This window comes from Blautia ammoniilytica, assembly GCF_025566965.1.
GTDB classification, from domain to species: domain Bacteria; phylum Bacillota; class Clostridia; order Lachnospirales; family Lachnospiraceae; genus Blautia_A; species Blautia_A ammoniilytica.
The window spans coordinates 1-47026 of sequence record NZ_JAOQJL010000031.1 but is presented as its reverse complement, the minus strand read 5'-3'; the positions used below and the strand labels follow the sequence as shown (position 1 = coordinate 47026).

The window sequence follows — 47026 nt, the reverse complement described above, 5'->3', positions numbered from 1 at the left end:
CGTACCGTTTTGAGCAGAAAACGCGTACCGCTAAATCAGAATGAATGTACCGCTGATTTCAGAATAGGCGTACCGTTCGAGCAGAATTTGCAATGGAAACAATGAATCTTTATGACAATCTTCTGGAAGCAGTCCATTATGAATATGATACTATCCGATTTTTTAAAAAAAGTGAACAACGGGAAGTTTCTCTTGTGCGTCACAAAAGCAGTGGCACCCTGTATGTTTTTAAGCATTTTTCAGGAAATAGTGAGGTATATCGAAAGCTTCTTGCCATATACTGTCCCAATTTGCCGCAGATCATGGAAGTTGGTGAGAAGGAGGGCAGGACAGCTCTTTTGGAGGAGTATGTACAGGGAGATAATCTGGGGGAATTTCTGGAAGGAGGCCTTCTTACAAGCAGAGAGGCAAGACAGATCACCAGGAAATTATGTTCGGCTTTGTGGGTGCTCCATTCTATGGGGGTAGTACATAGGGATGTAAAACCAGAGAACATTATCATACGTGGAAAAGAAGTAGTTCTCATTGATTTTGATGCTTCCAGGATCTATAAAAACAATAACCGGGAAGACACACAGATCCTTGGCACTACCGGATATGCAGCACCTGAACAGTATGGTCTGTCACAATCTGATGGGCGTGCAGATATTTATGCGCTGGGCATTTTGCTTAATATTATGCTTACCGGGGAGCATCCATCACGAAAGCTTGCTGGTGGCAGAATGGGAAGGATCGTACAAAGATGTACAATGGTCAGTCCGGAAAAAAGATACAAAAATATTCTTCATCTGATGGAGATTTTATAAATAACAAGAGGGAAAATCAATGAGCAAAAAGTGTATAAAATGCGGACAGCTGATACCGGATGAAGCATCCTTTTGTCCGCATTGTACAGCAGTTCAGACAGAAAAAAAGGAGATAAAACCACCCAGACGATGGAAGAAGAAAGCGTTGATCATTCTGACTATCCTGATCCTGAGTGCAGTTGTGGGGACTGTTTTTTTTATGCATCACAAGCCCCAAAAATACGAAGGCGGCGCGCAGATCGTTTATCAGGATAAAGATAAATCATATAAGGTTCTGCTGACTTTTTCCCAGGAAGATGGTGTGACAGGACATGCACAGGGAGAGCGTACCGATACACTGTCTGAGGGGATGGACAGTGCACTGCCTTGTCAGCTGTATGTTCTTGATCAGAAAACCGGGAAGCTGGCATGGAAAGAATTTACAGAAAAGGTTAAGTCCTGCCAGGTAAATACAAAGCCTTATGAAAATTCTCAGAAGATGGAGTTTGTGGAACCAACTCATAATGAAAGCTTTCCAGATGCAGCATATGTATCGGATATCCTTTTTCATGCGGACAGCGGCACCAATGACATTGAATGGATGCTGACTATGGAAAACGGAGATACGATTTCCCTACGTACAAAGCTTACATTGGAAAAGCAGAAAGCAGTTACTTATTATTTCGAGGATACTCCGATGGAAACAACCGATCAATTAAAGGCACTGTTGGCTTCCATTGAGGAAGAAGTGCCATCAGATACCACAGTATATCTTCATCTTCCGGCAGTGACCTATGATGGAGATATTGTTTTCGGAGATCATGTATGGGGGATTTATGGAAGCACAGAAGAGGACATCACCACTACCTTTACCGGAACCGTAAGTATGAGAGGAATGAATGGAAATTATGCTGATATATCCGGCGTACATTTTGCTGGAAATTCAGGAACCGGTCTGAATGCGTATTGTCTGGTACTTCTTTCCCAGTGCAGCTTTGACGGATGGGATACTGCAGCGTTTGCACAAAATGGGGCATGGGTCAATGCAATGGATTGTACTTTTACAAATAATATAACGGCATTGAAATTTAACAGCAGCACTTCTTATGGCTCTGCGCCAAACTATTTAAATAATACGTTTACTGATAACGGAACGGCTGTCTGTATCAACAATCTGCCGGGAACAGAAGTGCTTGATTTTGCAGGAAGCATATTCGCAGGAAATGATACAGACATTGACAATAAAGCGGAGCATCCTGTAGATACAGCCAAGGCAGCTTTTCAATAATATGCAGATGAATAGTTTCTGGCAGGATTGCAAAGATGTGCAGCAAAATCAGGCCACTGGTTCATGAGGCACCTCCTGCAAGACGAATTACGATACTATGCAGCAGGGTAATTGTGTTTGAAAATGCTAATATTTATAATAGAAATGAATGCCTGATTCAGGCAAAAAATATAGTATATCATTATGGGGGGAAGAGAAATGAAGAGATTCAAAAAAATGTCAGTGATCCTGTTTCTTTGCATGCTGGTGAGCATGCTGGCCATGCCGGTTTCAGCCAAGGCAGCAGCGCTGAACAGAAAAAGCATTACCTTGAATGTAGGTAAAAGTTATAAGTTAAAGGCAAAGGGAATCAAAGGAAGAATCACCTGGACAAGCAGTAAAAAGAGTGTGGCAACGGTTTCTAAGACCGGAGTTGTAAAGGCGAGAAAGAAGGGAACAGCTGTTATCACGGCCAAATACGGAAAGAAAAAACTTACATGCAAAGTAACAGTTAAAAAGCCGGTGAAAGATACAAAATTCCCTCAATCATATTTTAAAACTGTCAAGGTGAATGCGTCTAATATTTCACAGTATTTCACCTATGTAACTATTCCAAGATATGATATGTGGGGAGAAAGAGACGGATGCTACATTATGTTAAAGTGTAAGGATCCTAACTGGTATCTGCTTACCGCAAAAAACTATGCGGCGGAATTTGTTTTTAACATTGTTTACAATGATGAGGACGGAACCAGAGCGACCAGGGAGGCAAAGCTTCAGATATCTGGTGCCGGAAGTGCCACAGATGCTTACTGGACAAAAGAACATACGAATGTAAGCATTACAGATAAAGTATGCTCCAGGGCACAGGGAACGCTTGTGTTTGTGAATAAAAAAGCTGTAAAGAGTATCCAATATGGCCCATATGACACATACCTGAAGATGAAAAAATTCACTTATTTTGAATACAATGATAAAGTAGCGGAATACGTACATAAGAAATACAGTAGTTTTTCTATTCCGTCTTACACCCTACAGCCATTTGAGCCACATAAGTAAGCTCCTTTTACAAAAGGCATAGCAAAAGAGAATCCATAAAAGAGATTTTATAAAAACAAAAGAGACTTTATAAAACAAGAGGGGATAGGAAATGAAGAGATTCAAAAAAATGTCAGGGATCCTGTTTCTTTGCATGCTGGTGAGCATGCTGGCCATGCCGGTTTCAGCCAAGGCAGCAGCACTGAACAGGAAAAGCATTACATTGAATGTAGGTAAAAGTTATAAGTTAAAGGCAAAGGGAATCAAAAGGAAAATCACCTGGACAAGCAGTAAAAAGAGTGTGGCAACGGTTTCCAAGACCGGAGTTGTAAAGGCGAGAAAGAAGGGAACAGCTGTTATCACCGCCAAATACGGAAAGAAAAAACTTACATGCAAAGTAACAGTTAAAAAGCCGGTGAAAGGTGTTAAATCATATTTTAAAACAGCAGATTTGAATATGTCTAACTTTTCACAGTATTTTGCCCCTGAAATCGTTAGGTCTTATGATAGTACATGGGGAGACCCCAATGGTTACAGAATTTTCTGGAGAGCAAAGGATCTGAATGGATGGTACCTGTTTTCAACAAAAAATTTTGCAGTAGAGTACAATATACAGATTGATTATGATACCGAGGACGGAAGACGGACGATGAACATAACCACGGAGAGTAACTTTCTGGAAAATCTTGAGTATGATCTTAGCAGTGTGGTGATTACCCCCACCCGTGCAAAAGGAACCTTAACTTTTATTAAGAAAGATGCAATAACAAAAATCCAGTATCGTAATGATGAAACCCTGAAACGAAGACGCGTTTCTAACTGTAAGTTAATAAAAGAACTGGATAATTATATGATGAAAAATTACTACGAAAAAGGGCTTAATTTTATGGATTTCTTTTCCATATTGCTGCCGTTTGAGTAATGGATAACATGCATACGATGAAGGAAAAAATAGAAATCTCAAGAGGAGACCAGTAATGAAAGAAAAGATAATGAGAAAAGGATTTATAAAGAAGGGGCTGTTTTTATGGATTGCCTGCTTTATGGTATCGCTGTGTTTTGCACCTGCACAGGCTAAGGCAGCAACAAGTGCAGCACCAAAAGTAGCGAAAAAGATCGTATATTACAGGTCTACCTGGACAGATGATAAAAAAGTAACAGTTAAAAATGTGGGAAAGGGTAAGATCATTTCCGTAAAGTCTTCCAACCCGGATGTGGTAGAGATTGAAAGTTCAGGACGGGATGATTTTGAGTATATTCCTTATGAAAATGGAGTATCCAATATAACCATAAAGGTAAAAAAGAATAAAAAAGTTTACACTTTGAAAACTACCCTTATCGTAAAAGACGCAAAGCCTGTTCAGTATTTGAAGGTTGACGGAAAAAATATTTTTGATACAGATCGTCATGGCTTTTTCACAGTCAAAGATAAGAAAAGCAAACATAAGGTTTCCTGGAAATTAGCCAAGGGCTGGAAGCTGGTATTTGCCAAATACAGTGATCAGGAGAACTGGATCTGGTATGACTCAGCCCGGTCTTTTAAAAATGGAAAATATGTACCCAACACGAAAAAAGGAAGCTGGCTTCAGATCCGTGTGAAGGATTCTAAAGGAGTAGAATACAAATTAGATATTCACTTTGGCGGAAACAGAAGATATTATTAGATATAACAATAAGAAAGGGTATATGAAGATTGGTAGGAATCAATTGAATTCCTTTTATGGAGTTACAAGAAGGTATGTGAATTAGTAAATGTGTTTTCAACGCTATAAACAAGGGGCTGTCGCAAGTGCGGCAACCCCTTTGTAATAATCTGTATTCTATGCGAATTTCTGGAAGAAATTATTCTCCAAAGTATCTCTTAAGAAGACCAGCGAATGCTTTTCCATGTCTTGCCTCATCCTTAGCCATTTCATGAACAGTATCATGAATAGCATCCAGATTAGCTGCTTTCGCACGTTTCGCAAGGTCGAATTTACCAGCTGTAGCACCGTTCTCAGCTTCTACACGCATCTCAAGGTTCTTCTTGGTGCTGTCTGTAACAACTTCACCTAACAGCTCTGCAAACTTAGCAGCATGCTCTGCTTCTTCATAAGCTGCTTTCTCCCAGTACAGGCCGATCTCCGGATATCCCTCTCTGTGAGCTACTCTTGCCATTGCAAGATACATACCAACCTCAGAGCACTCACCCTGGAAGTTTGCTCTTAAGTCTGCAAGAATGTCTTCGCTCACGCCCTGAGCAACACCTACAACATGTTCAGCTGCCCATGTAAGGTTTCCTTCATCCTGCTTAGTGAACTTAGATGCTGGTGCTTTACACTGTGGACAGGCTTCTGGTGGATTCTCGCCTTCATAAACATAACCGCATACACTACATACCCATTTTGCCATAATTCATATCTCCTTTTCTATAATTTAATTATTTAATTTTTAATAATAGTAATTATTACTGTTTTAATGTAACATGTAATTGCTGAATTGTCAAGTAAAACTTTTGGTTTTTAATAAGTAAAATTTTTGGCTTTTAATAAGGAATAGTTACTCTTTTCCCTTACAATCCTTGCAGATCCCGTAAAAACTGGCGTTATAATGAGTGATCTCACCGCCTGTAAAATGGATAGCCGCCTCTGCCATAAGCTTGTCAAAATGCTCCTCATCCATATCAAGGACTCTGCCGCATCTGGTGCACATAAAGTGACAGTGGGGATCGATCCGGGCGTCAAATCTGTCTGAACCGCCAAAGCTTGCAAGCTTCTGGATCTCTCCAATATCAGAAAGAAGAGAAAGATTGCGGTACACAGTTCCAAGGCTGATCTTTGGATATATAAGCTTTACATTCTCATATACAGTGTCAGCAGTAGGATGATCTGTACGTCCTCTTAGGAATTCTTTGATGGATTCTCGCTGGCGGCTGAATTTCATGGCTGCCATAAAACTAGCTCCTTTCTGATAATGATAACTGTTACTGAAATTAATATAACCTATTTTCTTCTGTATGTCAATAAGTAATTAACAGAATTTACGAATTTATTCGTTGTCGATGACATGTACTGTTTTATTTGTTATTGAATGTATGATTTGTTTGATCCGATCTTTACTGTGTGATCTGTCTTGCCACGTATACACCACTGGCAGAAGCATGGGAAAGAGAGTGTGTAACGCCGCTTCCGTCACCGATCACATACAATCCTTTATATTTGGTTTCAAGATTTTCATTGATGTCTACTTCCATGTTATAGAATTTAACTTCCACACCATAAAGCAGGGTATCATCATTGGCAGTACCTGGAGCGATTTTGTCAAGGGCATAGATCATCTCAATGATTCCATCCAGGATTCGCTTGGGAAGCACAAGGCTCAGATCTCCGGGAGTAGCAGCCAGGGTTGGACGAACCATGCCCTCATCAATACGGCGGACAGTACTTCTGCGGCCTCGGACAAGATCGCCAAAGCGCTGAACGATCACACCACCGCCCAGCATATTGGAGAGACGGGCAATGCTTTCGCCATAGCCGTTACTATCCTTGAAGGGCTGGGAAAAGTGCTTGGCAACAAGAAGTGCAAAGTTTGTATTTTCCGTTTGCTTCTGAGGATCTTCGTAGCTGTGGCCGTTTACAGTGACAATTCCGTTTGTATTTTCATTTACAACGATCCCATAGGGATTCATGCAGAAGGTACGTACATTATCTTCAAATTTTTCTGTGCGGTATACGATCTTGCTTTCGTACAGTTCATCTGTCAGGTGGGAGAAGATCACAGCAGGGATCTCTACACGCACACCGATATCCACACGGTTGGATTTGGTAGGGATATCCAGTTCTTTACATATTTTTTCCATCCATTTGCTGCCGCTTCGTCCTACTGAGACGATACACTTCTCACAGTCGTCATAGGAATCACCATGATAGATGCGGTAGCCTGTATCCAGAACTTCAATATGATCTACTGAGGTATCAAAAAAGAAATCCATTTTGTTATTCAGCTCATTGAACAGGTTCTCAAGAACAATATAGTTGATATCTGTACCCAGATGGCGGACAGAAGCGTCCAGGAGACGAAGCTTGTTCTGGATGCAAAGCTTTTTGAATTTCGTCTGCGCAGTGGAATACATTTTTGTTTTTTCTCCCCCATGGGAAACATTGATGGAATCTACATATTCCATAAGGTCAATGGCCTGCTTTTTGCCGATATGTTCATACAGAGTGCCGCCAAAATCATTGGTAATATTATATTTTCCATCGGAAAAAGCGCCTGCACCGCCAAAACCACTCATGATGGCACAGGTTTTACATTTGATACAGCTTTTTACCTTATCTCCGTCAATGGGACAGTGACGTCGGGAAAGAGGATGGCCTTCTTCAAAAACTGCGATTTTCAGATCAGGGTTTCGGTGGATCAGCTCATAGGCAGAAAAAATACCGCCAGGACCGGCACCAACAATAATCACATCATATTTCAATTTGCTCACACTCCTTATTTTTTTAATAGTTTCAACCGTTTACCAATAGTATCCTGCAAGAAAAGACAGGTACCATTTCATGGTTTTATAACCTTATTTTATCCTATCATAATTTGGGTATTGGAACAAGCAACAGGCAGAAAATACGGCAAAACTGTGTTTACAAAAACGGCAAAGTGTGTTACGATGCATTCATAAAGAAGAAAACCCAAGGACTCGTCTTCTCAATGGTAGGTTGGGAAGGCGTTTTTTGTTGTAGAAAGAGGAGGAATCAAGAAATGGAAAAACAGAAGTATTATATTACAACAGCCATTGCGTACACATCCGGAAAACCTCATATCGGCAATACTTACGAGGCTGTTCTGGCAGATGCCATTGCCAGATACAAAAGACAGCAGGGGTATGATGTGTTTTTCCAGACCGGAACTGATGAGCATGGCCAGAAGATTGAGCTGAAGGCAGCTGAAGCAGGAGTTACACCTAAGGAATTTGTGGATAATGTTTCCGGTCAGATCAAAGAGATCTGGGATTTGATGAATACCTCTTATGACAAGTTCATCCGTACAACAGATGCTGATCATGAGAAGCAGGTACAGAAGATTTTCAAGAAAATGTATGCAAAGGGCGATATCTACAAAGGGCATTATGAGGGAATGTACTGTACTCCATGTGAATCATTCTTTACAGAATCCCAGCTGGTAGACGGTAAATGCCCGGATTGTGGAAGGCCTTGCGTGCCCGCAAAGGAAGAGGCATATTTCTTCAAAATGAGCAAATATGCAGACAAGCTTATCGATTACATTAATACACATCCGGATTTCATTCAGCCGGAATCCAGAAAGAACGAGATGATGAACAACTTCCTGCTTCCTGGACTTCAGGATCTTTGCGTTTCCAGAACCTCTTTTAAGTGGGGAATTCCGGTTGATTTTGATCCGAAACATGTTGTTTATGTATGGCTGGATGCACTGACAAACTATATTACCGGGATTGGCTATGACTGTGACGGCAACAGTACAGAGCAGTTTAATAAAATGTGGCCTGCAGACCTGCATCTGATCGGAAAGGATATTATCCGTTTCCATACTATTTATTGGCCGATCTTCCTGATGTCTCTGGATCTGCCGCTTCCAAAGCAGGTATTTGGACATCCATGGCTTTTGCAGGGCAATGGTAAAATGAGTAAATCAAAAGGCAATGTGATCTATGCAGACGAGCTGGTAGATTTCTTTGGTGTGGATGCTGTCCGTTATTTCGTACTCCACGAAATGCCTTTTGACAATGATGGAGTGATCACCTGGGAACTGATGGTGGAGCGCCTTAATTCTGAACTGGCTAATACACTGGGCAATCTGGTCAACCGTACTATTTCCATGTCAAATAAGTATTTTGGCGGTGTTGTAGAGAATAAGGGTGTTGCAGAGCCTGTAGATGAGGATCTGAAATCCTTTATTCTGTCCATACCTGGAAAAGTAGATGCCAAAATGGAGAAGCTTCGTGTAGCAGATGCTATTACGGAAGTGTTCACACTGTTTAAGAGATGTAACAAATATATTGATGAAACAATGCCCTGGGCACTTGCAAAGGATGAGACAAAGCAGGATCGTCTGGCAACAGTCCTTTACAATCTGGTTGAAGGGATCTGCATGGGTGCTACACTTCTTCAGTCTTTTATGCCGGATACTGCAGCAAGGATCCTTGCCCAGTTAAATGCAAAAGAGCGTACACTGGAAGATCTTAAGACCTTTGGATTGTATCCTTCAGGCAATAAAGTAACAGAAAAGCCGGAGATCCTTTTCGCACGTCTGGACCTGAAAGAGGTTATGGCAAAGGTAGAAGTGCTTCATCCGTCCAAGCCGGAAGAGCCTGCAAAAGAAGAAGAGAAAGGCATTGATCTTGAGGCAAAGCCGGAGATCACCTTTGATGATTTTTCCAAGCTTCAGTTCCAGGTAGGGGAGATCATTGCCTGTGAAGCAGTGAAGAAATCTAAAAAGCTTCTGTGCTCTCAGGTAAAGATCGGCAGCCAGGTGCGCCAGATCGTGTCCGGTATCAAGGCACATTATACACCGGAGCAGATGGTTGGGAAGAAGGTTATGGTTGTTACCAATCTGAAGCCGGCCAAGCTGGCAGGTATCTTAAGTGAGGGAATGATCCTTTGCGCTGAAGATGAGGAAGGCAAGCTTTCCCTTATGGTTCCTGAAAGAGAAATGCCTGCAGGAGCTGAGATCTGCTGATCATGGAAGGTAAATTAAGCCATTTTGATGAAAAAGGCAATGCGATCATGGTGGATGTGTCCGGAAAGGCCATTACTTGCCGCACTGCAGTAGCCACAGGATCTATCTTGGTTGGCAGGGAGATTCTGGAGGCGGTTGCTGCTGGTACAGTGAAAAAAGGAGATGTTCTGGGCGTGGCACGGGTGGCAGGGATCATGGCGGTGAAAAGAACGTCAGAGCTGGTGCCTATGTGTCATCCTCTTCCTATACAGAAATGCAGCATTGATTATCAGATTGATGGTGAGAGAAGCCGGATCCAGGTTTTCTGTACAGTAAAGACAGAGGGCAGGACAGGTGTGGAAATGGAAGCGCTTACCGGTGTACAGGTAACACTTCTTACCATCTATGACATGTGCAAAGCCATTGACAAGCATATGGTGATGACAGACATTCATCTTGTAGAGAAAAAAGGCGGTAAAAGCGGGGATTTTTATTATGAAGAGAGTAGCGATCATCACGTCCAGTGATGCTGGTTATGCAGGAGAGCGGGAAGACAAAAGTGGTCCTGCAATAAAAGAAATTGCAGAAAAAGAAGGATATCAGGTGGTATCCATGGATATTCTTCCGGATGACCGGGATATGCTGGCCAGACGTATGGCTCAGATTGCTGATGAAAACCTGGCAGAGCTGATCCTTACCACAGGCGGCACCGGATTTTCTGTAAGGGATGTGATGCCGGAGGCTACCGAAGATGTGATAGAACGCAGGGTACCAGGGATCCCTGAGGCGATTCGTGCATACAGTATGACCATTACCAAGAGGGCAATGCTCAGCCGGGCCACAGCCGGGATACGCAGGCAGACACTGATCATTAATCTGCCGGGCAGCCCTAAGGCTGTACGGGAAAGTCTGGAATATATTATTAGCGCTCTTGGGCATGGGATTGAGATCCTTACCGGAGAGACTGGGAATTGTGGAGGCTGACATGGGTAAAATACGGGCAATCTGTATCAGTGAAAAAAGGGGTACACAAAAACGCAGTATCCCTGAGGCTGAATTTATAGAGGACTGGGGAATCAAAGGAGATGCCCATGCCGGGAAATGGCACAGGCAGGTAAGCCTTTTATCCTATGATAAGATTCAGGCATTTCGTTCCAGAGGCGCAGAAGTAGAAGATGGTGCGTTTGGAGAAAATCTGGTAGTGGAAGGGTTTGATTTTGCCACTCTTCCTGTTGGTACCAGATTTTGCTGTAAAGATGTGGTGCTGGAGCTGACTCAGGTGGGGAAGGAGTGTCATCATGGATGTGTTATTTTCCAGAAAATGGGAGATTGTATCATGCCAAGAGAAGGGGTGTTCACCCGTGTTTTGAAAGGCGGAACGATCCGTGTGGGAGATGACCTGAGGATCCAGGCAGAAGAAGCAGGAGGCAGTACAGATGATCTTTGATACACATGCCCATTATGACGATGAAGCTTTTGATTCTGACAGGGAAGACCTTCTAGGCCAGATGGAGAAGCAGGGTGTAGGGCATATTGTGAATGTATGTGCTTCCATAGGACAATTCCACCGTACAGTAGAGCTTACAGAGAAATATCCGTTCATATATGGAGCAGTAGGTGTGCATCCGGATGATGCAGACAAGATGACCAAGGATACATTGGATGAGATCACCCGGATTGCCAGGATGGACAAGATGGTAGCCATTGGCGAGATCGGCCTGGATTACTATTGGCACAAGGAAAAGGAAGAACACAGGAAACAGCAGGAAATGTTTCGTGCCCAGCTGGATATTGCCAGACAGGAAAAGCTTCCGTTTATGATTCACAGCCGGGATGCGGCAGAGGATACACTGGAGATCATCCGGGAGTATATGAAAGGCGGCATGTATGGTGGCATCATCCACTGCTTTTCCTACAGTCCGGAGATTGCAGCAGAATACTTGAAAATGGGGTTGTATCTGGGAATCGGTGGTGTTGTTACATTCAAAAATGCCAAAAAGCTGAAGGAAGTGGTAAGGCAGGCACCGCTGGAACAGATCCTTTTGGAAACAGACTGCCCCTATATGGCACCGGAGCCAAATCGTGGCAAAAGAAATTCTTCATTGAATCTGCCTTATGTGGCAGCTGCTGTTGCACAGTTGAAAGACACCACTCCTGAAGAAGTGATTACTATTACAGAAGCAAATGCCCAAAAGCTGTTACTCACCACCTGAAAGAGGTGGGAGTCTTTTCGACTGAGATAAAAATGAGCCATGTGCCCTTTGATCTGGGGTACATGGCTCTTGCTATGTGTGCCTAGCGACACATGTTTCCGTTATTGCTGTTCTGAATCACCGCTATCACTGTCTGAATCACCGTCGTTGTTGCCCTCATTATTTTCTGCTGAGGAAAGGTTCTGGTAATATTGGCTGGAAGTGATAGAATCCGTGTCTGTTACCATATTGCCGGACTCATCAAGCATATTGCCATCTGAATCAAAGGTAACATCCAAAAGTGTGGTCTTGGTGGACGGTGTCACGTTCATGGACATGATCTCATCGTATTTTGTCTGAAGATTTTCTAAGGTAAATTCATCCCCGATAATGTCCCGCACACTGTGCCTGGAAGCAAGCTCGTCAGTATAATCAGAAAGAAGATAGGGCTGATATTCGCCATCCTCATAGCTGTAATGCATGACAAGTGGGGTAAGTGCTCCGTCGCGGATCTTAACAGAAGTCTGATCACCGGTAACTGTCTTCTCAATGGTAAAGCCTGCCATGCCTCCCAGAAGCTGTTTCAAGGTCTCCTGACCGGATACAAAGTTGCCAAGGGAATAATAGATCAGCATATTGTGGCCTTCATCATCTGTAAGGTAACCATAAGGCTGCAATACATTGGGATGGGTGCCGATCACCACATCCACGCCCTGCTTCATCAGGAAATTGGCCCATTCCTTCTCGTATTCGGTAGGCATAGGCTCTTCTGTTTTGCCCCAGTTGGCAGAAAAGATCACACAATCTGCAGATGATTTCGCTTTTTTGATGGCATCAGCTACTGACTGTGAATCAAAGGTATTCACCATACCTGTGTCCCCGGATTCTTCTGAAACCGCAGATGAAGGGAAGGTATAATCAAGAAAAGCGATCTTGATACCATTGATCTCAAGAATATTGGCCCCCCCATTGTCGGTTGTGTCGTGTATGCCTGAAACCATTGTGTCCGGATGCTGGTTCTTCCAGTAATCCAAAGTCTGCGTAAGCATCGTTGAACCATTGTCATCGATCAGCTGTGTGGCAGAGGTGATCACATTAAAGCCGGCCTTTACAAGGGCATCTCCGATCTCTGTAGGGGTAGCGTAAGGTGCTGTACCGCTGACAGCATCATGACTGTCTGTAAAGGGGGTCTCCTGATTGACCATGGCAATATCTGCATTCTGAAGCATGGTGGTAAAATTGGTATATACATGATCGTAGTTCCAGGCTCCGCTTTCGTATTTGCCGGAATTCAGAAGACTGGGCTGCACCAGGTTATCACCTACTGCGATCACGGAGGCTGTAGTCACGTCAGGCGCTGTCTCAGCTTCCTTTTGTTCCTGTTCTTTCTTAGCCTGGGCTTCTTTCTGGGCCTGCTGTGCAGGCTTGCGGATCATATTGTAGTCTATCTGGTTGAATATGAGGAATAAAACAGCCAGCACACCGATGGATACATAGAAACTGATGCGTGAAATGCTCTTTTCCCTGAAATTCAATGGTACATTTTCATTCTTTTTCATTGGACTGTCCTTTATTATCAATGATTTTATGTTAAATTTAATTATAGCAAATTCTTTTTTCTATGGAAAGTCATTTTAAAATTTTTTTAAATTTTTGTTACAGGTATTTCTTCAGCACAGGAAACGGAACCGGGCCGATCTGAAGAACTTGGGAATGGAACTGTTTCAGATCAAAAGCTTCTGGATTCTCTTTTTGGGCTTCGTCTTTCAGATCCAGAAAATTCAGGTATCCAACATAGTATTTCAGGTAATTTCCAGGAGTTTCCGTAATATATTGGTAGATCTGGCTTACAGCAGATGCGTCTCGGATACCGAAATTTTTTAAAAAATCAGCGGTTTGCGCAGAAGACCAGCCCTGATAGTGGATTCCAATATCAACCAGAGAATATAGGCATAGATTAATGCTGCGGTTCAGAGCTGTCAGACGGGTCAGGCTTTCGGCATCCTCATGGTTTATCAGTGTGGCTGCATACTGGTATGCATAGGATTCTACATAAGTGGCCCAGCCTTCCACATAGCCGCCGGAATTAAAAAGGGAGCGCACAGGATCCGGATCCAGCTGGGAAAAAAACTGTGTCTGATACAGGTGCCCTGGAAAGCCTTCATGTGCCAGCGTGGTAAAAAGCTCCAGCTGTGTGGTGGAAGCGGCCTGATTGATATAGATCACATTAGGCTCTTTGGTGTCAATGGGAGGAGTAAGATAAAATGCCGGGCTTAAGTATTTTTCCATGGACTTATGTACATAGCGTATCTGATAGGATGTTTGGCCCAGGGAGGGGAAATCGTTTTGCATACAGTCCTGAAGAAAAAGCAGGGCCTTTTGGGGTGCCAGAGAGGGGAGATCAGTTCCTTTGGCATAGTCAGTAAGAAGTGATGGATGTATGGCCGCCAGAGCGGAAACTTCAGCAGAATCCTTCTGAAGCTGGGTAAGCAGCCGTTTACGGATCTGGGCTACCGGTTCATAGACCCCGGTCTGGCTTTTCAGAAGATAACAGTAATAATCCGTTCCTCCAGGATAATGGGAAAGTCCGCAGCTTTCCCGGCCTGTGCCGCGAAATGCCTCTAAACCGTTTATAAGGGCCTGATAAGCCGGAATAACCTTGCGGATAAGGATTTGCCTATGCACCTGGTTTAAATGGATTTTATCCGCATCTGAGAGCGCTTCAAGGGCATCCAGCTTCTGGGCAAAGATTGACAGCATGTAATTAGAATCCGGATCCTGGATAAAAGAGCGGCACTGTGCCTGGATCCGGTCAAGCATGGCATCACTCATAAACAGACCTTTTTGGGATTTTTGCTTTTCATATTCCAGGATATTGTTAAAGTAAGAGGGGATATCCGCAAGAAGATTCAGATAGTCTGTAATATCCTGCTCCTGATGAAAGGCATATTCAGCAAGCAGCACAGGCAGCTGGGCTTGTATGCCAAGGCTTGGGCCAAGAGGCTCATCTAAATAAGGGGTTTCCAGGCCTTCCAGCTGCGTATGGAAATAAAGCAGCAGGGTATCCTGGGTTATATTGTTTTGTCTTGAAAGACGATGGGAGTCAAAGGCTTTCAGCTTATGGAGATAATCCTTGCAAAGCTTGCGGGTACTGTCTGTATCTGTATCCATTGTTCCAAGTGAAGCCTTTTGACCGGAAATCCCAAAGGCTTCCGGATCGGCCAGCGTGTAGTGAAGGGTAAGAGTATTTCCGGACACTTCTTTTTTAAACAGTTCTTTTGTAAAAGACTGAAATTTACTGTTTTCTGAAAATCCGTGGCCGGACAGGCAGCCGATACCCATGCCAAGAAGGAAGATAAGAGAAAGAAACAGGGACGTGAGAGTATATCTGTGTCGCTTGGATAATTGGGATAGTCTGGAGCGCATAGATAGCCTTTCAAAACTGTTTTTACTATCCTATTGGCAGAGGGAAGGTTCTATGACAGGGGATAAATTGTCGGAAAAAAATATATTTTTGGCACATTGCACAAAGTTTGTCGAGGAATGTGGATTGTATGAAAATAGGTGCAAAAGTTTTCCACTTTTTAAACATGTAAAAAACCTTGAAAAATAAAGTTATACACAAAATTATCCACATTGTCCACATGGATAGGATGTGGATGACTTGATTTACATAAAAAAAGAAAAAACAAATGTTTTGGTTATATATCATAAAATTGTAAAAAATACGAAAAAAAAGGGAAAAACTATTGACAAGAGAAAAGAGACCGACACAGTACCAGAAAAGTGATTTTCAGGCAGCTGTGACAGTCTCCTTCTGCATTTTCATATATCCGCCTGTTAAGATCAGGCGCTTTGCTTCATACGTTTGATAACTTTCAGTCTTGTGAATTCCTCACGCTCTTTTTCTTCCAGTGCATTGGAAATATCCTTTGTCAATGCTTCAAATTTTGGAATTGTGATATTCTTCAGGGCATTGGCACGCTTCTGGGTCTTTTTGATGTTATTGGCAAGGCGGATCGCAGAATTTTCGATCATGGAAAGCTGTATGGACAACTCTTTTACCCGTTCAAAGGCTGCCTTGGCCTGATCCAGGGACATTCGGGTGCTGTAGTAAGCGTAGGTAGGTGTATTTTTGTTTTTATCATATTCTACCAGAGGGATTTCGGTACCCATAACGCTTCGTGTTTTGATGCGGATGGAATTTTCAATGGGCACAGTGTGGGAAACCTGTTCCACAAAGGCGATACCCATTTCCATGTTTGCCATTTGCAGGGCTGCATAAGCGGCACGGAAGGTTTCATCGATCTGAGTCTGAATGTCCTTCGCCTGATCCACCAGGTTCATCATCTCACGGATCAGGATATTTCTTTTTTTATCCATCAGTTCATAGCCCTGACGGGAGAGGGCAAGGGAATTCTTTGCAAGGATCAGATTTCCTTTGGTGGGAAATGTATTTGGATCCATGAAATCACCTCACTTTTTATTTTGCAGTCTCGTGATAATATTTATCCAGGATCTTGGTATCTACACGGTCCAGCTCTTCCTTAGGCAGCATTCCAAGAAGCTCCCAGCCCTTATCCAGGGTCTGGATGATGGAGCGGTTTTCCGTATCAGTCTGTCCTACGAATTCACTTTCAAAAGCTTTACCGAATGCCAGATACTTCTTATCGATTGGCGAAAGCTCATCTTCACCGATAACAGAAGCAAGTGCTCTTGCATCTCCAACCTTTGCGTAGCAGGAAAACAGCTGATTTGCCACATCCTGATGGTCTTCTCTTGTAAAGCCTTCACCAATACCATCCTTCATCAGACGGGAAAGAGAGGGCAGTACATTGATCGGCGGATATACGGACTGGCCGTGAAGCTGACGGTCAAGAACGATCTGTCCTTCAGTGATATAACCGGTCAGGTCAGGAATGGGATGTGTAATATCATCATTTGGCATGGTCAGGATCGGGATCTGTGTAACAGAGCCTGTACCGCCACGGACAATACCGGCACGCTCATAAAGAGTAGCCAGCTCGCTGTACAGATATCCAGGATATCCTTTACGGGAGGGGATTTCTCCTTTGGAGGAGGAAACCTCACGCATTGCCTCACAGAAGGAAGTGATATCTGTAAGGATTACAAGGATATGCATTCCTTTTTCAAAGGCAAGATATTCTGCTGCTGTCAATGCAATCTTCGGGGTAAGCAGACGTTCCACTGTAGGATCGTTTGCAAGATTCAGAAACATAACTACATGGTCAGATGCACCGCTTTCTTCAAAGGTCCTGCGGAAGAACTCAGCTACATCGTATTTAACGCCCATGGCTGCAAAAACAATGGCGAAGTTCTCGTCAGAGTCACCACCAAGGGAAGCCTGACGCACGATCTGGGCTGCCAGCTTGTCATGGGGAAGTCCGTTGCCTGAGAAGATTGGAAGCTTCTGGCCGCGGATCAGTGTGGTAAGTCCGTCGATGGCAGAAATACCGGTGTTGATATAATTTCGTGGATATTCCCTTGTTACAGGGTTCAGCGGAAGTCCGTTAATGTTCAGGCTGACTTCCGGTGTGATATCACCCAGCCCGTCAATGGGCTGTCCGATACCATTAAAGGTACGCCCCAGGATCTCCGGGGAAAGCCCGATCTCCATAGGATGTCCAGAAAGACTGGTATGTGTGTTGCTGAGGGACATTCCATCAGAGCCCTCAAACACCTGGATCACAGCCTTGTCTTCATAGATTTCAATAATACGGCCAATCTTTTCTTTTCCGTCATCCATACGGAATTTGACGATCTCCTCGTAGGAAGCGTTTTTAACGCCCTCCAGGACTACAAGAGGGCCGTTGATCTCGCTTAAGCCTAAATATTCTATTGCCATAAAAGCATTCCTCCTTATTGTCCTGTTTATCAGCCGTTGCGTTCCAGAACATTATTGTAGAAGCGGTCGATGTCTGTCATATAATCCTGGAACATTTCCGGTTTGTCATTAGGAACATCATATTTGATAGATATGATTCTTTCAAAAATATTGTCTTCTTTTAAGACAGAAACAGGCATGCCCTTGTTTACCAGAGAACGGCATTTCTCATAGAGATACAGGATGGTTTCCATCATAAGGAACTGCTTTTCCATTGGGACACATGTATCTTCCTGATGGAATGCATTTTGCTGCAGGAATCCAAGACGGATCACCCTTGCGATTTCCAGGGTAAGCTTCTGGTCATCCGGCAGAACATCACTTCCGATCAGCTTTACGATCTCCATCAGGGAGCTTTCCTGGTTCAGGATCGCCATCAGCTGATTACGGTCAGATACAAATTTGGGGGAAACATGCTCTCTGTACCAGGGAGACAGATCCTCCAGGTATTCACTGTAGCTGGTAAGCCAGTGGATAGCCGGGAAATGGCGGGCATAGGCCAGGGATTTATCCAGTCCCCAGAAGCAGCGGACGAAACGCTTGGTATTCTGGGTAACAGGCTCTGAGAAGTCACCGCCCTGTGGGGATACGGCTCCGATAATGGAAACAGAGCCTTCGGTCCCGTTCAGATTCTGCATCATGCCGGCTCTTTCATAAAAAGCGGAAAGCTTGGAAGCCAGGTAAGCCGGGAAGCCTTCCTCGGCAGGCATTTCCTCCAGACGTCCGGACAGCTCACGAAGTGCCTCAGCCCAACGGGAAGTGGAGTCAGCCATAATAGCTACGTCATAGCCCATATCGCGGTAATATTCCGCAAGGGTAACACCTGTATAGATAGATGCCTCACGGGCTGCTACAGGCATATTGGAAGTATTGGCGATCAGTGTGGTACGATCCAGCATCAGGTTGCCGGACTTAGGGTCAACCAGTTTGGAGAAATCCTCCAGAACCTGGGTCATCTCGTTTCCACGCTCACCACAGCCGATGTAGATGATGATATCTGCATCAGACCATTTGGCGATCTGGTGCTGTGTCATGGTTTTTCCTGTACCGAAACCGCCTGGGATGGCAGCTGTACCGCCCTTTGCGATAGGGAACAGAGTATCCAGGATACGCTGTCCGGTTACAAGAGGGACGCTTGCAGGAAAACGCTTGTAAGTAGGTCTTGGGATACGAATAGGCCATTTCTGTGCCAGGGCAATATCCTTTTCGCTTCCGTCAGCAAGGCGGACTGTTACGATGGGTTCAAGGATATTGTAAGCTCCGTCAGGTACTGTCTTGATGACTGTGGCAGTTCCCATATCTGGCGGAACCATGGATTTATGAAGGATAGAAGGGGTTTCCTGGGTTTGTGCAATAATGGTACCAGGAGTTACCACATCACCCTCTTTTACGGTTACATGTACATCCCATTTTTTCTTAGTGTCAAGAGAATCAACACTTACACCTCTGGAAATATATTTACCGGAGGATTTTGCAATTTCTTCCAGCGGACGCTGGATACCGTCAAAAATATTATGGATAATACCAGGCCCCAGAAGCACGGAGATCGCATCTCCTGTACCGGTAACAGTTTCGCCTGGCTTCAGTCCTGTAGTTTCCTCGAATACCTGTACAGTGGTCATGCCTTTTTTCAGGCCAATGACCTCACCTACCAGATGCTCAGGTCCTACATAGACCATTTCGGAAATTTTAAAGCCTGGATCACCTTTTAAGTAAATGACCGGGCCATTGATCCCATAAATCGTGCCTGTTCTGCTCATGCTTTCGGCCCTCCGTCAAAACTGAATTCTTTTCGCAGTGTATGCAATGATTCCATAAAAGAATTGTCGATCAGGATATTCTTACTTGGAATGGTTGCACGGATCCCACCGATAAAAGGCTCTTTGGAGATCTGTACCGGGAATCCGGTGCGCGCCATCATGGTGTGTTTCAGACCTTCATCTTCAGGGGAAAGGAATATAAATAGTTCATCATCTTTTGCAAAATCAACAGCTTCTTTGATCTTGCGTACAAGGTAATCCTCGTATTCAGTGGTGGACATGAACTGGGTAAGGCGTTCTTTAACCTCTACAAAAAGCTCGTCCTTCAGTTCATTTTCCCTGGCAGTCAGATTCCGTTTCAGTGTAAGCTGCTGTGCGGAAAGCGCTTTGTTTACTTCCCGTTTTGCATTTTCTGTTTCAGCCTTGATCTGAGCCTGGGCATCCTGCTGTCGGGTTTGTTTATGATCAGAAAACATTTTCGCCAGATGCTTCTTGTGTTCTTCCAGGGCCTGGCTTGCAGAGCCGGAAGCTTCTTCTACAGAAACATCATAGAAATGCTGCAGTTTTTCTTCGATTGTCATTGGGTGCCTCCTTGTTACAATTTCAGTCCGATTGCCTCATTTACATATGAGGTAATGAAATCCGGTTTGCGGCCAGTACCATGCCTGTCAGGGATTTCGATGATAAGGGGCGTTTTGTGGTTCAGCTTTACATCATCAATGATGGCGGGAAATTCCCTGCCGAACTTTTCAGTCAGCAGGATGATCCCGATCTCTTTATTGGAAATGGCTTTCTCAAGCGCATCCTTCAGCTCAACCCGTTCATGGACAACGACGCCCTCCACACCTGCCAGTCTCATCCCTGTATAGGTGTCAATATTGTCGCTGATTAAGAATATTTTCATATTATAATTTACCGATGATCATGAAGGAGATGATCAGTCCATAAAGGGCAACACCTTCTGCAAGACCTACGAAGATCAGGGATTTACCAAGAATGCTCTGATCTTCACTGATAGCGCCAAGGGCTGCACTTGCCGCACTGGCTACGGCAATACCACCACCGATACAGGAAAGACCTGTAACAAGTGCTGCTGCGATGTATCCAAGTCCGGTTGCAAGGCCTGCGTCAGAACCGGTAGCTGCCTGTACGGATGCACTGCCTGCAAACATAACAGCTGCTGCGATCAGCATGGTGCCAAAGAAGAAGAATGCATTTACACCGATAGCTGTTTTGTAACGGCCGCGGCTTTTTTCGCCCAGAAGATAATAACCAAAGGGAATAATGATACTTAATACAAGTGCTGCTGCTAATACGATCTGAGTCATAGCTGTCATAATAATGTTCTCCTTTCAATTGCCCTGAAATGAAAGTTTTTATAAATGTAGTCAGGGCCTTTCGTTAAAATAATTTTAATTTATTATTTTCACTGCTTCCTGGAACCAAAAGGAACAAACTGTCTTCCGGTACCTTTATAGAAGCGGCTGAAAATCTCGTAATACTCCAGACGAAGAACCTGGATACCAACGATCAGTCCTTCTAGTCCGCAGACAAACAGGTTTCCGAGAACGACCACCACCCAGTTAGGGGAACCGCTTTCTGCACCTGCCAGCATCAGTACAACCTCCATCATGGCTGCATGGCTTACTGCGAAGGCTCCAATACGCACAAATGAAAGTGTATTGGAGAAGTAACTTAAAAGGACTTCAAACATTTCAAATAATCCCTGTGTGATAAACATGCCCACACCGCCTTCGATCAGGTGTGGTTTCTTGTTGACCAGGTTTGTAAGAGGCTCTTTCAGGAACATGATAATAAGAGGCAGTACAAACATGATCAGAAGAAGGACTGTGGCAGGAAGGCTTTTACCGGATACGAACAGTGCGATTACAAGAACTGCTGAACCATAGAATACAAGACCTGCAACAGAGTTTGTATCAAACCAGGTTTTTTCGATGTCGTGGGACTTTACAGAGTTGATGATATTAAAGATCATACATAACAAGATCAGTCCCATACCAAAGCCGATGGCTACAATAAATACAGTATTCAGTTTTCCGATAAACGGTACGTTCATCATGGCATTCATTGGGCGCAGCCATATAGGCTTCAGGATATCCTCAAATCCAAAGAAGCTGCCGAACATAAATCCGAAGAAAGTAGAAAAGACGCCTGCACAGCTTATGATACCTGCAAGGTCAATATGCTTGATCTTGTAGAGAAGCAGTCCGCCGATAAGAAGCAGAAGTCCCTGTCCTACATCTCCGAACATAGCACCAAAGATAAAGGAATAGGTAATTGCCACAAACCAGGTAGGATCCATTTCTCCATAGGCCGGAAGGCCATACATCTTAATGTACATTTCAAAGGGCTTGAAAAGCTTTGGATTTTTTAATTTGGTAGGCGGCTGTTTCTTAATGTTCAATTCATCATCGTCTACCAGACAGAAGATATTAGAATCATTCTTAATGTCATTTTGGAATTTTCTGGTATTTGCTTCTGTCATCCATCCACATAAAATATAGAAGGTATTGGCATTTTCTGAATCATTTGCCTGGTCTTTGCTGCTTCCGTTTGGCAGGCAGGCAGCCAGCTTGCGGACATCAAAGTTCCTGGAAAGCTGGGAAAGAGTCTGATATGCAGAAACAATATCAGAAGCCATATCCTTTAAAAGCTTCTTCATCTGGTCATTAGCATCAGCCAGGTCAGCTTCATTTTTGTGAATGGCTTTATCCAGGGCAACGTAAGCTTCTTTTGCTGTACCCTGATATTGATCCGGGATAAAGACTTTTTCAAAATGCATGGCAGCATAAGCTGCATGGATCTTGGCAGCCTCGCATTCCGGAACAAAGTAGATGCCCCAGAAATACTGGTCGTCTTCGTTGCATTTGATAAAAATCGTATCCAGATTTTCATAAATATACTTTTTGAATTTGTAAAAATACTCTTTTTCAATACGTCCGAAACGATAGTGGATATGACGGAAATTCAGGATAGAAGAAACATCAAATTCCACATTTCGGAAGGGAGCGATGATCCGCATGGATTCAGTCAGGGATGTACGCTGTTCTTCCAGCTGGCATTTCCTGTCTGCAATCCGGTCAGATTCGCTTTTCAGGCCGGAAACAATATCCAGAGCCTGTTCAATGGTCAGATCCTTTTCCGGGATCTGTTCAGGAGTATCCAGTTCCTCATAGAAGCTGCTGATAGTTGACAGCATATCTTTATAAGGATTGATTTCCAGAAACGGAGTAAGGTGACGGACAGTGGTCAGCTCAGAAAGAGCATTTTCCAGATGGATCTCATATTTACTGAGATACCGGTTTACCACTCTGTCAATATCCGCTTTTGGCCCGGTGATACTCACAAATTTCATTTTTTCAATCACTATGTTGTCCTCCGGGTTCTTTAATTGTTGCGAATATAACGCATAGCTTCCTCCTGGCCTACTTTGTAACGTACACATTCAAGAGCAATGGTCAGGCGGTTTACTTCGTGTTCTTTATGATATAAGTAAGAATAGATCACTGCTACAGAATAAGGATCCTTCCGTGATTCTTTTTCAAGAACAGTACGGAGAATGTAATTGTAGAATTCCTCCAGGTTGACTGGTGTGATCTGAGGATATTTCCGTCCGTAATATGTGCGGTTCATAACAGCCACAAACTCATCATGGCCGGAAGCCTCTACAAGGGCGGTAATCTCTTCTTTTTTTAATTTATAATTCATAGGGATCAGCAGGCTGTATATAGCGGCAGGATCCATATGGTAATAGCGTTTGGAACGCTGGATAAATTCCAGGTTCAGCATATCAAATTTTTCACCGTAGGCTTTTGTTATTTCCTCCAGGTCATCCCCTTTGAAAAGCTTTTTCCGAAGGTTCCAGATCTGGGTGAAATAGTAAAGATCCAGTGCCATCCCATAATCAAAAAGAAGACCGTTGCCGTGTTCCATTACTCTGGAAAGAGGTCCGTAAAATTCATTACCCTTCAGGGCATTTACAAACTCTTCCATATTTGTGGTGGCGGCTAGACGATCCAGATCTAATTTGGAATGATGAAGGAAAAAGTCACGGTAAGGACTAAGGTCTACAGGGTCTGTATTTCTGTGGTCAAAAAGATTGGCCATGATCGCCTTTAAAACAAGGATCTCATATCTTTTTGAATATAAAGACAGAAAACGTCTCTGTTCCTTGTTTGCAAAGTGGTAAATTTTGGAAAAATTTCGGAAGATCGACTGCTTCAGAAGCTTTTCAATCTGGCCCCTGTGCAGGTCGTTCTCATCAAGGTTGGCCCATGCCCGGGAATATTCCGGTTTTCTTTTTAAATAGGCCACTATCTGAGGTACATTCGGAAGCTGTACGATTTCTGAAAGCTCTTCCTCGGTCATAAGCTTGCTTTGCAGAGCCCTTATTTTGGTAGAAAGTCCGCTATAGGAAAAAACACTTCCCAATTCAATTCACTTCCTTTCTTTTGAAATCTTCATTCATCTGAATTAAGCTGTAATAATTTTTTTGAAAAGTTCTTCGGAAATACGCTGGTGATTTTCTTTATAGAAAGAATCCAGATGCACCAGATGCTGCTCTGTGTCTTCCTTTAATGCTGCCAGGCGTGAATCCTTTTCTTTTTCCAGTTCATTACGTATATCTCGGATTTTTGCGTCGGTTTCTTTTTCCAGAACGGCATCAAACTCTTTGCATTGTCTCTCCGTCTCTTCGGAAAGTGCCCGCTTTTTCCTCTCCGCATCTTTCAGAATCTCATCTGCGGTGATTTCGATTTCCGACAGCTTTCTTAAAATTTGTTCCATCGGCATCCTCCTCCATAAAATTTCCATATATCATACACCTAAAATCTGAGAAAAACTATTTTACAAATGGCCAAAATGGATTGTAAAACAGAAATTCAATTTGTGATTTTTGTCTATGGAATGGATAGTTTCAGTATAGTCATAAGACCAAATTTTTTCAAGGGTCAGTATAATTGGCAGTTACAAAAATGTAAAAAGTATATTTGATATGCCCGTAATATAAAAAAAGTATCAGTGAAACAATGTAGTTGCGGCAATGCCGGAAAGCATGTATGATATGGAAGGAATCCGGATTGCCGGGAAGAGGCGGCCGGGAAAAGAAAAATAAACATGGTAAAAGAAATAAGAAAAATAAAGAGAAAGAGGAAAATGAAAGTATGAGACTGAGGAATATCCCTGGCGCAAAAGAAGCAATCCAGGAAAGCAAATATGTGGTGCATCAGCCCCAACAGCAGAAAGGCCGGTGGAAGCAGGCGTTTGCGTCAGACCAGCCGATTCATATAGAAGTGGGGATGGGGAAAGGCCGTTTTTTGATGGATATGGCACGGCTTCATCCGGAAATCAATTATGTGGGGATCGAGATGTATGACAGCGTGCTGCTGCGTGCTCTGCAAAAAAGAGAAGAACTTGAGAATAATGGAGAGACACTATCAAATCTTTTGTTTATGTGTGTGGATGCCAGTAATCTGCCGGATATTTTTGAAAAAGAGGAGGTTTCACGGATTTATCTGAATTTTTCAGATCCGTGGCCAAAGGCAAGACATGGGAAACGCCGTCTTACATCCAGAGAGTTTCTGGCCAGGTATGACCAGATCCTGAAAAAAGACGGGACCCTGGAATTTAAGACAGATAACCGTCCTTTATTCGATTTTTCCCTGGAGGAAGTACAGGAAGCAGGCTGGAAGCTTTTGGCTCACTCCTTTGATCTTCATCATGATGAAGAGATGGTGAAGGGAAATGTTATGACAGAATATGAAGAGAAGTTTTCCAAGGCAGGTAATCCTATCTGCAAAATGGTGATCAGCAGATAAGACCCAAAGGACAGAACGTATTTTGCTCCTGGGCATATTATATATAGAAAGAATGCCCAGGAGCAGATATGAAGTCCAGAAATCGTCTGAAACAGTCCCTTAGTCAGTTCAGTTACAAGCATAAGAAGCTGGACAGTCACATGAATAAGATGAGGCGATCCACAGAGGAATTAACAAATATGCTGGAGCATATGGGTGGAAAAAAAGCAGAAAAAAAGGAAAATTAAAAAAATAAAAAAATTATAAAAATTCCCTTGACTTTTTCTGTCGGCTCATGTACAATATCTCTTGCGTTGAACAAATGGAGTTCTGAGAGAAAACAGAATCACCCAAGACGCTATGCGCTTTTAGCTCAGCTGGTAGAGCACCTGACTCTTAATCAGGGTGTCCAGGGTTCGAGCCCCTGAAGGCGCATTGAAAGCACTGTTTTTGCGGACAAAGTGATTGCCGCGGGGATGGTGTTTTTTTGTGTACTGGGAAATTCCGTTGGAATTTCCCAGTACATAAAAAAGCCCGACCGGGCAGGATCGCACTGCGGCGGAAGGGTAGATGTCGCTTAAGGCGACCCGCCGCAGTCGGAGAATCCTGCTTTGCAGGATTCTTTCTTGTTATAAAAACGAGGGAGGAAGAGGATTATGAAAGCAATGAAGAAAGGATTGACCGGCATAGTTCTGATGCTGGCATTGTTTGTGCTGGTTCCGGTAACAGCAAAGGCAGACGGGGCAGCACCAGTGTGTGCCAAAAGGCAGACCATGGAGATCTATATCTGCCGTCCCCTGAGAAGTATGGGAATGACAGGTGCAGAAGGGTGGATCTACATTGGAAATCTGGCAAAGGATGCAGAAGTCTATCAGGTAAGATCTTCAAACAGCAATTTTCAGGCCAGAAAAGAAAAGGGGATCAATGGGATTTATGTGGAAAGTAAACCCCATGTGCTGAAAGCCGGAGAACGGACAAGGATCAGCTTTATGGTGTATCAGAACGGCCGATCCTACAGGCTGTACTGTGATGTAACCTTTAAGAATATGAAAAGAAAGTTCAAAGCCTTTAAGATGGGATCCAGAGAGTATGATTCTTATTTCAAAGGATTTTCAGCTGTTTCTGTTATGCGTTTCAAATCGCAAAAGATAAAGGTTAAGGCTACTCCTGCAAAAGGTTATAAAGTGGATTGCATAATCGCCGAGTATACTAAGAACGGCAGAAATGTGTTAAAAAAATATAAAAACGGATCCAATGTTTCACTGAAAAATATTGTATGTTTAGATGTAGTTTATCATACAAAGAACAGACCAAGATATTACAAGAGGCCGGACAGTACGTATGTTAGTACGAATCTGTATTTGAAAAATTATATGCCGTCGCCATTGTATTCAAAGCTGAATATTACTTTTTATTAAGGAATAATGCGTATGGTGGGTTCACAGCTGTTCGGGGGCGTGTATCATAAAAGGAGTTTAGATTTAGCGTATGGAAGAAATCAGGCGGACAAAGGGAAAGGTGCTGAACCGGGATCAGATCAAATATATTGCAGTGATTTTAATGGCACTGAATCATATTGCCAGTATATTTTTAAAGGAAGGCACTGTAGCTTTTCTGATGCTTCGTAACCTGGGATATTTTACAGCACCTGTAATGTGCTATTTTCTGGTGGAAGGCTATTATTACACTCATTCCAGAAAACAGTATGGACAAAGGCTGCTGCTCTTTGCGCTGCTCTCCCAGATCCCTTTTCAGATCGCATTTGGAGAGGGGCAGAGCTGGAGACTTGTGCGGGGAAATATGATCCTTACATTATTTATATGTTTTCTCATACTGGTATGTCTGGATGAAAGACATGTGCTTCCGGCTGCAGTTCTTATCTTCCTTACTGCCTTTTGCGATTGGGGAATGTCAGCACCGCTTATGGTGATCCTTTTTCGGAATGCACGTATGAATCAGAAAAAACGGATGAGGGATTTCTTCATTGTGTCATTGGTATTGTTTGAAGAAGGCTATATGGAAGCAGCCGGGACTGTGGGAATCCGTATATTATATGCCTTTTGGGAGTGCAGCGCAGTTCTGCTGGCAGGCCTTGTGATTGTGTATCTTTATAATGGAAAGAAGGGTTCCTCCGGCAGTGAATTTTCCAGGTGGTTTTTCTATATTTTTTATCCTGCCCATCTGCTTTTGCTTGGCGTGATGCGTTTGACCATGCTGGTCTAAAATCTTAGCGGTTACATATATGAAAACCAACTGCTATGCGCCTGTGGCGTACCCACAACTGCTAACTGTATTTGTAATTTGCCTGTGAACTGCATCCGGACAGTGATCGGTATGGGCTACCGCTTCAGGAAGGGAGATGAAGATATCTTATGAAGCTGTCAAAAAAGACCTTTCTGTACAGTATTGTGATGGCAGGGATCCTTGCCGGTTTGCTGCTCCTCTATTTTGTTTATATGCTTCCTTCTCTTTACGTGTCTTATAAAAATGACAGTAATCTGGCATCTGTTACAAAGCTTTCCCAGGATTTTATGAAGAGTCGAAGCTATGAGAACCTTCAGGTGGACAATCCGATGAATACGGTAAGCCTTATCTTGCCGGAGGATAAAAATCAGGTCCTCTTAGAAGGAAAGGGAATCCATTTGCAGGTAGAAACCAAGGATCTGGAACTGATCAGGGAATTAAATAAAGTAAAAAAATACCTGAAAGATCCGGAAAAATAGAAGATATAGATGAGAATACTTTTGATCTGGATATGCTCACGGAAAAGTTATTTCCAAAGCGGCAGGATACAAAGGAATATCCACTACAGGTTCAGTGGAGTGTGGATCAGCTGGCACGTAAGCTTACTTATCTAAATCTGAAGGTGCATACGGTTTCAGATAATCTGACAGTTTATGAAGCTGCTGCTAAGGATGAGGAAAATATATTGCGCTTGGAGATGAGGAGGACTGCCAGATCCTTACCCTGGTGTCTCTGATCATGCCACAGATGCAGGATATGAGCGGAGTGGTCCTTAATAGTGTACCCATGATCGTGGCAGTGATATTTCTGGTGGTTTTACTGGCTTCCCAGTATTTTTCGGGAAAGATCGTTGCTCCGATCATCCGGCTTTCCAGATATGCATCCCAGATCAAGAACACAGGCGACAGAGAACTTGCGCCCTTTGATGTACAGAGAAAGGATGAGATCGGCGAACTGGGAACATCGCTGAATCAGCTGTATGCAAGGCTTGGGGAAAATTGTCGTGCCCTAGAGTCTGCCAACAGAAGCCTGGAAAAAGAAAATAAACGGCAGGAGGTTTTTATGCGTGCCTCTTCCCATCAGCTGAAAACACCAGTGGCAGCAGCTATGCTTCTGATTGACGGTATGATCGATGAAATGGGGAAATATGCAGATGTAAAAACCTATCTTCCCCAAGTGAAGGGCAAGCTTATTGAGATGCGGGATATTGTAAACAATGTGCTGTATCTGAAGCTGACCATCAGGAAAAGCCTGTATTGTCCATCGAAAGGCCAGTGGTTTTTGAAGAAGGAGAGCGGATCGGTATCATTGGCTCCAATGGAGCAGGAAAGACTACTCTGGTAAAAGCGTTGTTTGGGCTTGTAAAGTACAGGGGAAGCATTACCACAGAGCTTAAGCCTGAGGAGATGGCAGTCCATCTTCAATTTAAGGAATATGTAAATACTATGTCTGTGAAACACATTATGGAGACAGTCCTTCATACCAGCATCAGGAAGAATTAGAAATTGCAGGAGCTTATTGAATATTTTGAATTCGGCCCCTGCCTTGGAAAAAGGTACAAAGCTTTATCCGGAGGCCAGAAGCAGCGTTTTACCATCATTATGGTGATGATGCAGGATGCCTGTTCACTGGGGCTGTGGCCGGGATCCTGCTGATCTTTGCAAGAAGAAAGACAAAAGCATATAGAAGCTGAGGATATTTTTCCTATAAAAGAAGGAGGGCCGGACCACATGGCCCGGCGAGTATGAAAAAGAAAAAGTTTATCTATATGATGAAAAAGCTTTCGCTTTATTTGCTTATTAATATACCTGTAAATTGTGATGGAACTGTGAGGAATCGTTGAAAAAACAATGAGAAAATTCTAAAAAACTTATAAATTTTAGGCTTCTCATTGAATTTTAGATATTGTAAAACGCTCTATACTCTTTTATAATATGACACGGATAAAGCTTCGAGGACAGAAAAGGTTTCGGTAAAAGCCAATAAGTCCCCAATATGGACCATAGGAGGAAACCAATGAACAGAGAGACAGTCGTTGTACTTGATTTCGGTGGACAGTATAATCAGCTGATCGCACGTCGTGTCAGAGAATGTAACGTATACTGTGAGATTTATTCTTACAAGACAGATATTGAGAAGATTAAAGCAATGCAGCCAAAGGGGATTATCTTTACTGGCGGTCCTAACAGCTGCTATACGGCGGATGCCCCTACTTATACAAAAGAAATCTTTGAACTGGGTGTACCGGTTCTTGGAATCTGTTACGGTGCACAGCTTATGATGCACCTGTTAGGCGGCAAGGTTGAAAAAGCACCAGTTCGTGAATACGGAAAAATTGAAGTAAATGTTGATACGGCCTCCAGATTGTTTACAGATGTTTCACCCAAAACCATCTGTTGGATGAGCCATAATGACTACATTTCAAAACAGGCACCAGGTTTTGAAATCTGTGGATGGACCAATGACTGTCCTGTGGCAGCAGTACAGAATGTGGAGAAAGGCCTGTATGCATTACAGTTCCACCCGGAAGTGCTTCATACAAAAGAAGGACGTAAGATGCTGTCCAATTTTGTATACAACATCTGTGGTTGTTCCGGAGACTGGAAAATTGATTCCTTTGTAGAAGAATCCATTAAAAATATTCGTGAAAAAGTAGGAAACGGCAAGGTTCTCTGTGCTTTGTCAGGTGGTGTGGATTCGTCTGTGGCAGCAGTCCTTTTATCAAAAGCAGTAGGCAATCAGCTTACTTGTGTTTTTGTAGACCACGGTCTGCTCCGCAAAAATGAAGGCGATGAAGTAGAAGCTGTGTTCGGACCGGAAGGGCCATATAATCTGAACTTTATTCGTGTAAATGCACAGGAACGATTTTACGAAAAGCTGAAAGGCGTAGAAGAGCCGGAAAGAAAGAGAAAGATCATCGGTGAGGAGTTCATCCGTGTTTTTGAAGAAGAGGCAAAGAAGATCGGTGCTGTAGATTTCCTGGTACAGGGAACGATTTATCCAGACGTTGTGGAAAGTGGTGTAGGAGGAGAATCCACAGTGATCAAATCCCACCACAATGTAGGCGGACTTCCGGACTGCGTAGATTTTAAAGAAATTATCGAGCCGTTAAGAAACCTGTTTAAAGATGAGGTTCGTAAGGCAGGTCTTGAGCTTGGCATTCCGGACTATTTGGTTTATCGTCAGCCATTCCCGGGACCAGGACTTGGCATCCGTATCATTGGTGATATTACACCTGAGAAAGTTAAAATGGTTCAGGATGCGGATGCGATCTGGCGTGAGGAAATCGCTAATGCAGGTTGGGACAAAAAAGTGAATCAGTACTTTGCAGCCCTCACAAATATGCGCTCTGTAGGCGTTATGGGGGACGAACGTACTTATGATTATGCAGTTGCCCTGCGTGCGGTTACTACTACCGATTTCATGACCGCTGAATTCGCCGAAATTCCCTGGGAGATCATCGGAAAAACCACCAGCCGTATTGTGAATGAAGTAAAAAATGTAAACCGCGTATTGTACGACTGTACCGGAAAACCCCCTGCAACGATTGAGTTTGAATAGTAAACAGGGAGCCGGGAAGTCGCATAAACAGCGGACTTTCCGGCTCTTAGTATGTGTTGTGATACCTTTTTGATACCTATTCAGAGAATAGTTGTTCTTCTTTCATAGACTCAATAGAGATAAACGATAGATTTTTATGCGAAATTAGGTTGTTTAAATAATCCGTAGTCTCTGAAAAATAATCTTCTTGAGATATAATTAAGATAATAAAACGAAAATTTCTGTGAGCAGTATTTTCGTATGAAATACCACGCTTTTCAATTTGATTAACTAGTCGGGCAAGTGTAGCCTTTGAAACAGGATTATTCCAGTATTTGATTTCATATAATAAATCAATGTTATTATATTTTGAAGATGCAATAATATCATAATCGCAATTACCAACTTTGACATTTTGATGGACATTATACTTGCGTTTGAGTTTATTCTTCAGATAACTATAGCAGGCATCTTCTATTTCAAAAGCTTTTCTGATTCGAAAGGAAGCTGTTGAATTAGAAGGGGTTATTTGAGAATCAGAGTTTGAGTTTTCATGGTTCTCAATGTCTTCATTTATGACCTTTTCAGCAATTTCTTGAGCAGACATACTTTGAATATGCAATTCTTTTTCTTCTAAATCCAATTTAGTTATTTGATCTAAAGTTTTTTGTATTTGAAGCCATTTTAAACATCCCCAGAAAGTAAAAATTACACCAATAATAATAAACACAATACAAATGATGGGTAAGTATTTAAATATATTTTGAACGTATTGTATTTTGATACTTAAAAAGTCAGAAGAAATTTCTGATAAATTGTTTGCTTCTTCTTGTGTCATGATAATATCATATGAACCAGAAACTAAATAATGCAAGCAAAATAATGGCGCAACAATTAAAACAATACCAACTGAAATGATAAATTTATAAAAACTGTCATATTGTAATTTATCCATTATTGAATTCTCCACTGATAACTGTTATTTTTCTTGTCATTTCCCTTTTCATCAACGCTACTGCTGGAAGTAGGCCAGTTGATTTTCCATTCAAAATATTCGTCCTCTGAAATTTCTCCGCTTTTTAGCTGTTCTTTTCGCAGACACCATTCACGTAGAAATTCATTTACAAGACCGTAATCAATCCACATAGCGACAGGAGCATGAGCAGGCCATTCGTCACTATCATTATAGCGAACAGACTTATCATCAGAAACGTTGCACTTGCCGGGATTGCGGACAAGCTGAAACAGATGAAAGGTATTGCGGTTGTCCTCGTCAAGCCAGAAAAAAGTCTGCATAATGTCCTCAGCGCAGCCGGGGGCTTCTATAATAAAATTGATATAGTTGATATTCAAAATCCTGGCAATTTCCATGAGAGTATCTTTTTTGGGAACACGATAGCCGGATTCATATTGTGCCACACGAACATCAGCGTTGCGCTCCTCATATCCCAGCTTCAATCCTAGTTCTCGTTGTGTTAATCCCCGAAATGTGCGGATTCTCTTAATTCGCTCTCCCAGTATCATAATTTTGTGTCCTTTCCTTAAACTTTACAAATTACACACCATAATCCATTCTTCTTCGTTTTCCCGTACAATATCAAAACCGATTTTTCGATACATTTCAGCCGCATAATTAGCCTTTTGAACAGAAAGTGAAACACGTTTATAACCATGTGTTTTCAACAAAGATAGCATTTCTTTCATCATATCGGTTCCTATCCCCTGTCCCCGGTATTCTTTGTATAGAGAGATGGCAAGAGAGGGCGTTTCATCATCAATATGTCCGTAATCGTGTATAATGCGTACCCAGACAGCACCAACGATTTTTTGTTCAACTTCTGCGACTAATGCGAAATCAGCTTTTGATGCCCCGAAGCGGTCAACATAAATTTGTAATTCGGGAGAAGCGATAATATTTTTCGGTGGCGGCTTTATACCGTCTGGAATAAAAATAGCTTCGTATAGAAATTCATTCAATAGAGGATATTCCATTACCGTCATTTCTCGTATCGTGTATTCCATAAAGCCCTCCTGTGAAAATAGTTATCCCGTTTCCTACATTGTAGCATACCTAAAATAATACGGCAACAAAAACTTATCAGAAATGCTAAATTTAATAAAAAAGATAAACTTAACAAAAAAGCTATTGACAATAGCAGAAATGTTAAGTATACTGAAAATGCAGAACTTAACAAAAAAGTTAAAAATTCAAAAGGAGGACGTGTATTTGAAAAATGATTTATTTGTAACAGCCGGAGAAGTGGCGCAGGACTTAGGCATTTCCAAACCATTTGCTTATAAGCTGGTGCGGCAGATGAACGAAGAACTGGAAGCAAAAGGTTTTATCACAATCGCCGGACGAGTGAGCAGAAAATACTATGAAGAAAAATTTTACGGCATGGCACAGGCGAATTAGGAAAGGAGTGAGATTATGGCGACGTACAAAGACGAACAGCGGGGAACATGGTATGTGTCCTTTCACTATTATGACTGGACTGGTAAGAATTGCCGGAAAGTTAAGAGGGGATTTAAGACCAAACGGGAAGCAACAGAGTGGGAACGGCATTTCCGTATGAAAGAAGCGGCTGACTTGGATATGACTTTTGAGGAATTTGTTCAGGCATACACAAGAGATATGAAGCCGAAACTGAAACACAATACCTGGCTGACGAAAGAGCATATCTTGAGGACAAAGCTACTGCCCTATTTCAAGGATAAGAAAATGCGTGATATTCGTCCGAAAGATATTATCCAGTGGCAGAATGAACAGATTTCCTATCGTGATGAAAAAGGAAAGCCCTATGCTCCGACTTATTTGAAAACTCTGCAATCAGAATTGAGCGCACTGTTTAATCATGCGGTACGGTTCTATGAACTGAAAAGCAATCCTGTTGTAAAGGCGGTGCCGCTGGGAAAGGGAAAAGCGGAGGAAATGCTGTTCTGGACAAAAGAGGAATATCTGAAATTCATTGAAGCGGTAAAGGACAAACCATATTCCTATCATGCGTTTCAGATACTGTATTGGTGCGGATTACGGGTGGGCGAACTGTTAGCTCTCACGCCGCAGGATATTGATTTTGATAACAAAGTCATTCAGGTAACAAAATCTTATCAGCGATTGGAGGGTAAAGATGTAATTACAGACCCAAAGACTCCGAAAAGCAAACGAAATGTAAGTATGCCGGATTTCTTATGTGAAGAACTGAAAGATTATATCGGCAGATTGTACGGGATTCTTCCCACTGACCGTATCTTTTATCTGACAAAAAGCTTTCTGCACTATGAAATGACAAGAGGGGCGGAAAAAGCGGGAGTGAAACGCATTAGAATCCATGATTTGAGACATTCTCATGTATCGCTGCTTATCAGCATGGGATTTTCGGCGGTATCAATCGGAAACAGGGTGGGGCATGAAAGCGTGGATATTACTTATCGCTATGCTCATATGTTCCCGACGGAACAGACACAAATGGCAAAATTGCTGAACGAGGAATTTAAGGAGGGCGCAGAGGAATGAGCGGTACACACAAATATCCAACAATCAGTTTTCGTATCTCTCCCAGAGAACGGGAAGAAATCGAAGCAAAGATTTTCGCAAGCGGTATGAAGAAAAAAGATTATTTTGTCCGTTCCTGCATTTATAACCGAGTGTGCGTGGTAGGCAAGAAAGAAACAGTCTATCAGATTGTAGAACGATTACAGCAAATGGAAAATCGTCTGGTGGAGTTGGCAGAACAAATTGATAGCAAAGAGCCGGAGATTACTTCCGAAGAAATCAGAGAGTTGCAGGAAGCCTATGAAGATATGCTGAAAGCAATTCTCTGGATGTTGGATGGTGCAAGGTATCTGTGGCAAGACGAAGAAAAAAGCCCCGACAGCGGCAACTGTTAGGGCTGTGATAACTGGAAAACCTCTGTTATCAACAATCACAATTCAAGTATAGCAGAGGTTTCTTCCGGCGGCAATGAGATTTTTCAAAAACGGAGGACATTATGGCAGAAATGAGAACAGAATTACAGATGATTAAAATGTCGGAGATACAGTCGCAGGAGGTGGCGTGGCTGTGGTTTCCGTTTATCCCTTATGGAAAGCTGACGATTGTGCAAGGCGATCCGGGGGACGGTAAGACAACGCTTGTGCTGAACATAGCGGCGAAGCTGTCAAAAGGCGAAGGTCTGGACAGCGAAATGAAGCTGACAGAGCCATTGAATGTGATTTACCAGAGTGCGGAGGACGGGCTTGCGGATACGGTCAAGCCCCGTCTGGAAGCGGCAGGCGCAGAATGCGAAAATATTTCCGTCATTGACGAAAGTATAAAATCACTTTCTGTGATAGATGAACGTCTGGAAGAAGCGGTTATAAGGACGAAAGCGAAACTGCTGATTTTAGACCCGATACAGGCGTATCTGGGCGGAGGTATGGATATGAACCGGGCAAATGAAGCGAGGGATATGACAAAGAAGCTGGCGGCTCTGGCGGAGAAATACCAATGCGCCATTGTGCTTGTCGGACACATGAATAAAGCGGCAGGAAATAAGGCAGCATATCGGGGCATGGGTTCCATTGATTTCTTTGCGGTGGCAAGGAGCGTCCTGCTGGTCGGCAGAGTGGTGGGCGAAGCGAATATAAGGGCGGTAGTCCAGATAAAAAACAATCTGGCGGCGTTTGGGCACCCGAAAGCCTTTGAGTTGTCGGAGGACGGTTTTCACTGGCTCGGAGATTATGAGATTACCGCTGATGAAGTGTTGGGCGGTATCGCTCCGAAAGCGAATAAGCTGGAATAGGCGAAGCGTCTGCTCAGGGAAGTGGCAGAAACAAACAATGCCATGCAGAGCAATGAGATTTTCAATCTTGCAGAGGAACAGGGTATATCCAGACGGACGCTTGAAAATGCGAAAAAAGAATTGAGTATCAGAGCAAAGCGGATAAACAATTCGTGGTATTGGGAGTTGGATAAAATCAGACCGGAGTAAGGCAACAGCGCAACAATGCAGAGCATATGGAATTTACGGGCTTGTGTCTGTAAGGTTGCAAAAGATATAGACCTTGCATTGTTGCGGTCTTGAAAAGGAGGGCGATTATGATACGACAGCCAGAATGGGGAACCCGGAATGTGAACAAATATTTTTACGAGAGTGAAGCCCGGAGGATTGCCGAACTCAATGAAATATTCGGAGATATAGAATTGATTGAGGCAGAAATGCGGATGCTGATATGGCTTGCCGGATGGGACGAATATACGATAGAAAATGTACTTTCGGCTATCCGAAAAGCTGTGGCGGTGGAAGCAAAGCGGCTGGAACAGCCACCCCGTCCGTAGGACGGAAAAGCTCTCGGCAGAGCGCAAAGGCAGCTTTTGATAGAGCGAAGCCTGTCAAAAGTGATTTTGCGTTACTTTCGCAGAAAGTAACAAAGGCTATGCGCCGTATCCGGCGTTGATTACCCGGACAGGGAGAAAGGATATTGATTGAAGCGAACAATTAGTTTTATGACAGGAAAAGGCTCTGTCAATCATAACAGCAGAAAATTCCATGCAAAAAATACTGACCCGGAGCGAAGTTATCTAAACGTGGAATATTGCAATGAAAATGTTAAGGACGTATATCACGAATTATTTGATGAAGCACTCGCCCGGTACAATGAGAAGCAAACCAGAAGTGACCGCCGGATTGACGATTATTATGAGAAAATCCGTTCAGGCAAGCAGGAAAAGCCATTCCATGAAATTATTCTGCAAATTGGGGATAAGGACAATATGGGAGCAAAAATAGAGAATGGACAGCTTGCGGGAAAAGTTCTCAATGAATATATGCAGGACTTCCAGCAACGCAATCCTACGTTAAAAGTATTCAGTGCTTATCTCCACATGGATGAAGCCACACCGCATTTGCACATTGATTTTGTCCCCTATACGACAGGAAGCAAGAGGGGGCTTGATACAAGAGTATCTTTGAAGCAGGCGTTGGCGGCTCTTGGATTTAAGGGTGGCACAAGACGGGAAACAGAATTAAATCAGTGGGTGGCTTATGAAAAAGAGCAACTTGCCGCTGTCATGCGGGAATATGGAATTGAGTGGGAGAAGAAAGAAACGCATGAGAAGCATTTATCCGTTTTGGATTTTGAGAAAAAAGAGAAGGCAAAAGAAATCGCAGAATTGGATCAATCTATTTCTGACGGAAAAGAAATATTATCAGATATTCAAGTTCAGCAGTTGAAAGCGGAGCAGAAAACGGAGCAGATACGACAGGAGGGCGAAGCAATCCGGCAAGAAGTATCGGAGCTTTCGGAAACAAGTGATTTGCTGAAAGAACAGGCGGAAGCGTTGGCAGAGGATAAAGAAAAGCTGTTATCTGATAATGAGAAGCTGGAAAAACAGCAGAAAAATTGCAACAGGAGATTGAGAAAATGGTTCAGTCTAAGGCGGTTATGGAACGGAACATACATGCCTATGACGAGGACGAGAAATGGCAGTTGCCGGAGCCGGGGACATTGACGAGCGCAAAGAATTATAAAGACAAAAAGGTTCTGCCGCTGGTGGAAAGACTGAAAGAAGTGGTAAAAGCACTGACGATTAAATGTGTCCAGCTTGCGGAGCAAGTGAAGAAGCTGACAGCGAAAACAGCCGGACAGCAAGAACAGATCAATCGTTTAACGGATAAGGTCATGGAGCAGAGAAACAAGATTGACCGATTGGAGGAAAAAGCGGCAGATTTGGAGCGTTTAGAGCGTTATTTTGGTAAGGAACAGGTTCAGTCGGTAGTAGAGCAGTCTAAGGATCTGGAGCGGGCAGAAAAGGCAAATATGCGCCCGAAACGTGCATTTGAAATGAGCAGATAGGGGGAGTGGTACAGTGACAGATATGGAGAAAAAAGTTATGGTTCGCCTGTGTGCAAAGGTTCTTTCCGAAACGGATTTGTATGAAACGGATAGGAAAGTCCGCAATTTGATTGACTGGATATGCGTGTCGGAGCAGATAAAATCAAACAACAATGAGATACGCAGTCTGACAGGGGAATACAAGTGGATAGAGCCAGATTGCCGGGAAGGAGTGGGGGCGCAGTTAGAGCGCATGAAATCGCTTTGTAAAGAGAGGGATAGCTTATATAAAAAACAGAATGATTTGAAAGGACAGAAGCAGAAAATCGAGAGAGCGTTGGAACGGTAGGAATGTAGGGCATGGCGGCGGCTGTGCCCTATATCGTTGTGGCAAAATCTCCAATACTGTGGTAGAATCAAGAAACAGAGATAAAAACACAACGTAAGAGGTAAAATCTCTTATAGAGCGGGTAGGTAGTCCCGCCGCACCATTCTGGTGTAAGTAGCCCTCCCTCCTTGGGTCGTCCATTCTTTGTGCATTACAATTTGCGCGAGTAATGAGGAAAATGCCCTGCTTGCAGGAGTATTTGACGAATACCGCGACAGCCGCAAGGCATCAAGGAGGAATTGTCATGGACAAAGTATCGGGCAGACTGACAGTATTTTTTGAAGAACCATTCTGGATAGGCGTGTTTGAACGAATATCGGAGAGAAAATTATCTGTGTGCAAGGTCACATTTGGAGCAGAGCCAAAGGACTGTGAGATATATGATTTTGTTCTGAAAAATTACTATCGGCTGAAATTTAGTCCGGCTGTGGCAACTGATGTAAAAGAAGCTGGTCGCAATCCGAAACGGGTACAGCGGGAAGTGCGGAAACAGGTGCAGAACACCGGCATAGGCACAAAATCGCAACAGGCTTTGAAATTACAGCAGGAGCAGTTAAAAACTGAACGCAAGGCTGTGAGCCGGGAGCAACGGGAAGCAGAAAAACAGCTGCAGTTTGAAATGAAACAGCAGAAAAGGAAAGAGAAGCATAGGGGCAGGTAACGCCTGTCCCGGCGTTCCTTTATCAAATCGCGTAGACTTTGTTGTTACGCTTTAGAGGGTTTGAAACGCTTGTTTTATAAGGGCTTGGAAGTGCCGAAATGATATGGGCGATACTTTATACCTTTACCGTTCAAATTGGATTTTGGTTGCGTAACAGGAGCGATTGCACATTTCCTTGGTGGATATAATTACATGGTGCTAGCACCATGTAGAAATAGGATCAGAAAGGTTAAATGGTGTTTTCATAATGTCTATATCAGTAAAGCTGAATAAAAATGGTATTAAAAAATTACAGAGAGAATTAGAACAAGAAATGAAAAAGAGGACGATAGTGAGGGAAGGCGTAGGATTGCGTAAAGATAGTGAGAAATTTTTGAAAATAGTATTGGAAAAAAGAGAAGAAAATGGGAGTGATATTGTCACTTGTACATTAGATATGTTTAGTGAAATTCCAAACATTGAATTTAATGTTGGAAATATAATGGATGATTTGAAACTACATAATTGTATTAGCAGTAATAGTACAGTATTTATTTCTGGCGAGGTGCAGGTTATATTGACTATAGATGGAATTGAGTATTTTAAGGAGAAGGAGATTCAAATGAAAGAAAATCAAAGAATTACGAATAATACCAATAATTTTTATGGAGAAGTTACCGGTGTACAAATTCAACAAGGTACGGTTAATTCTTCACAATCTCAATCAGTTAATCAAGGGTTTGATTATGCTGAAGTGGCTGAAATCATTCAAAAGATAAAAAAATATGATTCTTTTTTTGATGATGAGTATGGAGAAAATGCTTTGGAAATGCGAAATAAAATCGATGAAATAGAGGATTTGGTGCAAAAGGAAGAAAATCCCAGTAGAATAAAGGCTTTGCTAAATGATATTAAAAACTTGTCCATAGGTGTGGCAGGTAGTTTAATTGCTTCTGGTATTGTTACTCTTTTGAGTAGAGTGTAGGAGGCATATATGGGTGGTATAGTCATTGAACTTCAAAGAGAAGCATTAGATGAAAAAATCTCTATTGAATCATTGATACGAAAAGCATATCTTGTTGCTAAAAAATTAAAATTAAAAGAATTTGAAGAATGGCTTAATCAAGAGCAAAATGGCTATAAAAAGGAGATTCCAGAATATCGAAATATTATAGGAGAAATAAAAGCATGGAATCCATATCATGGTTGGATTCCAATGATATTACCTGCAAAAGTGGCAGATATAGCTTCAAGAATGCCCATTCCAAACTCAATATCTTCTCTTTTAGATGTATACAATTCTAGCGAAGATAGAGTCGCTTTTTCGGTAAATGGGGCAATGACAGAATTTTTTAATAATAGTACAGATTTTATGCCAACAAAATATGCGTTTTTTGTTTCAAAAAGTGAGTTATATAGAATTATGAGTACTGTTAGAAATAAAATATTAGATTGGGCATTACTCCTTGAAGAAAATGGAATAGTTGGGAATGAGATGACTTTTACTGATGTAGAAAAACAGATAGCGATAGATACACCGATAATCAATAATTACATTAACAATTTTTATTCTAAGGTGTCAGATGTTGATATGAAACAAGGATAGTATATTCGTGATACCTGTATGATACCTGTTTATGGTAAAACTGTAAATAAGGTGTGGAATTTGGATATTATGAAGAAATAAATCCGTAAAAAAACAAGAAATATTTAACAATTATGTTATAATTGCAAGGAGTTTGAATAATAAATGTGTTAATCACCACTCCCGATTATTCAGTTTTTTGTAAAAAGAAATAGTCTATAAAAGAAAGAGTTTTGGAACTACATAGTAGGTTCAAGGCTCTTTTTTTCGTGCTTTTCGGGGCATAAATAGAGTGTCGAGGGGCAAGAGAGGTGGATAACGGAAATTGCAAAAAACAGGATAATGAAGAGTGATAACGGACAAAAAATTTTCTGAAATCCCTTATAAACAAAGGGCACTGAAAAACTTCCACTTAAGAAAAAATGGAAGTTTTTCAGTGCCCTTTAAATAAAGGTTTTGCGGGCTGTCTGGATGTTCCGGTGGAGTGCAAATGGAGTTAAAAAATCTTTTTTTTCTTTGTTTTCTTTCCGGAGTTATCTGAGATTTTCGCAAAAGTAACTATGCTCAGAAAATATAATTAGTGTGAATATGAAGAACAGTTTGTTTTGATGGAAATATTTTCCGTCAGGGCAGACTGTTTTTTTATACCCTTTTTCAATGATATTAACTCCATGATTCAGCGATAACACATATGGAAACTGTAAAATTAAAATAATTTGCTAAATTTCGGAAAATGATGTCCGATTTTACATCTGCCAGTACAGAGTAATATGAAGAGATAAATATTCAAAATACAGGAGGTACTGATTATGCAGAACAAATTATTTTTAAAGGCAGCCGATATATGTGAACTTCTGGAGGTAAAACAGACATCGGCTTATGAGATCATTGGCAATCTGAATAAGGAGCTGGAAGAACAGGGATATTTGACGCTTAGAGGAAAAGTTCCGACAAAGTATTTTGTGAAGCGTTTCTACGGAGTAGAAGATACTTGTGAGATTCCACAGGAAGAGGGAAAGGAATGGTTTCATGCGTAAGAGAAAAATGTATTTATCAGTAGAAGACATTGCAGAACTCTTTGGATTATCAGTTTCGTTTGCTTACCGGGTGGTGGAAAGAATGAATGCCGATCTGGAAAGCAAGAACTATTATGTTATTCTCGGACGGGTGCCAACCCGCTATGTAGAGGACAAGATCTATGGTCTGGAACATGTTGAGCAATATTTGAAGGAGGATAAAGCGATATGAGTATAGTGCAGGAAAAAATGTATATGGATATGGATGATGTGTGTGCAATTCTTGGTGTTTCTAAAGCGTATGCCTAGAAAAGTAGCTGTGCTGATGAAAGGATATCTGCAGTCGATGAAGTCAAATATTCGAGAAATCATTCGTTATATTGATGACACGACACTTGAAAAATCAAATGATAAAAAGAAAGATAAACAGGAATCTACGAGTACCATACCAGAGGAAGTGCAGGAATTTGTGAATCTGACAATTACAGAGCATATGGGGAAAGCATATTCAGAATGGAAGTTAAAGCAGGATAAAGAGCCAGTAAGTGAGATTGATAAGAAATACCAGAAATTACTGGAAATGTTATCCCCAGAACAGGAAGAAGTGATTACGGAATACTGTAATGCAATTTTCAGCAGTGGAGCAGATACAGAAGAGTTTTTCTATCGGTTGGGATTAAAAGACGGACTGAATCTGAAAAATACGGTAAAATCTGTATTAGAAATGATATCATGAAATCGGGTGATATATGCTCTAAGTGACTTCTTAATCATGATTTTGTCATGGTTAGTGAAGCAATCACTTAGAGCATTTTTGTTTCAGGAGGTACAGCCATGAGAAATGAAAAAATTACCCCACTGTACGAGCACCTGAGCCGGGACGATGAGTTACAGGGCGAGAGCAACTCCATATCCAACCAAAAACAGATGTTAGAGGATTTTGCCCGCCGGAATGGGCTGCCCAACCCTACGCACTTTACCGATGATGGTATCTCAGGCACCCGTTTTGCCCGCCCCGGATTTTTGGCGATAATGGAGGAAGTGGAGGCAGGGCGTGTAGAGGCAATCGTCATCAAGGACATGAGCCGGTTAGGACGCGACTATCTGAAGGTCGGTCAAGTTATGGAGGTTTTGCGGCAGCGAGGCGTTCGTCTGATTGCCATCAACGACGGTGTGGACAGTCTGAAAGGCGATGACGATTTTACCCCGTTCCGCAACATTATGAATGAATTTTACGCCCGTGATACCAGCCGGAAAATCCGCTTTGTGTTTAAGTCAAAAGGCATGAGTGGCAAGCACCTGACCGGCACTGTGATTTACGGCTACTTATGGGACGAAAAACGGGAGCATTGGCTGGTAGATGAGGAAGCTGCCGAAGTGGTACGCCGTATATTCTCCCTCACGCTGGAGTGATATGGGCCTTACCAGATCGCCTGCAAATTATCCACAGACCGGATTGAAATTCCTGTCGTACACCTTGCCCGCTTCAACGAGGGTGTGAACCGTTCAAAGCCGGTCAAAGACCCCTATGGATGGGGATCATCTACCATCGTGAACATTTTAAAAAAACGAGAGTATTTAGGGCATACCATCAATTTCAAGACCCGCAAGCACTTTAAGGACAAGGCCCGGCGCTTTGCTATCTGCTGTTACAGACAATCGCATAAATGAGTTTGTTTTCAAGGCGGTGCTTCATGTACTCGTCTACGCATACATGGAGCTGGCCGCAATCGTCATAGAGCGTCCGGGTACAGAGCTTGTTTATGTAACCGTTGTAATACTGCAAGACCTACCTGTTCCACGGCCCCGGCGTCACCGGCGCGGGCCGCCTCGATCACTGCAAGGGGCAAAGGCTCCTTATATCTGGCTTGCTTCATTCTGCAATACCTCCCGTCAGTCTTGTTCTCATGGTTTCCAGCGTCTTAGTCCTGTGCCGCTGGACGGCGCTGCGGGACATTCCCACCACCGCGCCGATCTCGCCGTCCGTCAGTTCCAGGACACAATGCAGTATCAAGATGCTTTGTCCCGGCTGGGGCAAGCTGGCAAAGGCAGCGGCCACCAGCCCGTCGCTGATCTGAAGCTCACAGCCATAGGCCGGAAATATAAAACTGTCGCTGGGGTACTGATCTATCGTGCATAGCGTGTCCAGTTCCGAAAGCGGCAGCGTTTCAAAGGATGTTTCCCAGCCACGCTGACGCTTCCTTTCCCGGAAGTAGTCAACGGCTTCATGGTACAGTACCAGCTTGCAAAAATGGTCAAACTGGCAGCGCCTCCCGTAATCATCAGGGGTAACTTTCATCTTCTCACCCCCTTTCCGTGGGGAGTGAGCAGGATGATCCTGTCCGTTGTCAGGGGCCTATGCTGGCCCTGGTCTGCTGACCGCCTCCTTTTCCATCTGATTTTTTGCCGGAAATGACAATCCGCGAAAATCGACAAAAATCGCCCGGCAGGTCGTAAACCTACCGGGCGACGATTTGAAGCGTTTTGTTGTTTTCTTACATGGTATAGTTCATACTCATAGCCGGAATATTCCCGTGGCGGGGCAAGGCTTTTTTTAAGCGGTAGAAGTGGATTAGATTATAATGATAGTAAAACAGCATGGCGGCGTCCTCCCGTGGGCCGCCATGCCTTTAACTGCTGGGAATGACAGAAAGAAAGCAGCGGCCTTGATTTCTCAAAACCGCCACCAGTGAATATAAATTAAGCGTGAAAATGGGTCTGCCCAGCAGCGGTTTTTTTCTTTTCTGCCGCTGGGCAGATGTTTTTTCTTTAGATACATGATAAGAGGAATTTTTGAAGATTCCATAAAGATTTGAAAAATGGACGGACATAAAAGACGTCCATTACACTATCGGAAAATCAGCAAGGAAGTTTCATAGTAACCTTTGCGCCGCCGGTTTCTTTTGAATTTTCTAAAATAAGCTGACCATTATGTTGTTCCATAATCGAATTTGTAATATATAGACCCATACCAAAGTGTAACTTTGAATTGCGGCTTTGATCGCCCATATAGAACCGTTCCTGTGCGTGGCATAATGCCTCTTTAGAAAACCCCGTTCCCTCGTCTGTGACTGAAATTTCCACGAAACCGTTGTTACTCTGAACATCCACATAAAGCGTTCCGCCTTGCGGGGAGTAGTCCAGCCCATTACTGATAACATTCATAATAGCACGTTCTATCAGCACCCTATCAAATTTCAGCATTTGAGGGAGTGAAACAGTATTCATTTGCAGCCGGATTTCTTTTGTCTGGCATAGTGATTCCATATAACCGAACAAGTGCTGCATGAACGCTGGCAAGTCTATACTTTCAATATGGAGCTGATAACCAACCGCCGCCCGTGATATATCAATCAGGGTTTGAATATATGACTGCATCTGGCCGGAGCTTTCCACGACGTAACCAGCGTATAATCGTTGCTCATCATCAAGATTTGTTTCTGTGAGTAAATCAGCATTTCCTTGAATAACCGTCAGAGGCGTTTTCAAATCATGGGCAAGCGCGGCGATTTGCTCTTTCTGTGTCTGTTCGGTTTTCCATTGCCGTTCTAACGAAATTTTCAGATTATCTTTCATATCTGAAAAAGATGCAAGGACATCTTCAAACTCTTTGATTTTGGCGTGTCCTACTTCAAAATCAAGGTTTTGCTTTGAAACCTCCGCAGTTGCTTCAAAAAGCGGGGTCAGTTGTGTACGCAGGTTCTTAGCAAATCTGGCGGTCAGTATGATAATGACCAGCAGCGAATTTACAGCCATCAGGATAAACGCAAGCGTGTCAGGAGATGGAAAATATTCCGGTAGCCATGACACTGTAAATTGAGAACCAATATAATACCTTAAAACGCAAAATTCGTTTTCCCGGACAACAAGTGCAAACTGCCTCCCCGTAGCATATTCAATATATTCTCCCTTTGCGTACAGCAGGGCAATTTCTTTTTCATCATCGTCCATATTGCTGTAAAGCTCATTAAAGTTCTTGTCCAGAATTAAGTAGCCGCATCCCTGTGGAATCACAACCTTTGTAATATCCGGGGCAATCGTCAGCGTTGGAATGATCTCTTTTACCTGCAATTCACTTAGATTTGCTCTTGTAGCTAATCCAGCATTTACAGCAAGTCCCTCCAAACCAACAGGGACAATAATTGCCGCTACCAGCATGACAATGAGGGAGATAGCAAACTGGCGAAACAATATTTTCAATGTAGGTTTCTTTTTCACTCCCATTTATATCCTATCCCCCATACGGTGCTGATCGGACTTATTTTGAAATGCTCCAATTTCGCACGAATATTTTTTATATGCGTTGAGATCGTAGAGTTATCGCCTATTCCATCAAACCCGAAAACGGCTTCATAGATTTGTTCTTTTGTAAAAACCTGTCCCCGGTTTTTCGCAAGGTATTCACAGATTGAATACTCGCTTTTGGTAAGGGGAACCGGCTGTTCTGAAACATACAGTACCTTTGCGGAAAGGTCAAATCTTATATCAGACTCAAATGAAAGTGTGCTGTGATGCTCCCTTTTTTCTCTGCGTAAATGTGCCGCGACACGGGCGCGAAGCTCCTGAATACGAAAAGGTTTCGTAATATAATCATCCGCACCGATGCCCAATCCAAACAATATATCTTCCTCTAATGTCTTTGCGGTCAGAAAGAGAATCGGGCAGTCTACCATATTCCTGATCTGTTTGCAAAACTCAAACCCGTCTGTGCCAGGCATCATCACATCCAAAAGAATGAGGTCATAGAAATGCAGCTTTTTGATGTCTACATCATCCGCATTTTGACAGACTGTTATCAAATATCCATCTTTCCCCAAACTGTTCTTAATCAATTCCAAGATAGAAACTTCATCGTCAACTACAAGTAAGTGGGTCAAAAAATCACCTCCCGCTCCATTATACCACATTGTCGAGGTTACTCATCATTATTTTTAATGTCAGCTTTCCGATATTCATTGTTGATATTTACAGCTACGGCATTGCTTATATCCACATCCACAATACTGTAAACGTAGCCGAAACTGAAATCTTCCCCCGCCACATTTTTGAAGCGTTTCGATACCTGCCCGATTTCTTCTTGCAGTTCTGACATTTCAAGACATTCATCCGTTATGGTATATGTCAGGCCGTTATATGAAATTTCATCATAGTTTGCGGCGTTCAGCTCATAATACGGCAGAGATTCATTTAACGCCTTATTTTTATCGGCGGTATCGCGGAGCGCACCGCAGGCCGATAAGCATATAAGACTTACAAGCACAATTACCAAGGGCACTGAAAAACTTCCATTTTTTCTTAAGTGGAAGTTTTTCTTTTATATTTTTTCAATTTTTTTTTAGAAAAAGCACAAAAAAGCTATGGC

Annotated in this window: 52 protein-coding genes, 1 tRNA gene and 3 pseudogenes; 34 read left to right on the top strand and 22 right to left on the bottom strand. The window is 42.7% G+C overall.

What is annotated here, in order from left to right; translation table 11 throughout:
* The first annotated feature begins 92 nt into the window (after window positions 1–92).
* From OCV61_RS13935 to OCV61_RS13915, 5 genes are all read left to right on the top strand, one after another.
* Complete coding sequence (locus OCV61_RS13935) at window positions 93–806, top strand: serine/threonine protein kinase (RefSeq protein ID WP_158422306.1); 714 nt, start codon at window positions 93–95, stop codon at window positions 804–806.
* A 19-nt stretch (window positions 807–825) separates the two neighbouring features.
* A complete protein-coding gene (locus OCV61_RS13930; protein WP_158422305.1) occupies window positions 826–2073 on the top strand; it encodes a zinc ribbon domain-containing protein in 1248 nt (415 codons plus the stop codon).
* Window positions 2074–2271: 198 nt separating this feature from the next.
* Entirely contained in the window at window positions 2272–3111 is an 840-nt protein-coding gene (locus tag OCV61_RS13925; RefSeq protein WP_244092919.1) for an Ig-like domain-containing protein, read from the top strand.
* A 91-nt stretch (window positions 3112–3202) separates the two neighbouring features.
* Entirely contained in the window at window positions 3203–4012 is an 810-nt protein-coding gene (locus tag OCV61_RS13920; protein WP_158422303.1) for an Ig-like domain-containing protein, read from the top strand.
* A gap of 55 nt (window positions 4013–4067) precedes the next feature.
* Entirely contained in the window at window positions 4068–4754 is a 687-nt protein-coding gene (locus OCV61_RS13915; protein ID WP_158422302.1) for a hypothetical protein, read from the top strand.
* Between the two features lie 178 nt (window positions 4755–4932).
* Here the strand turns inward: OCV61_RS13915 and OCV61_RS13910 are convergent, their stop codons facing one another.
* From OCV61_RS13910 to OCV61_RS13900, 3 genes are all read right to left on the bottom strand, one after another.
* The gene (locus OCV61_RS13910; protein WP_158422301.1) at window positions 4933–5481 is read right to left on the bottom strand and encodes an NADH peroxidase; all 549 of its coding nucleotides are present in this window, start codon (window positions 5479–5481) and stop codon (window positions 4933–4935) included.
* A 147-nt stretch (window positions 5482–5628) separates the two neighbouring features.
* Window positions 5629–6021, bottom strand: coding sequence for a Fur family transcriptional regulator (locus OCV61_RS13905; protein WP_158422300.1), 393 nt, complete (start codon window positions 6019–6021; stop codon window positions 5629–5631).
* Between the two features lie 163 nt (window positions 6022–6184).
* Entirely contained in the window at window positions 6185–7549 is a 1365-nt protein-coding gene (locus OCV61_RS13900; protein WP_158422309.1) for an NAD(P)/FAD-dependent oxidoreductase, read from the bottom strand.
* Window positions 7550–7776: 227 nt separating this feature from the next.
* Between OCV61_RS13900 and metG the strand changes: the two genes are divergently transcribed.
* From metG to OCV61_RS13875, 5 genes are read left to right on the top strand one after another with little or no spacing between them, the layout of a single operon-like run.
* A complete protein-coding gene (metG, locus tag OCV61_RS13895; protein WP_158422299.1) occupies window positions 7777–9783 on the top strand; it encodes a methionine--tRNA ligase in 2007 nt (668 codons plus the stop codon).
* A gap of 2 nt (window positions 9784–9785) precedes the next feature.
* The gene (moaC, locus tag OCV61_RS13890; RefSeq protein ID WP_158422298.1) at window positions 9786–10289 is read left to right on the top strand and encodes a cyclic pyranopterin monophosphate synthase MoaC; all 504 of its coding nucleotides are present in this window, start codon (window positions 9786–9788) and stop codon (window positions 10287–10289) included.
* Entirely contained in the window at window positions 10258–10746 is a 489-nt protein-coding gene (locus tag OCV61_RS13885; RefSeq protein WP_158422297.1) for a MogA/MoaB family molybdenum cofactor biosynthesis protein, read from the top strand. Before moaC ends, OCV61_RS13885 begins: the two co-directional genes overlap by 32 nt.
* Window position 10747: 1 nt before the next feature.
* Window positions 10748–11209, top strand: a complete 462-nt coding sequence (locus OCV61_RS13880; protein ID WP_158422296.1) for an MOSC domain-containing protein — start codon at window positions 10748–10750, stop codon at window positions 11207–11209.
* Window positions 11199–11975: a TatD family hydrolase gene (locus tag OCV61_RS13875; protein ID WP_158422295.1), complete on the top strand. Its 777-nt coding sequence runs from the start codon at window positions 11199–11201 to the stop codon at window positions 11973–11975. Before OCV61_RS13880 ends, OCV61_RS13875 begins: the two co-directional genes overlap by 11 nt.
* 101 nt (window positions 11976–12076) lie before the next feature.
* On the opposite strand, the gene OCV61_RS13870 is transcribed toward OCV61_RS13875, so the two are convergent.
* From OCV61_RS13870 to OCV61_RS13820, 11 genes are all read right to left on the bottom strand, one after another.
* Window positions 12077–13513: a CapA family protein gene (locus OCV61_RS13870; RefSeq protein ID WP_158422294.1), complete on the bottom strand. Its 1437-nt coding sequence runs from the start codon at window positions 13511–13513 to the stop codon at window positions 12077–12079.
* Window positions 13514–13610: 97 nt separating this feature from the next.
* A complete protein-coding gene (locus OCV61_RS13865; RefSeq protein WP_158422293.1) occupies window positions 13611–15380 on the bottom strand; it encodes a DUF885 domain-containing protein in 1770 nt (589 codons plus the stop codon).
* Window positions 15381–15800: 420 nt separating this feature from the next.
* The gene (locus OCV61_RS13860; protein ID WP_158422292.1) at window positions 15801–16421 is read right to left on the bottom strand and encodes a V-type ATP synthase subunit D; all 621 of its coding nucleotides are present in this window, start codon (window positions 16419–16421) and stop codon (window positions 15801–15803) included.
* Window positions 16422–16437: 16 nt separating this feature from the next.
* Window positions 16438–17820 carry a V-type ATP synthase subunit B gene (locus tag OCV61_RS13855; protein WP_158422291.1) on the bottom strand — a complete coding sequence of 461 codons (1383 nt, stop codon included), beginning with the start codon at window positions 17818–17820 and terminating at the stop codon, window positions 16438–16440.
* 29 nt (window positions 17821–17849) lie between these two features.
* Window positions 17850–19619: a V-type ATP synthase subunit A gene (locus tag OCV61_RS13850; RefSeq protein ID WP_158422290.1), complete on the bottom strand. Its 1770-nt coding sequence runs from the start codon at window positions 19617–19619 to the stop codon at window positions 17850–17852.
* Window positions 19616–20200 carry a V-type ATP synthase subunit E gene (locus tag OCV61_RS13845; RefSeq protein ID WP_158422289.1) on the bottom strand — a complete coding sequence of 195 codons (585 nt, stop codon included), beginning with the start codon at window positions 20198–20200 and terminating at the stop codon, window positions 19616–19618. Before OCV61_RS13845 ends, OCV61_RS13850 begins: the two co-directional genes overlap by 4 nt.
* 14 nt (window positions 20201–20214) lie before the next feature.
* A complete protein-coding gene (locus OCV61_RS13840) occupies window positions 20215–20523 on the bottom strand; it encodes a V-type ATP synthase subunit F (RefSeq protein ID WP_158422288.1) in 309 nt (102 codons plus the stop codon).
* Window position 20524: 1 nt separating this feature from the next.
* Window positions 20525–20956 carry an ATP synthase subunit C gene (locus OCV61_RS13835; protein WP_158422287.1) on the bottom strand — a complete coding sequence of 144 codons (432 nt, stop codon included), beginning with the start codon at window positions 20954–20956 and terminating at the stop codon, window positions 20525–20527.
* An 89-nt stretch (window positions 20957–21045) separates the two neighbouring features.
* Complete coding sequence (locus OCV61_RS13830; protein WP_158422286.1) at window positions 21046–23007, bottom strand: V-type ATP synthase subunit I; 1962 nt, start codon at window positions 23005–23007, stop codon at window positions 21046–21048.
* Window positions 23008–23027: 20 nt separating this feature from the next.
* Window positions 23028–24071, bottom strand: a complete 1044-nt coding sequence (locus tag OCV61_RS13825) for a V0D/AC39 family V-type ATPase subunit (RefSeq protein ID WP_158422285.1) — start codon at window positions 24069–24071, stop codon at window positions 23028–23030.
* 42 nt (window positions 24072–24113) lie between these two features.
* Complete coding sequence (locus tag OCV61_RS13820) at window positions 24114–24425, bottom strand: hypothetical protein (RefSeq protein WP_158422284.1); 312 nt, start codon at window positions 24423–24425, stop codon at window positions 24114–24116.
* 377 nt (window positions 24426–24802) lie between these two features.
* Here OCV61_RS13820 and trmB point away from each other — a divergent pair, with 377 nt between their 5' ends.
* The 10 genes from trmB (at window position 24803) to guaA (ending at window position 31240) form a co-directional block, all read left to right on the top strand.
* Window positions 24803–25456, top strand: a complete 654-nt coding sequence (trmB, locus tag OCV61_RS13815) for a tRNA (guanosine(46)-N7)-methyltransferase TrmB (RefSeq protein ID WP_158422308.1) — start codon at window positions 24803–24805, stop codon at window positions 25454–25456.
* 68 nt (window positions 25457–25524) lie between these two features.
* Window positions 25525–25683, top strand: coding sequence for a hypothetical protein (locus OCV61_RS13810; RefSeq protein ID WP_173727086.1), 159 nt, complete (start codon window positions 25525–25527; stop codon window positions 25681–25683).
* A gap of 114 nt (window positions 25684–25797) precedes the next feature.
* A tRNA-Lys gene (locus tag OCV61_RS13805) sits at window positions 25798–25870 on the top strand.
* Window positions 25871–26091: 221 nt separating this feature from the next.
* On the top strand, window positions 26092–26853 hold the full coding sequence (locus OCV61_RS13800) for a hypothetical protein (protein WP_158422283.1): 762 nt from the start codon (window positions 26092–26094) through the stop codon (window positions 26851–26853).
* A gap of 70 nt (window positions 26854–26923) precedes the next feature.
* Entirely contained in the window at window positions 26924–27658 is a 735-nt protein-coding gene (locus OCV61_RS13795; RefSeq protein ID WP_158422282.1) for a TraX family protein, read from the top strand.
* Between the two features lie 149 nt (window positions 27659–27807).
* Complete coding sequence (locus OCV61_RS13790; protein ID WP_158422281.1) at window positions 27808–28158, top strand: hypothetical protein; 351 nt, start codon at window positions 27808–27810, stop codon at window positions 28156–28158.
* Between the two features lie 259 nt (window positions 28159–28417).
* Window positions 28418–29023 carry a HAMP domain-containing protein gene (locus OCV61_RS13785; RefSeq protein WP_158422279.1) on the top strand — a complete coding sequence of 202 codons (606 nt, stop codon included), beginning with the start codon at window positions 28418–28420 and terminating at the stop codon, window positions 29021–29023.
* Entirely contained in the window at window positions 28936–29181 is a 246-nt protein-coding gene (locus tag OCV61_RS13780; RefSeq protein ID WP_262583038.1) for an ATP-binding cassette domain-containing protein, read from the top strand. Before OCV61_RS13785 ends, OCV61_RS13780 begins: the two co-directional genes overlap by 88 nt.
* A 3-nt stretch (window positions 29182–29184) precedes the next feature.
* A complete protein-coding gene (locus OCV61_RS13775) occupies window positions 29185–29334 on the top strand; it encodes a hypothetical protein (protein WP_262583036.1) in 150 nt (49 codons plus the stop codon).
* Between the two features lie 361 nt (window positions 29335–29695).
* Complete coding sequence (gene guaA, locus OCV61_RS13770; RefSeq protein ID WP_158422278.1) at window positions 29696–31240, top strand: glutamine-hydrolyzing GMP synthase; 1545 nt, start codon at window positions 29696–29698, stop codon at window positions 31238–31240.
* Window positions 31241–31316: 76 nt separating this feature from the next.
* Here the strand turns inward: guaA and OCV61_RS13765 are convergent, their stop codons facing one another.
* Genes OCV61_RS13765 through OCV61_RS13755 form a run of 3 tightly spaced genes read right to left on the bottom strand, consistent with a single transcriptional unit; the run spans window position 31317 to window position 33241 of the window.
* Window positions 31317–32174, bottom strand: a complete 858-nt coding sequence (locus tag OCV61_RS13765; protein ID WP_158422277.1) for a hypothetical protein — start codon at window positions 32172–32174, stop codon at window positions 31317–31319.
* Window positions 32174–32743 carry a helix-turn-helix domain-containing protein gene (locus tag OCV61_RS13760; RefSeq protein ID WP_158422276.1) on the bottom strand — a complete coding sequence of 190 codons (570 nt, stop codon included), beginning with the start codon at window positions 32741–32743 and terminating at the stop codon, window positions 32174–32176. Before OCV61_RS13760 ends, OCV61_RS13765 begins: the two co-directional genes overlap by 1 nt.
* Window positions 32744–32767: 24 nt before the next feature.
* A complete protein-coding gene (locus OCV61_RS13755) occupies window positions 32768–33241 on the bottom strand; it encodes a GNAT family N-acetyltransferase (RefSeq protein ID WP_118629027.1) in 474 nt (157 codons plus the stop codon).
* Window positions 33242–33446: 205 nt separating this feature from the next.
* On the opposite strand from OCV61_RS13755, the gene OCV61_RS13750 reads away from it, so the two are divergent.
* From OCV61_RS13750 to OCV61_RS13685, 14 genes and pseudogenes are all read left to right on the top strand, one after another.
* Window positions 33447–33635, top strand: coding sequence for a MarR family transcriptional regulator (locus OCV61_RS13750; protein WP_087306154.1), 189 nt, complete (start codon window positions 33447–33449; stop codon window positions 33633–33635).
* A gap of 15 nt (window positions 33636–33650) precedes the next feature.
* On the top strand, window positions 33651–34736 hold the full coding sequence (locus OCV61_RS13745) for a site-specific integrase (protein WP_158422275.1): 1086 nt from the start codon (window positions 33651–33653) through the stop codon (window positions 34734–34736).
* Entirely contained in the window at window positions 34733–35110 is a 378-nt protein-coding gene (locus OCV61_RS13740) for a plasmid mobilization protein (RefSeq protein WP_118733639.1), read from the top strand. Before OCV61_RS13745 ends, OCV61_RS13740 begins: the two co-directional genes overlap by 4 nt.
* Window positions 35111–35211: 101 nt before the next feature.
* Window positions 35212–36192: pseudogene (locus OCV61_RS13735) on the top strand (AAA family ATPase).
* A gap of 107 nt (window positions 36193–36299) precedes the next feature.
* Entirely contained in the window at window positions 36300–36539 is a 240-nt protein-coding gene (locus OCV61_RS13730; RefSeq protein WP_158422274.1) for a hypothetical protein, read from the top strand.
* Between the two features lie 168 nt (window positions 36540–36707).
* Window positions 36708–38056, top strand: a pseudogene (locus OCV61_RS13725) (plasmid recombination protein).
* Window positions 38057–38069: 13 nt separating this feature from the next.
* Window positions 38070–38384 carry a hypothetical protein gene (locus OCV61_RS13720; protein WP_262583031.1) on the top strand — a complete coding sequence of 105 codons (315 nt, stop codon included), beginning with the start codon at window positions 38070–38072 and terminating at the stop codon, window positions 38382–38384.
* 283 nt (window positions 38385–38667) lie between these two features.
* Window positions 38668–39084: a YjdF family protein gene (locus OCV61_RS13715; RefSeq protein WP_158422272.1), complete on the top strand. Its 417-nt coding sequence runs from the start codon at window positions 38668–38670 to the stop codon at window positions 39082–39084.
* Window positions 39085–39331: 247 nt separating this feature from the next.
* Entirely contained in the window at window positions 39332–40048 is a 717-nt protein-coding gene (locus OCV61_RS13710; protein WP_158422271.1) for a hypothetical protein, read from the top strand.
* Window positions 40049–40057: 9 nt separating this feature from the next.
* On the top strand, window positions 40058–40669 hold the full coding sequence (locus OCV61_RS13705; protein WP_158422270.1) for an AbiTii domain-containing protein: 612 nt from the start codon (window positions 40058–40060) through the stop codon (window positions 40667–40669).
* Between the two features lie 788 nt (window positions 40670–41457).
* Complete coding sequence (locus OCV61_RS13700) at window positions 41458–41685, top strand: hypothetical protein (protein ID WP_008705329.1); 228 nt, start codon at window positions 41458–41460, stop codon at window positions 41683–41685.
* The gene (locus OCV61_RS13695) at window positions 41678–41896 is read left to right on the top strand and encodes a hypothetical protein (RefSeq protein WP_008705328.1); all 219 of its coding nucleotides are present in this window, start codon (window positions 41678–41680) and stop codon (window positions 41894–41896) included. Before OCV61_RS13700 ends, OCV61_RS13695 begins: the two co-directional genes overlap by 8 nt.
* 69 nt (window positions 41897–41965) lie before the next feature.
* On the top strand, window positions 41966–42400 hold the full coding sequence (locus OCV61_RS13690; RefSeq protein ID WP_262583027.1) for a hypothetical protein: 435 nt from the start codon (window positions 41966–41968) through the stop codon (window positions 42398–42400).
* Window positions 42401–42498: 98 nt separating this feature from the next.
* Window positions 42499–43302, top strand: a pseudogene (locus OCV61_RS13685) (recombinase family protein); the annotation flags it as partial.
* A 1-nt stretch (window position 43303) separates the two neighbouring features.
* Here the strand turns inward: OCV61_RS13685 and OCV61_RS19000 are convergent.
* From OCV61_RS19000 to OCV61_RS13660, 5 genes are all read right to left on the bottom strand, one after another.
* Window positions 43304–43450 carry a helix-turn-helix domain-containing protein gene (locus OCV61_RS19000; protein ID WP_470257883.1) on the bottom strand — a complete coding sequence of 49 codons (147 nt, stop codon included), beginning with the start codon at window positions 43448–43450 and terminating at the stop codon, window positions 43304–43306.
* A gap of 87 nt (window positions 43451–43537) precedes the next feature.
* Window positions 43538–43963, bottom strand: a complete 426-nt coding sequence (locus OCV61_RS13675) for a sigma-70 family RNA polymerase sigma factor (RefSeq protein WP_118510262.1) — start codon at window positions 43961–43963, stop codon at window positions 43538–43540.
* A gap of 560 nt (window positions 43964–44523) precedes the next feature.
* Window positions 44524–45888 (bottom strand): sensor histidine kinase, encoded by a 1365-nt coding sequence (locus OCV61_RS13670; protein ID WP_158422269.1) that lies wholly within the window; start codon window positions 45886–45888, stop codon window positions 44524–44526.
* Complete coding sequence (locus OCV61_RS13665; RefSeq protein WP_209291262.1) at window positions 45879–46541, bottom strand: response regulator transcription factor; 663 nt, start codon at window positions 46539–46541, stop codon at window positions 45879–45881. The genes OCV61_RS13670 and OCV61_RS13665 overlap by 10 nt, the downstream gene beginning before the upstream one ends.
* A gap of 38 nt (window positions 46542–46579) precedes the next feature.
* Complete coding sequence (locus OCV61_RS13660) at window positions 46580–46939, bottom strand: NisI/SpaI family lantibiotic immunity lipoprotein (RefSeq protein ID WP_158422267.1); 360 nt, start codon at window positions 46937–46939, stop codon at window positions 46580–46582.
* Window positions 46940–47026: the final 87 nt, after the last annotated feature.

Coding starts and splice junctions, on each gene's coding strand:
- OCV61_RS13935 (WP_158422306.1), top strand. CDS start 93: ATGGAAACAATGAATCTTTATGACAATCTTCTGGAAGCAGTCCATTAT.
- OCV61_RS13930 (WP_158422305.1), top strand. CDS start 826: ATGAGCAAAAAGTGTATAAAATGCGGACAGCTGATACCGGATGAAGCA.
- OCV61_RS13925 (WP_244092919.1), top strand. CDS start 2,272: ATGAAGAGATTCAAAAAAATGTCAGTGATCCTGTTTCTTTGCATGCTG.
- OCV61_RS13920 (WP_158422303.1), top strand. CDS start 3,203: ATGAAGAGATTCAAAAAAATGTCAGGGATCCTGTTTCTTTGCATGCTG.
- OCV61_RS13915 (WP_158422302.1), top strand. CDS start 4,068: ATGAAAGAAAAGATAATGAGAAAAGGATTTATAAAGAAGGGGCTGTTT.
- OCV61_RS13910 (WP_158422301.1), bottom strand. CDS start 5,481: ATGGCAAAATGGGTATGTAGTGTATGCGGTTATGTTTATGAAGGCGAG.
- OCV61_RS13905 (WP_158422300.1), bottom strand. CDS start 6,021: ATGGCAGCCATGAAATTCAGCCGCCAGCGAGAATCCATCAAAGAATTC.
- metG (WP_158422299.1), top strand. CDS start 7,777: ATGGTAGGTTGGGAAGGCGTTTTTTGTTGTAGAAAGAGGAGGAATCAA.
- moaC (WP_158422298.1), top strand. CDS start 9,786: ATGGAAGGTAAATTAAGCCATTTTGATGAAAAAGGCAATGCGATCATG.
- OCV61_RS13885 (WP_158422297.1), top strand. CDS start 10,258: ATGAAGAGAGTAGCGATCATCACGTCCAGTGATGCTGGTTATGCAGGA.
- OCV61_RS13880 (WP_158422296.1), top strand. CDS start 10,748: ATGGGTAAAATACGGGCAATCTGTATCAGTGAAAAAAGGGGTACACAA.
- OCV61_RS13875 (WP_158422295.1), top strand. CDS start 11,199: ATGATCTTTGATACACATGCCCATTATGACGATGAAGCTTTTGATTCT.
- OCV61_RS13870 (WP_158422294.1), bottom strand. CDS start 13,513: ATGAAAAAGAATGAAAATGTACCATTGAATTTCAGGGAAAAGAGCATT.
- OCV61_RS13865 (WP_158422293.1), bottom strand. CDS start 15,380: ATGCGCTCCAGACTATCCCAATTATCCAAGCGACACAGATATACTCTC.
- OCV61_RS13860 (WP_158422292.1), bottom strand. CDS start 16,421: ATGGATCCAAATACATTTCCCACCAAAGGAAATCTGATCCTTGCAAAG.
- OCV61_RS13855 (WP_158422291.1), bottom strand. CDS start 17,820: ATGGCAATAGAATATTTAGGCTTAAGCGAGATCAACGGCCCTCTTGTA.
- OCV61_RS13850 (WP_158422290.1), bottom strand. CDS start 19,619: ATGAGCAGAACAGGCACGATTTATGGGATCAATGGCCCGGTCATTTAC.
- OCV61_RS13845 (WP_158422289.1), bottom strand. CDS start 20,200: ATGACAATCGAAGAAAAACTGCAGCATTTCTATGATGTTTCTGTAGAA.
- OCV61_RS13840 (WP_158422288.1), bottom strand. CDS start 20,523: ATGAAAATATTCTTAATCAGCGACAATATTGACACCTATACAGGGATG.
- OCV61_RS13835 (WP_158422287.1), bottom strand. CDS start 20,956: ATGACAGCTATGACTCAGATCGTATTAGCAGCAGCACTTGTATTAAGT.
- OCV61_RS13820 (WP_158422284.1), bottom strand. CDS start 24,425: ATGGAACAAATTTTAAGAAAGCTGTCGGAAATCGAAATCACCGCAGAT.
- trmB (WP_158422308.1), top strand. CDS start 24,803: ATGAGACTGAGGAATATCCCTGGCGCAAAAGAAGCAATCCAGGAAAGC.
- OCV61_RS13810 (WP_173727086.1), top strand. CDS start 25,525: ATGAAGTCCAGAAATCGTCTGAAACAGTCCCTTAGTCAGTTCAGTTAC.
- OCV61_RS13800 (WP_158422283.1), top strand. CDS start 26,092: ATGAAAGCAATGAAGAAAGGATTGACCGGCATAGTTCTGATGCTGGCA.
- OCV61_RS13795 (WP_158422282.1), top strand. CDS start 26,924: ATGGAAGAAATCAGGCGGACAAAGGGAAAGGTGCTGAACCGGGATCAG.
- OCV61_RS13790 (WP_158422281.1), top strand. CDS start 27,808: ATGAAGCTGTCAAAAAAGACCTTTCTGTACAGTATTGTGATGGCAGGG.
- OCV61_RS13785 (WP_158422279.1), top strand. CDS start 28,418: ATGCCACAGATGCAGGATATGAGCGGAGTGGTCCTTAATAGTGTACCC.
- guaA (WP_158422278.1), top strand. CDS start 29,696: ATGAACAGAGAGACAGTCGTTGTACTTGATTTCGGTGGACAGTATAAT.
- OCV61_RS13765 (WP_158422277.1), bottom strand. CDS start 32,174: ATGGATAAATTACAATATGACAGTTTTTATAAATTTATCATTTCAGTT.
- OCV61_RS13760 (WP_158422276.1), bottom strand. CDS start 32,743: ATGATACTGGGAGAGCGAATTAAGAGAATCCGCACATTTCGGGGATTA.
- OCV61_RS13755 (WP_118629027.1), bottom strand. CDS start 33,241: ATGGAATACACGATACGAGAAATGACGGTAATGGAATATCCTCTATTG.
- OCV61_RS13745 (WP_158422275.1), top strand. CDS start 33,651: ATGGCGACGTACAAAGACGAACAGCGGGGAACATGGTATGTGTCCTTT.
- OCV61_RS13740 (WP_118733639.1), top strand. CDS start 34,733: ATGAGCGGTACACACAAATATCCAACAATCAGTTTTCGTATCTCTCCC.
- OCV61_RS13730 (WP_158422274.1), top strand. CDS start 36,300: ATGATACGACAGCCAGAATGGGGAACCCGGAATGTGAACAAATATTTT.
- OCV61_RS13715 (WP_158422272.1), top strand. CDS start 38,668: ATGGACAAAGTATCGGGCAGACTGACAGTATTTTTTGAAGAACCATTC.
- OCV61_RS13710 (WP_158422271.1), top strand. CDS start 39,332: ATGTCTATATCAGTAAAGCTGAATAAAAATGGTATTAAAAAATTACAG.
- OCV61_RS13705 (WP_158422270.1), top strand. CDS start 40,058: ATGGGTGGTATAGTCATTGAACTTCAAAGAGAAGCATTAGATGAAAAA.
- OCV61_RS13700 (WP_008705329.1), top strand. CDS start 41,458: ATGCAGAACAAATTATTTTTAAAGGCAGCCGATATATGTGAACTTCTG.
- OCV61_RS13695 (WP_008705328.1), top strand. CDS start 41,678: ATGCGTAAGAGAAAAATGTATTTATCAGTAGAAGACATTGCAGAACTC.
- OCV61_RS13690 (WP_262583027.1), top strand. CDS start 41,966: ATGCCTAGAAAAGTAGCTGTGCTGATGAAAGGATATCTGCAGTCGATG.
- OCV61_RS13675 (WP_118510262.1), bottom strand. CDS start 43,963: ATGAAAGTTACCCCTGATGATTACGGGAGGCGCTGCCAGTTTGACCAT.
- OCV61_RS13670 (WP_158422269.1), bottom strand. CDS start 45,888: ATGGGAGTGAAAAAGAAACCTACATTGAAAATATTGTTTCGCCAGTTT.